At 67.1% G+C, this 55,915-nt stretch carries 54 protein-coding genes and 1 tRNA gene (1 of these 55 cut by a window edge); 21 read left to right on the top strand and 34 right to left on the bottom strand.

Annotation, left to right across the window (positions count from 1 at the left end; translation table 11 throughout):
• The 5 genes from LQV16_RS03080 to LQV16_RS03060 form a co-directional block, all read right to left on the bottom strand.
• Positions 1–614: the 5' end (the start) of a glycosyltransferase 87 family protein gene (locus LQV16_RS03080; RefSeq protein ID WP_229992475.1), read on the bottom strand. The gene continues 739 nt to the left of window position 1, outside the view; the window shows 614 of its 1,353 coding nt (coding positions 1–614); its start codon is at positions 612–614; the stop codon falls past the left edge of the window.
• Between the two features lie 103 nt (positions 615–717).
• Entirely contained in the window at positions 718–2,082 is a 1,365-nt protein-coding gene (locus tag LQV16_RS03075; RefSeq protein WP_229992474.1) for an MFS transporter, read from the bottom strand.
• Entirely contained in the window at positions 2,079–2,600 is a 522-nt protein-coding gene (locus LQV16_RS03070) for a helix-turn-helix domain-containing protein (protein ID WP_229992473.1), read from the bottom strand. The genes LQV16_RS03075 and LQV16_RS03070 overlap by 4 nt, the downstream gene beginning before the upstream one ends.
• A 94-nt stretch (positions 2,601–2,694) precedes the next feature.
• Positions 2,695–3,903: a cystathionine gamma-synthase gene (locus LQV16_RS03065; RefSeq protein ID WP_229992472.1), complete on the bottom strand. Its 1,209-nt coding sequence runs from the start codon at positions 3,901–3,903 to the stop codon at positions 2,695–2,697.
• 17 nt (positions 3,904–3,920) lie between these two features.
• Positions 3,921–5,306 (bottom strand): cystathionine beta-synthase, encoded by a 1,386-nt coding sequence (locus tag LQV16_RS03060; RefSeq protein ID WP_229992471.1) that lies wholly within the window; start codon positions 5,304–5,306, stop codon positions 3,921–3,923.
• Positions 5,307–5,375: 69 nt separating this feature from the next.
• Here LQV16_RS03060 and LQV16_RS03055 point away from each other — a divergent pair, with 69 nt between their 5' ends.
• Entirely contained in the window at positions 5,376–6,569 is a 1,194-nt protein-coding gene (locus LQV16_RS03055; RefSeq protein WP_229992470.1) for an SLC13 family permease, read from the top strand.
• A gap of 53 nt (positions 6,570–6,622) precedes the next feature.
• Here LQV16_RS03055 and LQV16_RS03050 read toward each other — a convergent pair whose 3' ends face one another.
• The gene (locus LQV16_RS03050; protein ID WP_229992469.1) at positions 6,623–7,045 is read right to left on the bottom strand and encodes a VOC family protein; all 423 of its coding nucleotides are present in this window, start codon (positions 7,043–7,045) and stop codon (positions 6,623–6,625) included.
• 163 nt (positions 7,046–7,208) lie between these two features.
• Between LQV16_RS03050 and LQV16_RS03045 the strand changes: the two genes are divergently transcribed.
• Positions 7,209–8,189, top strand: a complete 981-nt coding sequence (locus LQV16_RS03045; RefSeq protein ID WP_229992468.1) for a 3-methyladenine DNA glycosylase — start codon at positions 7,209–7,211, stop codon at positions 8,187–8,189.
• 19 nt (positions 8,190–8,208) lie between these two features.
• On the opposite strand, the gene LQV16_RS03040 is transcribed toward LQV16_RS03045, so the two are convergent.
• Positions 8,209–9,885, bottom strand: a complete 1,677-nt coding sequence (locus tag LQV16_RS03040) for an AMP-binding protein (protein WP_229992467.1) — start codon at positions 9,883–9,885, stop codon at positions 8,209–8,211.
• A gap of 111 nt (positions 9,886–9,996) precedes the next feature.
• Here LQV16_RS03040 and LQV16_RS03035 point away from each other — a divergent pair, with 111 nt between their 5' ends.
• A complete protein-coding gene (locus tag LQV16_RS03035; protein WP_229992466.1) occupies positions 9,997–10,275 on the top strand; it encodes an antibiotic biosynthesis monooxygenase in 279 nt (92 codons plus the stop codon).
• Positions 10,276–10,389: 114 nt separating this feature from the next.
• On the opposite strand, the gene trxA is transcribed toward LQV16_RS03035, so the two are convergent.
• The 3 genes from trxA to LQV16_RS03020 form a co-directional block, all read right to left on the bottom strand.
• The gene (trxA, locus tag LQV16_RS03030) at positions 10,390–10,803 is read right to left on the bottom strand and encodes a thioredoxin (protein ID WP_229992465.1); all 414 of its coding nucleotides are present in this window, start codon (positions 10,801–10,803) and stop codon (positions 10,390–10,392) included.
• Between the two features lie 78 nt (positions 10,804–10,881).
• Positions 10,882–11,427, bottom strand: a complete 546-nt coding sequence (locus LQV16_RS03025; RefSeq protein WP_229992464.1) for an acyl-CoA thioesterase — start codon at positions 11,425–11,427, stop codon at positions 10,882–10,884.
• Between the two features lie 51 nt (positions 11,428–11,478).
• On the bottom strand, positions 11,479–12,207 hold the full coding sequence (locus LQV16_RS03020) for a Type 1 glutamine amidotransferase-like domain-containing protein (protein WP_229992463.1): 729 nt from the start codon (positions 12,205–12,207) through the stop codon (positions 11,479–11,481).
• Between the two features lie 299 nt (positions 12,208–12,506).
• On the opposite strand from LQV16_RS03020, the gene LQV16_RS03015 reads away from it, so the two are divergent.
• Complete coding sequence (locus LQV16_RS03015) at positions 12,507–12,941, top strand: hypothetical protein (protein WP_229992462.1); 435 nt, start codon at positions 12,507–12,509, stop codon at positions 12,939–12,941.
• A gap of 13 nt (positions 12,942–12,954) precedes the next feature.
• Here the strand turns inward: LQV16_RS03015 and LQV16_RS03010 are convergent, their stop codons facing one another.
• From LQV16_RS03010 to LQV16_RS02995, 4 genes are all read right to left on the bottom strand, one after another.
• Positions 12,955–13,326: a glyoxalase gene (locus LQV16_RS03010; RefSeq protein ID WP_356815667.1), complete on the bottom strand. Its 372-nt coding sequence runs from the start codon at positions 13,324–13,326 to the stop codon at positions 12,955–12,957.
• 63 nt (positions 13,327–13,389) lie between these two features.
• Positions 13,390–13,932, bottom strand: a complete 543-nt coding sequence (locus LQV16_RS03005) for a GNAT family N-acetyltransferase (protein ID WP_229992460.1) — start codon at positions 13,930–13,932, stop codon at positions 13,390–13,392.
• 72 nt (positions 13,933–14,004) lie between these two features.
• Entirely contained in the window at positions 14,005–14,415 is a 411-nt protein-coding gene (locus LQV16_RS03000; RefSeq protein ID WP_229992458.1) for a DUF1801 domain-containing protein, read from the bottom strand.
• Positions 14,399–15,130 (bottom strand): MgtC/SapB family protein, encoded by a 732-nt coding sequence (locus tag LQV16_RS02995; RefSeq protein ID WP_229992457.1) that lies wholly within the window; start codon positions 15,128–15,130, stop codon positions 14,399–14,401. Before LQV16_RS02995 ends, LQV16_RS03000 begins: the two co-directional genes overlap by 17 nt.
• Before the next feature lie 239 nt (positions 15,131–15,369).
• Here LQV16_RS02995 and LQV16_RS02990 point away from each other — a divergent pair, with 239 nt between their 5' ends.
• Positions 15,370–15,831, top strand: coding sequence for a DUF1810 domain-containing protein (locus tag LQV16_RS02990; protein WP_229992455.1), 462 nt, complete (start codon positions 15,370–15,372; stop codon positions 15,829–15,831).
• A 166-nt stretch (positions 15,832–15,997) separates the two neighbouring features.
• On the opposite strand, the gene LQV16_RS02985 is transcribed toward LQV16_RS02990, so the two are convergent.
• A complete protein-coding gene (locus tag LQV16_RS02985; protein WP_229992454.1) occupies positions 15,998–16,591 on the bottom strand; it encodes a DinB family protein in 594 nt (197 codons plus the stop codon).
• A gap of 118 nt (positions 16,592–16,709) precedes the next feature.
• Between LQV16_RS02985 and LQV16_RS02980 the strand changes: the two genes are divergently transcribed.
• The gene (locus tag LQV16_RS02980; RefSeq protein ID WP_229992453.1) at positions 16,710–17,291 is read left to right on the top strand and encodes a LysM domain-containing protein; all 582 of its coding nucleotides are present in this window, start codon (positions 16,710–16,712) and stop codon (positions 17,289–17,291) included.
• A gap of 103 nt (positions 17,292–17,394) precedes the next feature.
• On the opposite strand, the gene LQV16_RS02975 is transcribed toward LQV16_RS02980, so the two are convergent.
• A tRNA-Tyr gene (locus LQV16_RS02975) sits at positions 17,395–17,476 on the bottom strand.
• A 172-nt stretch (positions 17,477–17,648) separates the two neighbouring features.
• A complete protein-coding gene (locus LQV16_RS02970) occupies positions 17,649–17,903 on the bottom strand; it encodes a hypothetical protein (protein WP_229992452.1) in 255 nt (84 codons plus the stop codon).
• Positions 17,904–18,101: 198 nt separating this feature from the next.
• Here LQV16_RS02970 and LQV16_RS02965 point away from each other — a divergent pair, with 198 nt between their 5' ends.
• Positions 18,102–18,593, top strand: a complete 492-nt coding sequence (locus LQV16_RS02965; RefSeq protein ID WP_018773569.1) for a YajQ family cyclic di-GMP-binding protein — start codon at positions 18,102–18,104, stop codon at positions 18,591–18,593.
• A gap of 165 nt (positions 18,594–18,758) precedes the next feature.
• On the opposite strand, the gene htpX is transcribed toward LQV16_RS02965, so the two are convergent.
• Both htpX and LQV16_RS02955 read right to left on the bottom strand, forming a co-directional pair.
• Entirely contained in the window at positions 18,759–19,628 is an 870-nt protein-coding gene (htpX, locus tag LQV16_RS02960) for a zinc metalloprotease HtpX (protein ID WP_229992451.1), read from the bottom strand.
• A gap of 107 nt (positions 19,629–19,735) precedes the next feature.
• Positions 19,736–21,007, bottom strand: coding sequence for an MFS transporter (locus LQV16_RS02955; protein WP_229992450.1), 1,272 nt, complete (start codon positions 21,005–21,007; stop codon positions 19,736–19,738).
• A gap of 101 nt (positions 21,008–21,108) precedes the next feature.
• On the opposite strand from LQV16_RS02955, the gene LQV16_RS02950 reads away from it, so the two are divergent.
• The 3 genes from LQV16_RS02950 (at position 21,109) to LQV16_RS02940 (ending at position 23,908) form a co-directional block, all read left to right on the top strand.
• Positions 21,109–21,576 (top strand): Fur family transcriptional regulator, encoded by a 468-nt coding sequence (locus LQV16_RS02950; protein WP_229992448.1) that lies wholly within the window; start codon positions 21,109–21,111, stop codon positions 21,574–21,576.
• 22 nt (positions 21,577–21,598) lie between these two features.
• The gene (locus LQV16_RS02945) at positions 21,599–23,098 is read left to right on the top strand and encodes a catalase (RefSeq protein ID WP_229992447.1); all 1,500 of its coding nucleotides are present in this window, start codon (positions 21,599–21,601) and stop codon (positions 23,096–23,098) included.
• 174 nt (positions 23,099–23,272) lie between these two features.
• The gene (locus LQV16_RS02940; protein ID WP_229992446.1) at positions 23,273–23,908 is read left to right on the top strand and encodes a DUF2461 domain-containing protein; all 636 of its coding nucleotides are present in this window, start codon (positions 23,273–23,275) and stop codon (positions 23,906–23,908) included.
• Between the two features lie 8 nt (positions 23,909–23,916).
• Here LQV16_RS02940 and LQV16_RS02935 read toward each other — a convergent pair whose 3' ends face one another.
• The 8 genes from LQV16_RS02935 to LQV16_RS02900 all read right to left on the bottom strand — a co-directional run bounded on the left by LQV16_RS02935 (position 23,917) and on the right by LQV16_RS02900 (position 33,547).
• Positions 23,917–24,522, bottom strand: a complete 606-nt coding sequence (locus LQV16_RS02935) for a TetR/AcrR family transcriptional regulator (RefSeq protein WP_229992445.1) — start codon at positions 24,520–24,522, stop codon at positions 23,917–23,919.
• Between the two features lie 126 nt (positions 24,523–24,648).
• Positions 24,649–26,220 carry an amino acid permease gene (locus tag LQV16_RS02930; protein WP_229992444.1) on the bottom strand — a complete coding sequence of 524 codons (1,572 nt, stop codon included), beginning with the start codon at positions 26,218–26,220 and terminating at the stop codon, positions 24,649–24,651.
• Positions 26,221–26,393: 173 nt separating this feature from the next.
• Positions 26,394–26,810 (bottom strand): DUF779 domain-containing protein, encoded by a 417-nt coding sequence (locus tag LQV16_RS02925; RefSeq protein WP_229992443.1) that lies wholly within the window; start codon positions 26,808–26,810, stop codon positions 26,394–26,396.
• A complete protein-coding gene (adhP, locus tag LQV16_RS02920) occupies positions 26,810–27,832 on the bottom strand; it encodes an alcohol dehydrogenase AdhP (protein WP_229992442.1) in 1,023 nt (340 codons plus the stop codon). Before adhP ends, LQV16_RS02925 begins: the two co-directional genes overlap by 1 nt.
• Positions 27,833–28,001: 169 nt before the next feature.
• Entirely contained in the window at positions 28,002–29,525 is a 1,524-nt protein-coding gene (locus tag LQV16_RS02915) for an aldehyde dehydrogenase family protein (protein ID WP_229992441.1), read from the bottom strand.
• A gap of 145 nt (positions 29,526–29,670) precedes the next feature.
• Positions 29,671–31,050 carry a helix-turn-helix domain-containing protein gene (locus LQV16_RS02910; protein ID WP_229992440.1) on the bottom strand — a complete coding sequence of 460 codons (1,380 nt, stop codon included), beginning with the start codon at positions 31,048–31,050 and terminating at the stop codon, positions 29,671–29,673.
• Between the two features lie 180 nt (positions 31,051–31,230).
• Entirely contained in the window at positions 31,231–32,004 is a 774-nt protein-coding gene (locus tag LQV16_RS02905; RefSeq protein WP_229992439.1) for an ion transporter, read from the bottom strand.
• 106 nt (positions 32,005–32,110) lie between these two features.
• A complete protein-coding gene (locus LQV16_RS02900) occupies positions 32,111–33,547 on the bottom strand; it encodes an FAD-dependent oxidoreductase (protein WP_229992438.1) in 1,437 nt (478 codons plus the stop codon).
• A gap of 129 nt (positions 33,548–33,676) precedes the next feature.
• Here LQV16_RS02900 and rarD point away from each other — a divergent pair, with 129 nt between their 5' ends.
• The 4 genes from rarD (at position 33,677) to LQV16_RS02880 (ending at position 37,640) form a co-directional block, all read left to right on the top strand.
• The gene (gene rarD / locus LQV16_RS02895) at positions 33,677–34,702 is read left to right on the top strand and encodes an EamA family transporter RarD (protein ID WP_229992437.1); all 1,026 of its coding nucleotides are present in this window, start codon (positions 33,677–33,679) and stop codon (positions 34,700–34,702) included.
• A 103-nt stretch (positions 34,703–34,805) separates the two neighbouring features.
• Positions 34,806–35,210, top strand: a complete 405-nt coding sequence (locus LQV16_RS02890; protein ID WP_229992436.1) for an STAS/SEC14 domain-containing protein — start codon at positions 34,806–34,808, stop codon at positions 35,208–35,210.
• Positions 35,197–36,729, top strand: a complete 1,533-nt coding sequence (locus tag LQV16_RS02885; protein ID WP_229992435.1) for a bifunctional diguanylate cyclase/phosphodiesterase — start codon at positions 35,197–35,199, stop codon at positions 36,727–36,729. The genes LQV16_RS02890 and LQV16_RS02885 overlap by 14 nt, the downstream gene beginning before the upstream one ends.
• Positions 36,730–36,794: 65 nt before the next feature.
• Positions 36,795–37,640, top strand: a complete 846-nt coding sequence (locus LQV16_RS02880; protein ID WP_229992434.1) for a class I SAM-dependent methyltransferase — start codon at positions 36,795–36,797, stop codon at positions 37,638–37,640.
• On the opposite strand, the gene LQV16_RS02875 is transcribed toward LQV16_RS02880, so the two are convergent.
• The gene (locus LQV16_RS02875; protein ID WP_229992433.1) at positions 37,607–38,479 is read right to left on the bottom strand and encodes a universal stress protein; all 873 of its coding nucleotides are present in this window, start codon (positions 38,477–38,479) and stop codon (positions 37,607–37,609) included. The genes LQV16_RS02880 and LQV16_RS02875 overlap by 34 nt on opposite strands.
• A gap of 192 nt (positions 38,480–38,671) precedes the next feature.
• On the opposite strand from LQV16_RS02875, the gene LQV16_RS02870 reads away from it, so the two are divergent.
• A complete protein-coding gene (locus LQV16_RS02870; protein WP_229992432.1) occupies positions 38,672–39,448 on the top strand; it encodes a hypothetical protein in 777 nt (258 codons plus the stop codon).
• Between the two features lie 245 nt (positions 39,449–39,693).
• Here LQV16_RS02870 and gabT read toward each other — a convergent pair whose 3' ends face one another.
• Entirely contained in the window at positions 39,694–41,049 is a 1,356-nt protein-coding gene (gene gabT / locus LQV16_RS02865; RefSeq protein WP_229992431.1) for a 4-aminobutyrate--2-oxoglutarate transaminase, read from the bottom strand.
• Positions 41,050–41,143: 94 nt separating this feature from the next.
• Positions 41,144–42,574, bottom strand: coding sequence for a gamma-aminobutyraldehyde dehydrogenase (locus LQV16_RS02860; protein ID WP_229992430.1), 1,431 nt, complete (start codon positions 42,572–42,574; stop codon positions 41,144–41,146).
• Positions 42,575–42,720: 146 nt separating this feature from the next.
• Here LQV16_RS02860 and LQV16_RS02855 point away from each other — a divergent pair, with 146 nt between their 5' ends.
• The 6 genes from LQV16_RS02855 to LQV16_RS02830 all read left to right on the top strand — a co-directional run bounded on the left by LQV16_RS02855 (position 42,721) and on the right by LQV16_RS02830 (position 51,156).
• Complete coding sequence (locus LQV16_RS02855) at positions 42,721–44,163, top strand: PucR family transcriptional regulator (protein WP_229992429.1); 1,443 nt, start codon at positions 42,721–42,723, stop codon at positions 44,161–44,163.
• Between the two features lie 117 nt (positions 44,164–44,280).
• Positions 44,281–45,594 (top strand): MFS transporter, encoded by a 1,314-nt coding sequence (locus LQV16_RS02850; protein ID WP_229992428.1) that lies wholly within the window; start codon positions 44,281–44,283, stop codon positions 45,592–45,594.
• Positions 45,591–46,271 (top strand): FadR/GntR family transcriptional regulator, encoded by a 681-nt coding sequence (locus tag LQV16_RS02845; RefSeq protein WP_229992427.1) that lies wholly within the window; start codon positions 45,591–45,593, stop codon positions 46,269–46,271. The genes LQV16_RS02850 and LQV16_RS02845 overlap by 4 nt, the downstream gene beginning before the upstream one ends.
• A 355-nt stretch (positions 46,272–46,626) precedes the next feature.
• Entirely contained in the window at positions 46,627–47,496 is an 870-nt protein-coding gene (gene ppk2, locus LQV16_RS02840) for a polyphosphate kinase 2 (protein ID WP_229992426.1), read from the top strand.
• Between the two features lie 28 nt (positions 47,497–47,524).
• Positions 47,525–50,293 (top strand): HAD-IC family P-type ATPase, encoded by a 2,769-nt coding sequence (locus LQV16_RS02835; protein WP_229992425.1) that lies wholly within the window; start codon positions 47,525–47,527, stop codon positions 50,291–50,293.
• 23 nt (positions 50,294–50,316) lie between these two features.
• Complete coding sequence (locus tag LQV16_RS02830; protein ID WP_229992424.1) at positions 50,317–51,156, top strand: DUF1206 domain-containing protein; 840 nt, start codon at positions 50,317–50,319, stop codon at positions 51,154–51,156.
• Between the two features lie 95 nt (positions 51,157–51,251).
• On the opposite strand, the gene LQV16_RS02825 is transcribed toward LQV16_RS02830, so the two are convergent.
• From LQV16_RS02825 to LQV16_RS02810, 4 genes are all read right to left on the bottom strand, one after another.
• Positions 51,252–52,253 carry a DNA topoisomerase IB gene (locus LQV16_RS02825; protein ID WP_229992423.1) on the bottom strand — a complete coding sequence of 334 codons (1,002 nt, stop codon included), beginning with the start codon at positions 52,251–52,253 and terminating at the stop codon, positions 51,252–51,254.
• Positions 52,254–52,435: 182 nt separating this feature from the next.
• Positions 52,436–53,899: an FAD-dependent oxidoreductase gene (locus LQV16_RS02820; RefSeq protein WP_229992422.1), complete on the bottom strand. Its 1,464-nt coding sequence runs from the start codon at positions 53,897–53,899 to the stop codon at positions 52,436–52,438.
• An 88-nt stretch (positions 53,900–53,987) separates the two neighbouring features.
• Positions 53,988–55,274: a uroporphyrinogen-III C-methyltransferase gene (gene cobA, locus LQV16_RS02815; RefSeq protein ID WP_229992421.1), complete on the bottom strand. Its 1,287-nt coding sequence runs from the start codon at positions 55,272–55,274 to the stop codon at positions 53,988–53,990.
• 123 nt (positions 55,275–55,397) lie between these two features.
• Positions 55,398–55,694, bottom strand: coding sequence for an antibiotic biosynthesis monooxygenase (locus LQV16_RS02810; RefSeq protein ID WP_229992420.1), 297 nt, complete (start codon positions 55,692–55,694; stop codon positions 55,398–55,400).
• Positions 55,695–55,915: the final 221 nt, after the last annotated feature.

Here is a 55,915-nt window from a genome sequence, read left to right as displayed (position 1 = left end):
ATGCCGGCGGCGACGCCCACCAGGAAGCCGCTGCCGGGGAAGCCGCGGGTCCAGCGATGGTTGCGGGCCAGCAGGTCCACCGCGATCAGGCCCATCAGCAGCGCGTTGATTTGGCCGAACACCAGGGTCTCGCGCCAGGGACCCAGGTTCAGCACCGCCAGGACCAGGACGGCGGCGGCCCAGCCGTTGCCCGGAATCCGGAAGGTGGCGCGCCAGGAGGCTTTCGCGTTCCAGTACCGGACCGCGCGGACCGCGGTCAGGATCGCCACCCCGGCGCCGGCGGCGTTGAACAGGGTCAGCGCTGCCGCCTGCGGCAGCCGGGCCAAAAGGCTGAAGAGGATGGCGGCGAACGGCGGGTAGGTAAACATGAGCGTCGGTCCACCGGCCCAGTCCACGTTGCCCGCATACAGGTCTGAAGGCGCCGCGCCGGCGTCGTTGAGGATTTTGCCGCCGTACCAGTACACGCTGAAGTCCAGGCCCTGCTTGGCCCAGGCACCGAGCGAGATCCAGATGAAGTAGCCCACCGCGGCGATGGCCAGGATGACGGAGAGCCGGAGCAGCTGCCGGGCGGGTGTGCGCCGCGCCGGGCTGCGGTCTGAATCGGGCACTGACATGAATTCCCCCATCGGGCTGCTGGTGTAGACGCTGGCCGTTTGGGCGGTTCCGTCCAGGGCGGCGCAAACGCGCCCTCGCTGTCGGGCCAGTCTACAGACCCGGCTACGCCGGCACCGGGACGGACTCCAGCTTCCGGGCGTCCCTGCGGATGGTGGCGCTGATGACGGCGGCGATGGTGCACATGGCGGCGGCGGCGAACCAGGCATAGGTGTACTGGCCGGTGGCGTCGCGGACCGCCCCGGCCGCCAGGGCCGCGGCGGCCGCGCCGAGCTGGTGGGCCGCGAAAACCCAGCCGAACACGACGCTCCCGTCGGCGCCGAACACCTGGCGGCAAATCGCGGCCGTCGGCGGCACCGTGGCGACCCAGTCCAGGCCGTAGATGACCACGAACACGATCATGCTGGGCTGGACGGTGGCGCTGAGCAGCAGCGGCAGGACCAGCAGCCCGATCCCGCGGAACTGGTAGTACACGGCGAGCAGGATCCGCGGGTTGAAGCGGTCCGTGAGCCAGCCGGAGGCGATGGTGCCGATGATGTCGAAGAGGCCGACGACGGCGAGCAGGCCCGCCGCGGTGGTTTCGGGCATGCCGTGGTCATGGGCGGAGGGGATGAAGTGGGTGCCGATCAGCCCGTTGGTGGTCGCGCCGCAGATCGCGAAGCCGGCCACGAGGGCCCAGAAGGTACGCACCTTGCTGGCCCGTTTGAGGACCTGCAGGGCCCGGACCGCGGCGTTCCGGCGGGGCTCCGCCGCTGCCTGCCCGGGCGCTGCCTGCCCGGCCGGCCCGGTCGAGTCGGTCGATTCTGGCCCTGTGACGGCGCCGGCGGCCGGCGGCGTCGCCCCGTAGGGCAGCACGCCGACCTCGGCCGGTGAGTTCTTCAGGAACTTCAGCACGAGCGGCACCACGGCCAGCGCGCCGGCACCGATGAGGAGCGAGGCCTGCCGCCAGCCCGGGTCCTGGGCCAGGAGCGCGATGAAGGGCAGGAACACGAGCTGTCCGGCGGCACTGCCGGCGGTGAGGATGCCGATGACCAGGCCGCGGCTCTTGGCGAACCAGGTGTTGGCGATGGTGGCGGCGAAGACCAGCGCCATGGATCCGGTGCCGAGCCCGATCAGCAGCCCCCAGGTCAGCAGGATCTGCCAGGACTGGGTCACGAAGACCGTCAGGGCGCTGCCGGCGCCGATCAGCACCAGGGCCACGGCCGTGACGGCGCGGATGCCGAAGCGTTCCATCAGGGCTGCCGCGAACGGCGCCGTGAGCCCGAAGAGCACGAGGTTGATGCTGACCGCGGCCGAGAGCACGGTGGTGGACCAGCCGAACTCGTTCTGCAGCGGCACCATCAGCACCCCCGGCGCTGCCCGGAACCCGGCGGCGCCGACCAGCGCGAGGAAAGCCACGGCGGCAACAGTCCACGCCGGGTGGATGCGGCGCCGGACCGGCGCGGGGGTCATGGTTTCAGGGGCGCTCATGCGGCGGTTCCGTTCTGGTCAGGGGTCGCGGTGCCGGACGTGGCCAGGGGCACGGGGTCCGCGGTGCGGGAGAGGCTGTGCCAGCTCGTGTTGGTGGCCGTCAGCGGTTCCCCGCAGGCCGTACACGTGTCCGCCGAGGAGGTCCTCTCCCCGCAGCCGGTGTGGATGACGAACATGTGCGCCTGCCCGGAAGGCGCCGGGAGGTGCTTTTCGGCCCAGATCACGACGGCGTTGAGCACCGGGAGGGCGTCCTCGCCCTTGGCGGTCAGGACGTATTCCTGGCGGGTGCGGCCGCCGTCGTCGTAGGGCCGCCGGGTGAGGAGCCCGGCCTCCACGAGCCCGGCGAGCCGCTTGGTGAGGACGGAATCGGCCGCCCCGAGCCGGGCCTTCATGGCCTCGAAGCGGCCGTTGCCGAAGAACACCTCGCGCAGGACCAGCATGCTCCAGGGATCGCCGAGGATGTCGAGGCCGCGGGCCATGCTGCAGGTCCGCTGGGACCAGTCGGATCGGAGTGCCATGCGGCCACCCTAGCTGACTCTCTTAGAGAAAGCTAGGGTGGCCGCGTTCGGCGCACCGGACTGACGCCTGCGCGGCGGTCAGCTAGGGGTGCAGTTAGCTGCCGGCGTCCAGGGAGGACAGCGCGGCGTCAAGGTCGGCGATCAGGTCCTCGACGTCCTCAATGCCGCAGGAGAGCCGGATCAGGTTGACCGGAACCGCCAGTTCGGTGCCCTTGACCGAGGCGTGCGTCATTTCCGAGGGGTAGTTCATCAGCGATTCGATCCCGCCCAGGGACTCGGCCAGGGTGAAGACGGAGGTCGATTCGGCCACCTTGCGTGCCGCGGCCTCGCCGCCCTTGAACTGCACGGAGATCATGCCGCCGAATTTCTTCATCTGCTTCTTGGCCAGCTCGTGGCCCGGGTGGGAGGGCAGGCCCGGGTACAGCACGGCTTCGACCTCGGGGCGCTCCAGCAGCCATTCGGCCACGGCCTGGGCGTTGTCGCTGTGCCGGTCCATGCGCACGCCGAGGGTTTTCAGGCCGCGCGTGGTGAGGAAGGCGTCCATCGGCCCGGACACGGCGCCGACGGCGAACTGGACGAAGCCGATCTTCTCGGCCAGCTCGGGGTCGTTGACCACGATCGCACCGCCGACGACGTCCGAGTGGCCGCCGATGTACTTGGTGGTGGAGTGCACCACGATGTCGGCGCCGAGGGCGAGCGGGGTCTGCAGGTACGGCGAGGCAAAGGTGTTGTCCACCACGAGGAGCGCGCCGGCGTCGTGCGCCACCTTGGCGAGCGCCTCGATGTCGGTGATCTTCATCATCGGGTTCGACGGCGTCTCCACCCACACCAGGCGGGTCTTGCCGCCGCCGTCGGCCGTGCCTCCGGCTGCTACGGCGGACGCGACGGCGTCGAGGTCGGACATGTCCACCGGGGTGTTGCCGATGCCCCACTCCCCCAGGACCCGGCTGATGAGCCGGTAGGTTCCGCCGTAGGCGTCGTTGCCGAGCACAATGTGGTCACCGGGGCGGGTGAGGGCGCGGATCATCGAGTCCTCGGCGGCCAGGCCTGAGCTAAAGGAGAACGCGGCGCTCCCGCCTTCCAGCGCGGCCAGCTGCTCCTGCAGCGAGTCACGGGTGGGGTTGGTGCCCCGGCCGTATTCGTAGCCGTCCCGCAGCCCGCCGATGCCGTCCTGGGCATAGGTCGACGAGAAGTGCACGGGGGGCACCACCGCCCCGGTGCGGGGCTCAAACGCCTGTCCGGCGTGGATGGCGCGGGTGTTGAAGCCCGGGATTTTCGAGGAAGAGCTTTCAGGCACAGACATGGGACTCCTTGAACTGGTCAGTTGCTGAGGTACGCGAGGAGGTCGTGGCGGGTCAGGATCCCCACCGGAGCGCCGACAAACGTCACCATGAGGGTGTCAGCGTCGGAGAGGAGTTCGCGGGCGGTCGAGATCGATTCGAGCGAGCCGATCACGGGGAGGCGGGCCTCCATGTGTTCGGAGATTTTGTCCGAGAGTTTTGCCTCGCCGCGGAAGAGCTTGGCCGTCAGCGTGCGTTCGTCCACGGCGCCAAGGACCTCGCCCATGACGACGGGCGGTTCCTGGGACAGGACGGGGATGTGCGAGACGCCGTACTCGTTCATGATGTTGATGACATCGCGGACGGACTCGTTCGGGTGGATGTGGACGAGGTCCGGGAGTTCACCGGTTTTGGCCTTGAGGATCTCGCCCACCGAGGCCTCGTCCCCGCTGGCCAGGAAGCCGTAGGAGCGCATCCACTGGTCGTTGAAGATCTTCGCCAGGTAGCCGCGGCCGGAGTCCGGCAGGATGACCACGACGACGGCTTCCACCGGGAGGTCCTTGGCGACCTCCATCGCAGCCACGACGGCCATGCCCGAGGACCCGCCCACCAGCAGCCCTTCCTCGCGCGCCAGCCGGCGCGTCATCGCGAAGGAATCGGCGTCGCTGACGGCAATGACGTCGTCCGGGACGGACTTGTCATAGTTGGCCGGCCACATGTCCTCCCCGACGCCTTCGACGAAGTACGGGCGGCCCGTGCCGCCGGAGTACACCGAGCCTGCGGGATCCGCGCCGATGATCTTCACGACGCCGCCCTCGGCCCCGGGCCGCCCGGCGGAAACTTCCTTGAGGTACCGGCCGGTGCCGGTGATCGTGCCCCCGGTGCCGGCGCCGATCACGCAGTGCGTGATGCGGCCGTCGGTGTCATGCCAGATCTCAGGGCCGGTGGTCTCATAGTGGCTGGCCGGTGCGGCCGGGTTGGAGAACTGGTCCGGCTTGTAGGCTCCCGGGATTTCGGTGACGAGCCGGTCCGAGACGCCGTAGTAGCTTTGCGGGCTGTCCGGCGGGACGGCGGTGGGCGTGACCACCACTTCGGCGCCGTAGGCCTGGAGCACGGCCCGCTTGTCTTCGCCGACCTTGTCCGGCACCACGAAGATGCAGCGGTAGCCCTTCTGCTGCGCCACCAGCGCCAGGCCAACGCCGGTGTTGCCCGAGGTGGGTTCCACGATGGTGCCGCCTGGCAGGAGCTTGCCCGTTCGTTCGGCCTCCTCGATCATCTTCGCCGCGATGCGGTCCTTGATCGAACCGCCGGGGTTCAGGTATTCGAGCTTTACCAGGATGGTGGCTGCGATGCCATCGGTCACGTGGTTGAGTTTGACGAGCGGCGTATGGCCGATGAGGTCCAGAACGGACTGGGCGTACTTCATAGGTACAAAGCTACCGTCTCCGGCGGGGATGCACCTCGGCGCGGCGACGCCTCCAGCAGGTGCGAGGATATGGCAGTGAAGAGGATCGCCCGGCTGAAGAAGCTCAGGAGCTACGCGCTGCCCGCGGGCATGCTGCTGGCGGGGTGCGCGGCGCTGGCCACCGGGCTGTTGCCGGTCCCCGCTTTTCAGGAGCTGGCGGCAAGGACCGTGCCGGTGCTGGCGTTCGTGGTGGCGATGTCCCTGGTCACGGAGTTGGTGGATGAGGCCGGGCTCTTCCGCGTGGTCACGGAGAGGCTGGCCGCCCTGGGCCGCGGCCGGGTCCTGTTGCTGTGGTTCCTCGTCATCGCACTCGCCACCGTTTCCACGGTGTTCTTGTCGCTGGATACGACGGCGGTGCTGGTGACTCCCGTCGTCGTGCTGCTGGCAATCCACGCCCGCATTCCGCCGCTGCCGTTCGCGCTGACCACAGTGTGGCTGGCGAACACGGCCTCGCTGCTGCTGCCGGTCTCCAACCTGACCAACCTGCTGGCGCAGGACCGGCTCAAGCTCAGCCCCGCCGCGTTCGCTTCGCTGGTGTGGGCCCCGGCCCTGGTGGGCATCCTCGTGCCGCTGGTGCTGCTGTGGCTTCCGTTCCGGAAGGATCTGCGCGGCAAGTACGGACCGCAGCCGGTCCATAGGGTGCGGGACCGGGTGCTGCTGTACGCGGCATCCGGGGTCATGGTGGTCCTGCTTCCGGCGCTGGTCTCCGGGGTTCCGGTGCAGATCCCGGCGCTCGCGGCAGCCGCGGCCCTGCTCCTGCTGTTCCTCTGGAGGCGGCGCTCCGCCCTGCGCTGGTCCATGGTTCCTTGGCGCCCGCTCATGCTCACGTCCGGACTTTTCATGGTGGTGGAGGCCCTGCACGCCAACGGGCTCACCCGGTTCCTGTCCGGGATCGCCGGTACGGGCGAGAGCCTGCCGGCGCTCCTGCAGCTCGCCGGCCTGGGTGCGGGGGCAGCCAACGCCGTGAACAACCTGCCCGCCTATTTGGCCCTGGAACCGGTGGGCGGTTCCCCGGCCCGGCTGGCGGCCCTGCTGATCGGCGTGAACCTGGGCCCGCTGGTGACCCCGTGGGCTTCCCTGGCCACGCTGCTGTGGCACGAGCGGCTCCGTGCCCTCAACGTGGAGATCCGCTGGGGAGGCTTCGCCGTGGCCGGTGTAGCGGCCGTCGTCCTCACGGTCCCGTTGGCGGTCGTGGCACTGTGGCTCACGACGGGGATGCACTGAGCTGCATGCCCTGAGGTGGATGTACTTCAGTGCCAGCGCGCCCGTCGGCGGCGTCAGGCGCCGATGTCATCCGCCGCGGCGCCGGCGCCGCCCTCACGCGGGGCGCTCTGCCAGAGACCGACCACATTGCCTTCGGTGTCCCGGAAGTAGGCGGCCCAGCCCATAGTGCCGACTTCCTGCCGTGGGGAGACAGTGCTGCCGCCCAAGGAGTTGATCTTCTCCAGCGCCGCGTCAATGTCATCAACGTCCACGGTGACCACCGGGGACGTGAGGTCTCCCTCACGGTGGAACATGCCGCCGTTGATGGAGCCCGCAACGGAGGGCATGCCCGTTGCATCCGTCGGCGTCGTCTTGATCATGGAGTAACTCATCTCGGGCACCGAGCTGACCTCCCAGCCAAACGCCGAACTGTAGAACTCCCGTGCGCGGCCCTCGTCGTCTGCGGGGATTTCAAAATGTACAACTCCACCAGCCATCACACTCTCCCAAGAACAAGGATTCGGGCCACGAGGCAGGCGTGGACGCTCCACGCCCCAGCCGGATCTTAGTCCCGGCAGCGCTGGAGGTTTAGGGCCCTACGGCCCATGCTCCGCACAGGCAGATGCGGCCGCTGTCAGGGGGACATGGGAACATGTTCGAATGACCGTTGCAGACGTCCCCGCAGGCATTGCCGCCGCGGCGGACGCCTCACTGCGGTGGCGCCCGGGCGGCCCGTTCGACTTGATGCAAACCATCGGCACGCTCCTGCGCGGCCACGGCGACCCGTCCATCCGCACCGCCCCGGACGGGGTCTGGCTCGCGTTCACCACCCCGCACGGTCCGGCCACGCTGCGCCTGGCAACCGCCGGGCCGCGGGCGGACCCGGCAGTGGACGCGCAGGCCTGGGGCCCCGGAGCGGTGGACGCCGTCGCCTCCGTTCCGCGCATGCTCGGGAGCGAGGACGACTGGTCCGGCTTCGACGAGCCCGAGTTCCACGCCACGCTTCCGCGCATGGTGGTTGAAGCCCGACGCCGGAACCCCGCGATCCGGCTGCCTGCAACCGGCCGGATGATCGACTCACTGGTGCCGACCATCCTGGAGCAGAAGGTCACGGTCATCGAGGCCCGCCGCGGCTACCGCTACCTGATGTACCGCTTCGGGACGGCGGCGCCGGGTGCCGGCACGGTGGCTCCCGCCAATCTGCTGGTCCAGCCGACGGCCGCGCAGTGGCTGCACATTCCGTCCTGGGAATGGCACAAGGCCGGCGTGGGCCCGCAGCGTTCGGCAACCATCATGCGGGCGCTGCGTTCCGCCGTCGCGCTTGAACGGCTCGCCGCGCTGCCCGCTGCGGAGGCAGGGGCCAAGCTGCAGACCCTTCCCGGAATCGGGGTGTGGACGGCGGCGGAGGTGGTGCAGCGCACGCACGGCTGCCCGGATTCGATCGCGGTGGGCGATTACCACCTCGCGGCCTACGTGGGCGCCGCCCTGACCGGCCGACGCACCGACGACGCCGGCATGCTCAGGCTGTTGGCCCCTTGGGCAGGGCACCGGCAGCGTGTGGTCCGGATGATCGGCCTGAGCGGCTTCCGGAAACCGACCTTCGGCCCGCGCATGACCATCCAGGACCACCGCGGCCACTGACCCCCACCCCGCGTTGCTGTCAGAGGCCCAGCCGGGCCGCGGCCTCCTGGCGCATGTCCACCTTGCGGATCTTGCCGGAGACGGTCATCGGGAAGCTCTCGCGGACGTCCACGTAGCGCGGAATCTTGTAGTGCGCGAGCTTGCCGCGGCAGAACTCGGCCAGGCTGGCGGCGTCCATCGGAGCGGCCCCGGGCTTCAGGATGACGCAGGCCATCAGTTCCTCGCCGTACTTGGCGTCCGGGACGCCGATCACCTGCACGTCCTGGATGTCCGGGTGGGTGTAGAGGAATTCCTCGATTTCGCGCGGATAGATGTTCTCACCGCCACGGATCACCATGTCCTTGATCCGGCCTTCAATCACGATGCAGCCGTCCGCGTCCATCCGGGCGAGGTCCCCGGTATGCATCCAGCCGTCGGCGTCGATCGCCTCGGCCGTCTTGTCCGGCTGGTTCCAGTACCCCCGCATCACGGCGTAGCCGCGCGTGCAGAGTTCACCGATCCCGCCGCGCTCCAGCACTTCTCCCGTCACCGGGTCCACAATCCGGCTCTCCAGGTTCGGCATGGTCCGGCCCACGGTCTCGGTCCGCTGGGCCATGGTGTCCACGCTCCGCGTCATTGTGGACACCGGCGAGGTCTCCGTCATGCCGTAGCAAATGGCGACGTCTGTCATGTTCATTTCGGTAATGACCCGGTTCATCACCTCGATCGGGCACAGCGATCCGGCCATCACGCCCGTGCGCAGTGTCGCGAGGTCGTAGGAGGCGAACTCCGGCAGGGCGAGCTCGGCGATGAACATGGTCGGCACCCCGTACAGCGAGGTTCCGCCGAAGTCCTGCACGGCCTCCAGCGCCGAGGCCGGCGTGAACGCCCGGCCGGGGATGATGGTGGCGGCGCCGTGGCTGAGGGCCGCCAGGTTGCCGATCACCATGCCGAAGCAGTGATAGAAGGGCACCGGGATCACTACGCGGTCGTGTTCTGTGTAGCCCAGCTGCTCGCCGATCGAGTAGCCGTTGTTGAGGATGTTGTGGTGCGTCAGCGTGGCGCCCTTCGGGAAACCGGTGGTGCCCGAGGTGTACTGCAGGTTGATGGGATCGTGCGGGTCCAGTTCCGCCATGCGCGCCTTCAGGGCGGAATGCCCGACGTCGTCAGCCCGCTTGAGCAGCTCGGCGTACGTGCGCTCCGCGTCGTTTTCGGGTTCGCCCGCAGTCAGCCCGGCCAGGCCGGCATCCGGGAGGAAGACCAGCTCGCGCAGGTCCGGGCACGCCGCCAGCGCCTGCCGCGCCATCCCGGTGTAGCCGCTGTTCCGATCCGACGGCGCGGAGACCAGCATCCGCATGCTGTTCTGCTTGACCACGAACTCGAGCTCGTGGCTGCGGTAGGCGGGGTTGACGTTGACCAGGATCGCCCCGATCTTCGCGGTGGCGTACTGCAGGATGGTCCATTCGGCGCAGTTGGGGCTCCAGATGCCAATCCGCTCGCCCTTCCCGACGCCCAGGGCGAGGAGCGCACGAGCCAGGCGGTCGACGTCGTCGTTCAACTTGGAATAGCTCCACCGCCGGGCCTCTTCGCCGGGCACCGCGGCCGCCTCGATCAGGGCGTCGTGGTACGGGAACCGCGCCGCAATCCGTTCGAAATTCGCGCCAATGGTGTCCTCGAGCAGCGGAACGTCAGTGTCCCCGGCTGTGTAAGCAAGCATGATGAGACGCTACCAACTGACCGGAGGCAAAAGAAGAGCAAAGCTTGGAAGTCCTATGAAATCTTGGGTCATCTTCCGGTGCCGGCGCGGCGGCCCGGTAGGGTAATTGCCATGAGTGCACCCGTTGATCTTCAGGCCATTTTCATTCCCAACGACGGCGAATTCTTCCGCGTGAAGCTCGCCCTGGAAATCGCGATTGACGAGGTGGTCAACGAGCCCGGCTGCATCCGGTACGAGCTCACCGAGGCCAGCGAGGACAAGCTCGTGCTGACCGAACGGTGGGCCAGCCAGGCGGACCTGGACAAGCACTCCAAGGGCACGGCCGTCCAGGACCTGAACGAGTCCCTCAGCGCGCTGCTGGCCGAGCCGGTCAAGCTGAAAATGCTCTAGGCACCCGCCCCTCAACAACGCCAAAATGCGGGGTCACTCCGCGCCCATCCTTGAAGGATCCATGGGCGCGGAGTGGCCCCGCATCGCTTTCAGCCGAGGAATTAAGCCGGGGAGTCAGGACTCCGGAATCTGGGTCCCATCCTGGTTGGCCGCCGCGGCGGCGGCCTCTGCCTGCGAACGGGCCACGTGGGCGTGGACTTCTTCCATGTCCAGGGCCTTGACGGCGTCGACCACCTGCTCGAGCTGCTGCGCGTTCAGGGCGCCAGGCTGCGAGAACACCAGGACCTTTTCGCGGAAGGCCATCAGCGTGGGGATCGACGTGATGCCGGCCTCGGCAGCGAGCTGCTGCTCGGCTTCAGTGTCGACCTTGGAGAAGACGACGTCCGGGTGCTTCTCGGAGATCGCTGAGTATGTGGGGCCAAACTGCTTGCACGGGCCGCACCATTCGGCCCAGAAATCGACGAGGACAATGTCGTTATCCTCGACTGTCGATGCGAACTGTTCACCTGTGATGTCTACGGTAGCCATGAGTCAACGGTACGGGAGCCGGCATGGATTGTCCCCGGCATTTCGCTGTTGGCACATCCGGGCAGGCCGGCCCGGATGCTACGCCCAGGCGTGCGGGGCCGGACGCCTGGCGCCGGGCAGGGCGTTGGTTTCACGCCATTCGTGGATCCACTCGGGCAGCTCCAGATCCGCCGGCGGAGCGCCGAATTCGCGGATGATTTCCTCCTGGCTGACGGGTTTGCCCTTACTGAGAAGCCGGGTGGCGATGTAGGCGCGCGCGTAAACCTCGCCGTCCACCACCATCCGCTGCTCGAAGTAGATGGCCTTCGAGTCGAGGCCGATGATCCTGGATTCGATGGTGTATTTCTGCCAGAGCTGCAGCGAACGGCGGAAGGCGATGGTCTCCCCCGCCGCCACCGGGGTCCAGCCCCTGCGGCGCATCTTTTTCCAGGTTCCGCTGCGGGCCATGAGATCGAAGCGCCCGAGGTCCATGAGCGAGAAGTACATGCCGTTGTTGACGTGCATGGCGATGTCGATATCCGTGGGCAGGACCCGCAGCGGCAGCGAGGAGTTGCCCCAGATGCTCAGGGGTGAGCGGCGCGAGGACGTGAACAGCAGCAGGAGGGTCCGGAATAGGAGGTGCATGACTCAATGTTACCCGTGAGTAACAAACGTGCCAAGGGGCGGGCTCCGGGCCTAATGTTGCGCGGTCAGGACCGAGACTGTGGCCTTGGTGCCAACACCGCGAATCGTCCAGCAGTTCCCAGCGCCGATTACCTCCAACGATTCCAGGTCCCTGTGGTGTAGGACCAGGGCAGTGTTCTCATCCACGGCCGCCGCACGGTCCACGAGGCCTTTCGCCACCGCGCCAACCGCCCGGCTTAGAGTTCCGGCCTGCGCGGCGTGGACGTCGACCGCGAAAGGCACCAGTCCAAGTCCGTCGCGGATTTCCAGTTCCTCGAGTCCCTCAGACCATTCGACCGGGCAGATTTCTGTGCCCCGGATTCGGTAGCCGCCGACAATCGCCCGCGCTGGCGCCACCATCGCCCCGGCGGAGAACCCCATATACGGCACGCCCTCCGAGACCATTCGACGGATGGCCTCCGCGGACGGCCGCAGGCCATCCAGGTATCCCGGCGTCGGGCCGCCCCCGACGACGATCCCGTCGACGTCGTCAAACGCGGCAGGATCCGCCTCCTTGTTGAAGTGGAGAAGGACCGGGAGCACCTCGCAGACGACTCGGGATTCCAGCGGCTTCAGATAGGCGGGCAAAAAGTATTCCGAACTGCCCTCGTGGTCAAAGAGAACCACGGCGATGCGAGGAACCCTGCCAGGCGCCCGGTGCCGGACTTCCTTGACGAACCGGTCGAAGACGGCAGGAGTGGTCACGGTGTCGGGGCCGCCGCCGACGAGCAAGATGGTCATGGCTTCAAGGTACCCGGATCCGGGGCAATCGCGATGGGCCAGGCGCATCTGAACCAGCCTCGGCCGACACCGCACTTGCTCGCGGCCCAGCCTGCGGATCGGGGCGAGGCGGGCGGCATCGCCGGATTCCGTCGGTGCGCGGACAGAATGGAGCCGACCGCCGGGGCGGCTCCGACGACCTCAACGATTGACCGGCCCGGACTGCGAGGAACATAATCGGAATCGGTACTAGCTTCACCACACGACTGCGCCGACCATGAGGCCGACGACAGAGCATTCAACGGAAAGCGGTCGACACTATGAGTACTGCCCATCACCCTGTCACTGCGACCGGCTGGACCGGTTGGGTCCGTTTCGCCGGAGTCATTCTGATCATCAACGGCGTTTTCAGCGGCCTTCAAGGCCTCGTCGCGCTCACCGGACCCGACACCTACTATTTGTCGACCCCCGGCACGCTGTTCCTCTTCGACGCGAAGGGGTGGGGCTGGTGGAATGTGGCAATCGGTGCGGGTCTGATCCTCACCGCCGTCGCGCTCTTCTCGGGTGCAGCGTGGGCTCGGATCGTTGCGGTCATCCTTGCGGGCGTCAGCGCGGTCGTTCAGTTGATGCTTATTCCGCAGCAGCCGTGGTGGTCCGTCATCGTCATCGCCGTCGACGTGCTGATCATCTACGCGATCATCGCCCACGGCGAGGAACTCAAGGCTGAACAGGCTCCTCCGCCAAGCAACCCGTAAGGCACCGAAACGGTCAGTCCGCCGCGATCAGCTCCACTTCGTAGCCGTCCGTATTCACGAGGTAGGCGGCGAAGTGGCCGGGACCGCCGGCGTGCGGATATTTCTCCGGAAATAACTCGGCCCAGCCGTGGCTGTGGCTCTCACCCGCCATGGCGTCCACATGTTCCCGCGTCCCGGCGCTGAACGCGAGATGGTTCAGGCCCGGCGCGGTGCGCTCATGCACGGTTCCGCTCAGGTCCGGGGACTGCTCGACGACGATATACGTTGGCCCGCGGCGCCAGCTGCACCGGTGGGCCCAGTCCTGGTAGGCCTCGTAGCCCAGCCGGGCCCAGCAGCCAGCCCCACTGGTCCCTGGCCCGTTGCAGGTCAGGTACCCAGAGTTCAACGTGGTGCAGGGCGCCGAAGTCCGCCGGTGCCCTCGGAACAGCTGCACCCGGAACAGCCGCCATCAGAACAGGATCCGTTGGAACAGGACGTGGTCCTGCCAGGAACCGGCAATCTGAAGGTACCGGGAGGCCAACCCGATCTCCTCAAAGCCGGCCCGCTTCAGGATCCGCTGCGACGGGGAGTTGTGCGGGAGCGTGGCGGCCTGCAGCCGGTGCAGGCCGAGCTCGTTCCGCGCGGTTTGGACGGCGAACTCCAGCGCGGCCGAGCCAAGACCCCGCCCGGTCATGTCCTTGTCCACCCAGTAGCCGAGGTGGGCGCTGAGGAACGGCCCCCGGACAATCCCGCTGAGGTTTATCACCCCGATGATGCGGGAACCATCCACGAGAACCCATGGCACGTCCGATCCCGCGATGAACAACCCGAGCTTGGATTCAATGCTGGCGGCCTGTCCGTTGACAGTGAAGAAGTCCTCGGACCGCACCGGCTCCCAGGGCGCCAGGTGCTCCCGGTTCCGCAGGTAGGCGTCGGCCAGCGGACCGGCGTCGGGCCTGCGCAGCACGCGCACGCGTACAGTCTCCGTCAGGGCGATGCTGTGCTCGGTCATCCGCAGACTCTAACGGTCATCCCGAACGGCTTCAATCAGCGTGCCCGGCAGTTCGAGCAAGGGCATCCTGCTTCATCTGCCCGGCTTGAGTTTTCGCCAGCCGCCGGCCCGGTTGTCCGCGATGATCTGCCGGAACATCGCAGTGAGGGCCTGCCCGGGGATGGCTTCCCCCTGGGTGAAAGCGACGGTGCGCGCGCTCTTGTTCTCGTGCCCGCCGGTGATGATGCCCTCCGGGTCCGGAACGATCCCGCCGTCGTACAGGAAGACGTTGACGTGGTCCTTGGCCGCGAGCAGGGCACAAATGTTGCCGTCCAGGACGAAGTAGGGCTGCGTGGTGCGCTTGATGGTCTCTTCGACCGCCGGGTCGGCGGCATGGACAAGTTCACGCACCTGAGCGCAGATATCCTGCTGCCAGTCCGGCAGTGCCGCGATGAACGCGTCAACCCGGGGGTCCCGCTGCGGGTCCTCAGGCGCTGGCATCATCGTCGTCCTCGTTCGGGTCGACGCCGCGAACGGTCACACTCTGCACGCCGGGCACATCCAGGAGGTAGGGGACGAGTTCCCGCAGCGGAAGATGACCATGGAAGCGGATGTCCATGAGGACGAGCGGCTTTTGTTCATCGCCCGCCTTATTGGTGCTCAGGATTGACGAGCTGAATCCCATGTTGGTGGCGATCTCCAACACTTGCCGCAGCACGCCCTGGTTGTCGGCATAGCCCAGGTGCAGGACCCGGTGGGCGTCCGGGGTCGGGATCTTCCGGATTAAGGGAGAGACGACGTACAACGTGATGAGGTGGAAAACGGTCAGTGCAGCAGCTAGGGACAGCATTCCGGCCCCGCACGCCATGCCGACGGCGGCAGAAACCCAAATGCTGGCGGCCGTCGTCAGGCCGCGGACAACGTTCCGTCCCTTGAAAATCACCCCGGCGCCGAGAAAGCCGATGCCGCTGACGATTTGGGCCGCAATACGGGACGGGTCCATGGTGGCCCCAGGCGCCAGGGCGTAGACGAAGCCGTAGGCCGAGATAAGGGTGAAGGTGCAAGAGCCCAAGCCGACCAGGACGTGGGTGCGGTAGCCGGCGACCTTTTGCCGGACCTGGCGCTCGGTGCCAATCAGGGAGCAGAGGACAAATGTCGCCAGCAGCAGCCCGACTTCCACCAGCGTGGTTGGGGTATATAGCCCATATGCGTCCTGCATCCCGCCCTCCGGCCCGGCCCGAGAGTGGCTCCCCGATCCGGACGCCTGCAGCTCCGGCCAACTCTGATGTGCGCCAATGACTCTCGATGTTGATCGTACCGCCACCCCCTCATGGGGAGTAGTGGCCGGGGAGTAGCGATTGGTCTGGCCCGCTTAGAAGCCCGGGCCGACTTTGGTCCGGTCGAGGACCCCGGTGACCATACTGTTCCGGCGCGCCCCGGAGACGTAGCCTAGCGAGAATGGAAGACCCTTACGATCTTGAACGGTTCGTGACTGCGCAGGACTCCGGCGGAACGTACCGGCAGGCCTTGGCGGAGCTGAAGTCGGGCATGAAGCGGAGCCACTGGATGTGGTTCGTGTTCCCCCAGCTCGCAGGCCTGGGCCACAGCGAAACCGCCCGCAGATATGCCATCTCCTCCCTCGACGAGGCCCGGGCCTACATCCGGCACGACGTCCTTGGCCCCCGCCTGCGAGAGGTTTCCGCCGCCGTGGCTTCCATTGAAGGCCGGTCCGCGGTGCAGATTTTTGGCAGCATCGACGCGCGGAAGCTGCACTCGTCCATGACGCTGTTCCGGCTTGCAGCCCCCGGCGAGTCCGTGTTCCGCGACGTCTTGGACCGCTACTTCGACGGCGTGCCGGATCCCGCCACCGACCAGCTTCTGGAAGGGCACACAGGCGATCCCGACCCGGCGGACGGTTAGCTGTCCGTGGTGGCCACCGGCCGGGCCTCGCAACCGGGAACCACCTCACCACAGGCAAACGACTTCACGAAAGCTCCTTCTTCGTCAACCGCGGACCGGACTACCCCACGTTGGCTCCGCGCCGAAAACTGAGATTTTGCCCGCAGTGGAGTGTTGCCGGCCTGTGCTACCGGCCGGGCACCCCTGCTTCAGCGGCGGCGGCCGCCGCCTCGATGCGGGCCCGGTGAACGGCCCACTCCTCGGGCGTGCGCACCGAAAGGTTGGGATCCCCCGGGCGCTGCCCGGCTCTGCCGTCGATGAGCTCGCGCAGGATGTCGGCGTGTCCGAGGTGGTGGGCGGTCTCCACGCACATGTGCACGAGGATCTGCTGCAGTGTCACGTGCTTGCGCTCATCCGGCCACCAGGGCACGACGCCGGGCGCGTCCAGCGGGAGTTCATCGATGGTGGCGTCGCTGTGGGCGGCCGAGAGCCGGTGCAGCTCCGTGATCTGCTCCCGTGTCTCGCCGTGGGCTGCCCACATGTCGGCGTCCGGCTCCGCGTCGTCGGCGAACCATGGCAGTTCCAGGTCGCTGGGACGGCCGAAGACCTCGCCAAAGTAGCCCAGTTCGACGCTGGCCACGTGCTTGACCAGTCCCAGCAGGCTGGTTCCGGTCGGAGTGAGGGGCCGGCGCGCGTCGTACTCGCTGAGGCCTTCGAGCTTCCCGAGGAGGTCTGCGCGCCGGGTGCGCAGATATGTGTGCAAGATCGCTTTGTCGTCCATGACCGGCACTATACCGAACGCGCGGGGCCGTCCCGAGGGAAGCGAGGTTTCATAAAACGTATGGAATAATTGCACCAACGGGCCTCGGGGGGAGGCCCCGAGCGACAGGACACCCAGGGTGAGTCTCGGTTACAGTGCAAACCGCGTTCGGCCCGCCGCCGCAGTTCTTCTGGCCGCGGTTCTCCTCGCCCTTCTGACAGCCTGCGAATCCGGCACGGATGCGGCGGGCGGAACCCCGGCGGCCGCTGCCGCCGGAACGTCTCCGACGGCCGCTGCTCCTGCATCGCCCGCGGCGCCCGTGGGCCTGCAGGGAACGACCGAAATGAATGGGTACTTCCAGCCGATGCGCTACACGGCTGTCGACGGCGACACCTGGGAAGGAATCGCCGCCCACTTCCGGATGACTCCCGAGATCCTCAGGAGCTTCAACGAACCGGTATCCGTTGCCGAGGGAGAGGTCATCGACCTCAGAGGCGTGGAGGTGCCGCAGCTTGGGGCCGGCGGAAGCGTGACCGGCCAGGACGGGCAAGGGCGGCTCCTGTATACGGCGATTGCAGGAGACACCCCCGCTGGCATCGCGAGCCGCTACGGCGTCCCGCTCTATGCGCTGCGGATAGCCAATCTGAACCTGCTGACCGGCCGCGAATGGATTCCGCCCGCCGGCACAACGGTAACCATCCCAAATCCGCCGCTTGACTGAGCCGCGGACTTTCGCGGGCGGGCCCGAACTTGGGTGGGCCCTGAAAGCCGAAGGCAAAGAAAAAGCCTCCGAAACCAAATGGTTCCGGAGGCTTTTCCAAGGGTGGCAGATGAGGGATTCGAACCCCCGTAGGCGTTGCCAGCTGATTTACAGTCAGCCCCCTTTGGCCGCTCGGGTAATCTGCCGAACTTCAAAAGAAGATCACTCGCGGTTTCCAGTCCCAGAACGCCTGTTTCCAGTCCGTTCCGCTTCCAGCACCCGCGGGCAAGACAACTTTACAGAACTTCCGCCGAAGAATCGAATCGGCGCACCCATCGGCCAAAAAAGGGCCAAAAATGGGCCAAAATGCCCGGAAATTCAGGCCTCTCCGAGAAGGCGTCCGGCCAGCCGTGCCTCGAATCGTGCCGCCTGCTCTTCGGTGACCTGGTTCAGCTCGACGGCGCGGGCCAGGTCCGTATGGACACCATCCAGACGGGCTGACGCATCGGGGGCCGGACTCAGAATGATGGAAGCCGCCAGTGCGGCGGCGGCAACGGAGGTCGCCGTCACGGCCAGCGTGCTGGCAGCGGCGGCGGTAGTGCGGGTGACGTAACGGACGGCCTTATGGTGCATGTTCTTGCCTTTCAGCAGCAGTTCCAACCCTTGCAACTCTTCCGAGCCTGGCTTCGTTCCCGCCGTGATTGAGCTATGAGCGGACTGTGAAAGTAGTCCCGCCCGGCCGCCCTCCAGAACGAGGGCATCCGTACTAGGCTGGAATGCAGACATCCCGGCCTCACATCAGGCACCCGGCTAACCATCAGGAGGAAAGTCATGGCAGGCGAATCCACGTTCGACGTCGTCAGCAAGGTAGACAAGCAGGAAGTCGCCAACGCGCTGAACCAGGCACAAAAGGAAATTGCCCAGCGCTACGACTTCAAGGGCGTCGGCGCTGAGGTTGATTTCAGTGGCGAGAAGATCCTGATGAAGGCAAACTCAGAGGAGCGGGTGCTGGCGGTGCTCGACGTGCTGCAGTCCAAGCTCATCCGCCGCGGCATCTCGCTGAAGTCCCTCGACACCGGCGAGCCCTACGCCTCCGGCAAGGAATTCCGGCTCGAGGCCTCCATCAAGGAGGGCATCGCCCAGGACCTCGCCAAGAAGATCAACAAGCTGATCCGGGACGAGGCCCCTAAGTCCGTCAAGTCGCAGATCCAGGGCGACGAGCTCCGGGTGACGTCGAAGTCCCGCGATGACCTCCAGGAGACCATGAACCTGCTCAAGGGCTTCGACGAGGCCGACCTGCAGTTCGTCAACTTCCGCAGCTAGCGGCCCGTCCGCGGCGCAAGTTTCCTCACGACGCGCAAAAGGGCCCGCGACACCGGTATTCCGGTGTCGCGGGCCCTTTTGCATGTCACGAAACTATTCGCGCGTCGCCAGACACTTCGCGCGTCGCCGGCGAATTTGCGCGTCGCCAGACCCGCAGCTAACCAACTAGCTGAGCGGGCGGCCGGCCATCCGCTCCAGCCGGCCGATCCGCTCGGCCAACGGCGGGTGGGTGGAGAACATCTTGGCCACGCCGCCGCCGCGGAACGGGTTGGCGATCATCATGTGGGAGGCGTTGACCAGCCGCTGGTCCTGCGGCAGCGGCGCCAACTGCACACCCTGCTCGATCTTGCGCAGGGCGGAGGCGAGCGCCAGCGGATCTCCGGTCAGCGCCGATCCGTCCTCATCGGCGTCGTACTCCCGCGTCCGCGAGATGGCCATCTGGATCAGGGACGCGGCGAACGGGGCCAGCAGCGCCATCGCGATCGCAGCGAACGGGTTCGCGTTGCGGCGGTCCCCGCCCCCGAACAGCAGCATCATCTGCGCCACCGAGGTGATGACGCCGGCGACGGCGGCGGCCACCGACGCCGTCAGGATGTCCCGGTTGTAGACGTGCATCAGTTCATGGCCCAGGACGCCGCGCAGCTCACGGGCGTCCAGCAGCCTCAGGATGCCCTCCGTGCAGCACACCGCCGCGGTCTGCGGATTCCGGCCGGTGGCGAAGGCATTCGGCGCCATGGTGGGCGAGACGTAGATCCGCGGCATCGGCTGGTTGGCCCGGCCGGACAATTCCCGGACGATCTGGTACAGCTGCGGCGCCTCGGCCTCCGTGACCGGATAGGCCTGCATGGCACGGATGGCCAACTTGTCACTGTTCCAGTACCCGTAGGCCGTGGTGGCGACGCCGATCAGGGCCATGATCCAGATCGGCGCGGCACTGCGCGTGCCGGCGGCGATGAACGCCCCGAGGCCAAGCAGCACCGCCCACAGAACCCCGAAGAGTGCCGCGGTTTTAAGTCCGTTGTGATGCTGGTGCACTGCTCCTCCTGATGCCCTGCACTGCAGGCTGATGCCCGGTACTTCAATGAACTACCAAGAAAGGCTGATGCCCGGTACTTCAATGAACTACCAAGAAAAACGAACCGCTACGGCACCGGGTTCCGTGCGTCGTACCGCAGGAATCCGGACTGCAGGTGGGCCAGCGTCCAGGCGACCGCAATGCACATCACGCCGCCGAGCAGCAGGACCCATCCCTCGTTCAAAAGTTTAGTCGCGCCGCCCGCCAGCATGTCCCCGATCCGGGGTCCGCCGGCCACCACCACCACAAACACGCCCTGCAGCCGCCCGCGCAGGTGGTCCGGGGTGGAGGCCTGCAAGATGGTGGTGCGGAAGACGGCGCTGACGGAATCCGCGATCCCGGCGAGTGCGCAGCACAGGGCGGCGGGCAGCAGCCACACCGTCACGCCGTCGTCTCCGGAATGATCTGCGAGGACCACCACCAGGCCGAAGGCCGCCACCGAGGCGCCCCAGCCCATCACGGACCATACGACGGCGGCCCCCTGCCGGCGGACGCCGCCCAACGGGCCGGAGAACAGACCGGCCAGGAACGCCCCCACTGCCATCGAGGCCAACAAGATCCCCACCGTGGCCTCGCCGCCGCCGATCATCACGGCACCGATGGCGGGCAGCAGCGCCCGGGGCTGGGCAAAGATCATGGCGACGAGGTCGATCACGAATGTCATGCGGAGGTTGGGCCGGGTGCCAAGGAAACGGAATCCCTCCACCACGGAACGCAGCCCGGCCGGCCTGGCATGCTTTCCGGGCGGCATGGGGGGCAGCTTCAAAAGCGCCCAGAACGCAAACGCGAAGGTGACGACGTCGATCGTGTACGTCCAGCCGAACCCGACCCACGCCACGAGCACCCCGGCCAGCAGCGGGCCGGCCGTCATCGTCAGGCCGAAGCTCATCATGTTCAGGGCATTGGCGGCCGGCAGCAGCTCCTTGCGCACCAGCACCGGGATGATGGCGCTGCGGGCCGGCTGGTTGATGGCCTGGGCACCGCTTTGCACTGCCACGATCGCGTACAACAGCCACACGTTGCCCACCTGCAGCCACGCCTGGAGGGCCAGCGCGGCGGTGCTCACCCAGAGGACGGATGAAGCCAGCAGGGCCACGGTGCGGCGGTCGTGGGCGTCGGCGATCGAGCCGCCCAGGAGGCCGCCGAACACCAGCGGCACGAGGGCGAAGATGCTCAGCAGCCCCACGTAGAGGCTGTCCTGGGTCAACCGGTAAACCTCGAGGCTGACGGCCACCAGCGTCAGCTGGCTGCCCAGTGCGGAAACGGCCGAGCCCAGCCACAGACGGCGGAACGCAGGACTTTCGCGCACGGGGGTGATGTCCGCCAGAAGATTCTCCACCGGGCAACTCTAGCGGCGGGCAGCGACTGCACTGTGACGCGGCCGGAAAAGTTAGTCCCGCCTTATTGTGAGGCAGTCATAATAAGTGCTTGAATGGGGGTATGACGGTTTCCTCGGGCACCCACGACGCATGGGCAGCCGCCCTGCGTGCCCACGGCCGCCGGGTGACCAAGCAGCGCCTGGCCGTGCTGGCCGCCGTCGAACACCACCCGCATTCGCCGGCGGAGGCGATCCTTGCCGCAGCCCGGCAGGAATTGCCGGACCTGACCGCGCAGTCCGTCTATGTGGTCCTGGGCGATCTCACCGATCTGCACATGCTGCGCCGTTTCGAGCCCCCGCACTCCCCCGCGCTGTACGAGACGCGGGTGGGAGATAACCACCACCACGCCGTGTGCATCAGTTGCGGCCGCGTGGAGGACGTCGAATGCGCCGTGGGCCACGCGCCCTGCCTGACCCCGCACTGGGGCGCGGACGCCAAGCCGATGACCATCCAGATCGCGGACGTGCTGTACCAGGGCATCTGCCAGGACTGCCAGCGCACCCAACAGCTTCCCTCCGACCGAAACTAAGAAACCCAACCAAAGGAGAACGATGACCGAGATCATCTCTGCGCCCGCCGTGTCCACAACACAGTCCGGCGCTCCCGTCACTTCCGACGCCCACTCCAAGTCCGTCGGCGCCGACGGCGCGATCATCCTGACCGATCACTACCTGATCGAGAAGCTCGCGCAGTTCAACCGCGAGCGGGTCCCGGAGCGTGTTGTGCACGCCAAGGGCGGCGGCGCCTTCGGTAGCTTCAAGACCACCGAGGACGTCTCGAAGTACACCAAGGCCGCCCTGTTCCAGCCCGGGACGGAGACGGACATGCTCATCCGCTTCTCCTCCGTTGCCGGCGAGGCAGGCTCCCCCGACACCTGGCGCGACCCCCGCGGTTTCGCCGTGAAGTTCTACACCACCGAGGGCAACTACGACCTCGTCGGCAACAACACTCCGGTGTTCTTCATCCGCGACGGCATCAAGTTCCCGGACTTCATCCACTCCCAGAAGCGCCTCCCGGGCACCCACCTGCGCGACGCCGACATGCAGTGGGACTTCTGGACCCTCTCCCCCGAGTCCGCCCACCAGGTCACCTGGCTCATGGGCGACCGCGGCCTGCCGGCCTCCTGGCGTGAAATGCAGGGCTACGGCTCGCACACCTACCAGTGGATCAACGCCGAGGGCGAGCGGTTCTGGGTCAAGTACCACTTCAAGTCCAACCAGGGCGTCAAGTCCATGTCCGGCGACGAGGCCGAGGCCCTGGCCGGCGCCGACGGCGACTTCTACATCCGCGACCTCCAGGAAAACATTGCCGCCGGCAACTTCCCGTCCTGGGACCTGCACGTCCAGGTCATGCCGTACGAGGACGCCAAGACCTACCGCTTCAACCCGTTCGACCTGACCAAGGTGTGGCCGCACGCGGACTACCCGCTGATCAAGGTCGGCACCATGGAGCTGAACAAGAACCCGGAGAACTACTTCGCGCAGATCGAGCAGGCAACCTTCGCGCCGTCGAACTTCGTCCCCGGCATCGCCGCTTCCCCGGACAAGATGCTGCAGGCCCGCATCTTCTCCTACGCGGATGCGCACCGCTACCGCGTCGGCACCAACCACGCCCAGCTCCCGGTGAATGCGCCCCAGAGCCAGGTCAACAACTACAGCCAGGACGGCGCCGGACGGTACCACTTCAACGCTCCGTCCGTCCCGGTGTACGCACCGAACTCCGTGGGCGGCCCGGCTGCGGTTGAGCCTGGCGTTGCGGGCGGCGGCTGGGAGAACGACGGCGAGCTCACGCTCTCCGCGCACTCCCTGCACGCCGAGGACAGCGACTTCGGCCAGGCCGGCACGCTGTACCGCGAGGTGTACAACGACGGCGAGAAGGCCCGCCTGCTTGAGACCGTGACCGGCGCCGTCAGCGGCGTCAAGAACGCCAGCATCAAGGAACGCGCCATCGCGTACTGGACCTATGTCGACGCCGATTTCGGCGCCAAGCTGCGCGCCAACCTCGGCGCCGGCCAGGTTGAGTCCGACGCCGAGGCCGCCAACAAGGTCTGATAGCTGCGTCGACGGCCACTTGAAGGCCGGCCGCTTTGAGGGCCGGCTCAACGGGAGGCCGTTTGGGCCAACAGAACGCCCCGCCACGGACCTCCGTGGCGGGGCGTTCTGCGTTATCCACATGCGTGCGCGGGCCCCTCGCCACCGTGCACCGCGGCTCCGTAGGATTTGGGCATGACCGCATTCGCAGGCATTCCGGACGACGCCTTCCGGTTCTACGCCGATCTTGAACAGAACAACAACCGGGACTGGTGGCTGGAGCACAAGCCTGTCTACGACGCCGCGGTGAAAGGTCCGCTGACCCAGCTGCTGGCCGAGCTGGAGCCGCGCTTCGGCCCGGCCAAGCTCTTTCGCCCCAACCGGGACGTCCGGTTCTCGCCGGACAAATCGCCCTACAAGACCGCGCAGGGGGCCTTCGCGGCGCTGGACGAAGGAGTGGGCTTCTACATCCAGCTCAGCGCCGACGGCCTCCTGATCGGCGGCGGCTGCCACACCCACACCCCGGCCCAACTGGCACGCTTCCGCGGCGCCGTGGATGATCCCGCCAGCGGCGAGGCCCTGCGGGAGATCGTGCGCAAGGTCGAGGCAGCGGGGTTCGCGGTGGAGGGCGAACGCCTGAAGACCGTGCCGCGGGGCTTCGAGAAGGACCATCCGCGGGCGGAGCTGCTCAAGCACAAATCCCTCACGGCCGGGGTCAACGTGGGCCAGCCCGGCTGGCTTGCCGGACCCGGGGCGGTGGAGGAAGTGGCGCGGCGCTGGGAGGATTTGCGCCCGCTCGTGGAGTGGGAGGGCCGCTACGCCGCTCCCTGAGACTCAGCTCAGATGTGCTGGCCGTCGGTGGCCAGGCGCCGGTCGAGGTTGTTGAAGAAGACCAGCATCATCAGCTCAAAGGCCTTTGTGGCTTCCTCGGGCTGGTTGTTGACGACGAAATCGAACTGGAGCCCATAGAACGCGGCGGTGAACAGGCGGGCGTCGGTTTCCGCGAACTCCGGCTCGATGCCCTGGATGATGAGCCAGTCCCGGGCCTTCGCGTGCAGCATCCGGAAGTGTTCCTGGGCGGTGCCGCGCGGTACCGCCGCCACAACGTCCTGCGCTGTCGCCTCGAATTCAAGCCGGGCCAGGTGCCGGTTGCGCTGCGCCATGGTCCACTGCCAGGATTCCAGGAGGAAGGCCCGCCACGCGTCCCTGTCGATGTCCCTGACGTCGGTGGCGCGGATGCTGTCCAGCCGGGATTCGATGCCGCGGATGATCTCGTTGATCAGCTGTTCACGGTGGCCGAAGTGGTACACCAGGACGTAGCTGCTGACGCCCAGCCCGTCGGCGAGGCTGCGGAACGTCAGCTCCGCCAGCGTCTTGTCCATGAGGTAGTCGAGAATCGCCGATAACAACTCTAATTTGCGTTCCGGTCTTGCTGGGCGGGCCATGTGTCCATCTTAGGGAGCGCAGGCCAAACGCCGAAGTCGCCGGAACCGTGCGAAGACGCCGGAAGTTTCCAGCGAATTCGCTCGGCTCCGGCGACTTCGATGCGTCGGGAGCTGGTGCTCCCCCGGTCAGGAGCGGGTGAGCGCGTCTTCGTCGTCCGCCGCGGACGGTCCGGCCGCGTTGGCTATGCTCTCCTTGCCCGGGCCGTTCACGGAGGCGCGGGCCTCCGCGAACTTCTCGTTCAGCCGGGAATGGCGCTGACCGTAAGCGAAGTAGATCGCGATACCGATCACCAGCCAGATCGCGAAGAAGATCCAGGTTTCCACGGCGAGGTTCGTCATGAGGTACAGGCACAGGACGGCAGAGACGACCGGGAGCACCTTGCCGAACGGGACGCGGAAGGCCGGCTTCAGGTCGGGACGCTTCTTGCGGAGCACCAGGATGCCCAGGCTGACCATCACGAAGGCGGACAGGGTCCCGATATTGATCATTTCCTCCAGCAAGTCCACGTTGGTCAAGCCGGCAACGAGTGCCACTCCGGCGCCGCAGATGATCTGGAGGCGGGCCGGCGTCGCACGGATGGTGCTGGTCTTGGACAGGGAGCGCGGCAGCAGGCCGTCGCGGCTCATGGCGAGGACCACGCGGGACAGGCCCATCAGCAGCACCATGATCACGGTGGTGAGGCCCACCAGGGAGCCAAAGGCGATGACCTTGGCGGCGTCGGTATTGCCGACGGCCTCGAAGGCCGTGGTGAGCGTCGGGTTCTTGGCCTCAGCCAGCTTCGTGTAGGAGACCATGCCGGTCAGTGCCAGCGACACCAGGATGTACAGCACCGTGACGATCGCCAGGCCGCCGAAGATGCCGCGGGGCAGCGTCTTCTGCGGGTTCTTGACCTCTTCGGCGGAGGTGGCGACGACGTCGAAGCCGATGAAGGCGAAGAAGACCAGGGCGGCGCCGGCGAAGATGCCCAGGGTTCCGTACTGGGCGGGGGCCGCACCGGTCAGGAAGCCGAAGAAGGACTGCTTGAGGACATCGGCGGTTCCGGTGCCTCCGGTGGGTTCGGACGCCGGGACGAACGGGGCGTAGTTCTCGAACTTCACATAGGTGAAGCCGACCACGATCACGAACAGGACCACCGCGATCTTGATGAGCGTGAAGATGTTGCCGACGCGGGCAGAGAGCTTGGTCCCGAGGACCAGCAGCACGGTGAAGACGGCAACAATCAGGAAGGCGCCCCAGTAGAGGTCAACGCCGCCCAGCGAGATCGACGGCGGGATGTCCACGCCCATGAGCGCGAAGACCTTGCTGAGGTAGATGCCCCAGTATTTGGCGATCACGGCGCCGGCCGTGAACAGTTCAAGGATCAGGTTCCAGCCGATGATCCACGCAAGGATCTCCCCCATGGTCGCGTACGTGAAGACATAGGCGGAGCCTGCCACTGGGATGGCCGTGGCAAATTCGGCGTAGCACATGATGGCGAGCGCGCAGGTGACGGCAGCGATAGCGAAGGAGATGGTCACGGCGGGCCCGGCGAAATTCGCGGCGGCCTTGGCGCCGACCGAGAAGATCCCGGCGCCGACGGCAACCGCGACCCCCATGATCATGAGGTCCCACGTGCTGAGCGAGCGCTTCAGCCTGCGTCCGGGTTCATCGGCGTCGGACATGGACTGCTCGATGGATTTTGTCCGGAAAAGGTTCATAGAAAAGTCCGCAATCTTGGTAACTGGGTTTGGAAACAGACCTATCCATCGTAGTGTCCATCCACTGGGCGGCCAGATTTGTCCCACATAGTGAGACGCGAATGCGGGCCGTACCGGTGTTGCCGGCACGGCCCGCACGTCTGTCGGCTCGCTTTAGGCTGCCCTGTTCCGGCTCAGACCGGCCAGTTTTCCATCAGCGTAGAGCGGATCAGGAACCGCTTGCCTTCCGGCGCCTCCACTGAGAAACCGCTCCCCCGGCCAGGGACGACGTCAACCGTCAGGTGCGTGTGGCTCCAGTAGTTGAACTGCTCCCGCGACATCCAAAATTCCAGTGGCTGGGGCCGCAATCCGTCGGAGATGTCGAACAGGCCCAACAGGACGTCGGAGTCGCCGGTCAGGAACTCCCCCGCCGGATAGCACATGGGCGCGGACCCGTCACAGCAGCCGCCGGACTGGTGGAACATTAAGGGCCCGTGCTGTCCCCACAGCTTGCGGAGCAGCCCAGCGGCCGCAGGGGTGAGCGCCACACGCGAGAAGTCTTCGCCATGACGCGTGACGGCGGCGTCGAGCCTGGTCTGCGGCTGCGGCATCAGAACGTCAGCACCACTCTGCCGTCGATCTTGGCGTGCTTCATCTCGTCAAGAACGGCGTTGACTTCGGAGAGTTCCCGGGAGGAAACCGTGGGGTGGATCTTCCCCTGGGCATAGAAATCCAGGGCTTCCTCAAGGTCCTGCCGGGTGCCAACAATCGAGCCCCGGACGGTCAGCCCCTTGAGCACAATCTCGAAAATCGGCGCTGGAAAGTCGCCCGGCGGCAGCCCGTTGAACACGATCGTTCCGCCGCGTCGAGCCATCCCAATGGCCTGGCCGAACGCCGAGGGGTGCACTGCCGTGACCAGGACTCCATGGCATCCTCCTGTTTCGCGCTGGATAACTTCGGCGGGATCCTCGTGCAGGGCATTGACGGTCAGCTCTGCCCCGTGCTTCTTGGCCAGGGCGAGCTTGTCGTCGGCGATGTCCACCGCCGCGACCCGCAGCCCCATGGCCACGGCGTACTGGACGGCGATGTGCCCGAGCCCGCCGATCCCGGAGATGGTGACCCACTGGCCCGGCTTGGCCTCGGTCATCTTCAAGCCTTTGTATACGGTGACTCCCGCACAGAGAATCGGCGCCACCTCCGCAGGGTCAGAACCGGCTGGGATGCGGGCAGCAAAGCGGCTGTCCACCAGCATGTACTCGCCGAAGGAACCGTCCACACTGTAGCCGGCGTTCTTTTGGGTCTCACAGAGGGTTTCCCAGCCGGTCCGGCAGAACTGGCAGTCGCCGCACGCGGACCACAGCCAGGCGTTGCCCACGAGGTCTCCGACGGCGAGGTCCGTGACGCCTTCGCCGAGGGCCACCACTTCGCCCACGCCTTCGTGTCCGGGCACGAACGGCGGCGACGGCTTGACCGGCCAGTCACCTTCCGCAGCATGGAGGTCGGTGTGGCAGACACCCGTGGTGATGACCTTGACCAGCGCCTCGCCCCGGCCCGGGGCGGGAATGGGGAGGTCCTGGATCTGGAGGTCCTTGCCGAATTCAGTTACCACAGCAGCTTGCATTGTCGTCCTCATTGGCGAAATCCTTGCGTAGTTTTAGGCATAGTTTCTTAGGGCATATTGAGGGTTTGGTGTACTCCGTGGGGTGGCGGGAGGTGCTGCATGCCCGAGGGGTGGCCAGTGCGGGCAAATGGAACGGGCGGGGCGGATCACTGCCGATCCGCCCCGCCCGGGTCAATGCGGCTTAGAAGAAGCCGAGCTTGTTTTCGTTGTAGCTGACCAGAAGGTTCTTGGTCTGCTGGTAGTGGTCCAGCATCATCGAGTGGTTCTCGCGGCCGATGCCGGAGGACTTGTACCCGCCAAACGCCGCACCGGCCGGGTAGGCGTGGTAGTTGTTGACCCACACGCGCCCGGCCTGGATCTCGCGGCCGGCACGGTAGGCAACGTTGCCATTGCGGGACCAGACACCGGCACCGAGGCCGTAGAGGGTGTCGTTGGCGATCCCCATGGCGTCGTTGTAATCACTGAAGCGCGTCACGGACACCACGGGGCCGAAGATCTCCTCCTGGAAGATCCGCATCTTGTTGTGGCCCTCGAAAATGGTGGGCTGCACGTAGTAGCCGCCGGCCAGATCGCCGGACAGTTCGGCCCGGGCGCCGCCGGTGAGCAGCTTGGCGCCTTCCTGCTTGCCGATGTCGATGTAGGAGAGGATCTTCTCCAGCTGGTCGTTGGAGGCCTGGGCACCGAGCTGCGTCTCGGTGTCCAGCGGGTTGCCCTGGATGATTTTCTGCACCCGGGCGATGGCGTCGGCCATGAACGAGTCGTAGATGCCGTCCTGGACCAGGGCGCGGGACGGGCAGGTGCAGACCTCGCCCTGGTTGAAGGCGAAGAGCGTGAAGCCCTCCTGGGCCTTGTCGTAGAAGGCATCGTTGGTGTCGGCGACGTCGTTGAAGAAGATATTCGGGCTCTTGCCGCCGAGTTCCAGGGTGACCGGGATCAGGTTCTGGCTGGCGTACTGGCTGATCAGGCGGCCCGTGGTGGTCTCGCCGGTAAAGGCGATCTTGCGGATCCGCGGGCTGGAGGCCAGCGGCTTGCCCGCCTCGACGCCGAAGCCGTTGACCACGTTGAGCACGCCGGCCGGCAGGATGTCGCCGATGAGTTCCATCAGCACCAGGATCGAGGACGGTGTCTGCTCGGCGGGCTTCAGCACCACGGCGTTGCCGGCGGCGAGGGCCGGGGCGAGCTTCCAGACGGCCATGAGGATCGGGAAGTTCCAGGGAATGATCTGGCCGACGACGCCGAGCGGCTCATGGTAGTGGTAGGCGGTGGTGTCGTCGTCGAGCTGGGAAAGCCGGCCCTCCTGGGCGCGGACAGCAGAGGCAAAGTAGCGGAAGTGGTCCGCGGCCAGCGGAATGTCGGCGTTGAGGGTCTCGCGGATCGGCTTGCCGTTGTCCCAGGATTCGGCGACGGCGAGCATCTCGGTGTTCTCATCGATCCGGTCGGCGATCTTGTTCAGGATCGCGGCGCGCTCGGCCACCGAGGTCTTGCCCCAGGACGGTGCAACCTTGTGGGCGGCGTCCAGCGCCAGTTCGATGTCCTCGGCGGTGCCGCGGGCCACCTCGCAGAACACCTTGCCGGTCACCGGGGTGATGTTCTCGAAGTACTGGCCCTTGACCGGGGCAATCCATTCGCCGCCGATCCAGTTGTCGTAGCGGTCCTTGAAGGTGACCTTCGAGCCCTCGGTACCGGGCTGGGCGTAAACAGTCATTGCTAGCTCCTTTGCTGTGCAAGATGGGGGGCAGCTAGGCGCTTCCGGCCCCCGTTGCACCCAGCGTAGGCGCGCAAAGGTTGCAGTCAGGTTGCAAGCAAGTGACCCCGGTCACTCACCCGCCGTCCTTGCCTGCCGCGACGGGTCAGGCGCTCAGTTCCCGGTCCAGCCGTTCCAGATCGGCGACGACGGCGGCGCGCTTGGGCGAGCGCGGCGCCAGCAGCTTCAGCGCGGCGATGCGGACGTCGACGTCGTCCTTGGCCTCGGGCAGCGCGGCGTACTTCAGGAGCGATTCGGCGCTGCCGTCCGTCAGCAGGGCCTCGCGCATCAGCGCGGAGACCCTGGCCCGCAGCTCCACGATGCCGGGCGCCTCGGAGCGGGGCAGCACGGCGCCGCGGTAGATCTCCAGCGCTATCCGGTGGGCGCCGCGCTGCAGGCAGTCCAGCACCTGTCCGGCGTCGGGGACGAGGTCCAGCGGCAGGCGGTACGGGCGTGATTCTGGGACAGCACCGGGATGGAGCTGCTGAAGCACCTTGCGCAGCCGCACCATCTCCGCGCGCAGGGTCATGGTGAAGGCCTCCCCGGGGTACAGGAGGGCGCAGAGTTCCTCGGCATTCAGCCCTGCGGGGTGGCTGCTGAGCAGGGCCAGGATCTCGCTGTGCCGGGCGGACAGGGCCACGGTCCGGCCGTCAATGCTGAGCAGGGCCTGGTCGCGGCCGAGCAGCTGGAGGCTGTTGCGGTAGAGGCTGTTGGCCGCCGGCGCCCCGGCCGTCTTCGGCGCCGAGTTCCGCCGCCGGGACGGCGAGGACTGCCCGGCTGCGGCCAGCTGCAGCCGTTCCACCCGCAGATGCGCCTGGGCCGCGGCGACCGTCGCCTCAACGAGCGATAACGTATGCGGGGCCACGGCCGACTCTGTGCCGGTGATGTCCACGACCCCCAGCAGGGCGCCGGAATCAGGATCGTGGAACGGCACAGCCGTGCAGCTCCACGGATGAACCGAGCGCTTGTAGTGTTCGGCACCGGAGATCTGGATTCCCCGGCCGAGGGCCAGCGCGGTTCCGGGGGCGCTGGTGCCGACCGTCGCTTCGGACCAGTCGGCACCGGGGACGAACATCATGCCCTCGGCCCGGCGCTGCAGGGCGGCGTCGCCTTCAACCCAGAGCAGCCGGCCCACCTCGTCTCCCACGGCTACCAGCATTCCGCTGTCATGGCTCGGCAGGACCAGGAGCTTATGGATCACGGGCATGATGGCGGCCAGCGGGTGCTGGCGGCGGTATTCCTCGAGTTCCTCGCGGTCCAGGGCCAGCGGCGCCTCAGGGTTGTCCGGGTTGGCGAGCAGCTGTGCGGAACGCCGCCACGACTCCTGGATCAGGCTGCTGAGTCCAGGCAGTTGCAGGTTCCCGGGAAAAACGAGTCCCTGCGAGTCCAGTTCCTCATGCCCGGCGCTGGCATGCTGCTGGCGCAGCTCCGCACTGACCCCGCCAGCTGGCGGTAACGGAGCTGCCGGATGGACCAGATTCCTCATTGAACTCCCACCGGACGGGCTCGACGGCGTACCGAAGGCCGCCACGTCCGGTCCAGTCTAGTTCCGAGCGGGGCGTTTGGAAACGCGCCGGAGTCCTCGGCAGGACGACGAATGACCCGCGTCGACACGGATCAGGTTCCCGCGGAAGCCTGCACCAAGTCCGCGACTATGTGCAGGCGTTCACGAAGTTGGCTCGACGAGCAGCTTTCTGATCTCGGTGAGCTTGGCTTCGGACTCTTCCAGGCGCAGGCGGAGTGCCTCGACCGTCGAGGTACCCGCGCCGGCCGCTCCGACGGACGGTGCGGGTTTCTTGGGAGCGAGGAAGAAGTTGGCCAGGTAGCCGGTGAACGTGCCGAAGATACCGACGCCGAGGACAATGATGCCTGACCCGATGACACGGCCCGGATCGGTGACCGGATACTGGTCACCGTATCCAACTGTCGAGATCGTGACGATCGTGTACCAGATGGCGTCCGAGGCGGTCGTGATGTTGGCCCCCGGGGCGTACTGCTCGACGCGGAGTATCGTGAGGCTGCCGAATTCCAGCACGAAAATGCCCATGAGCAGCAGTACGTACAGGGAACTGCCGGCCCGATCTTTGATCAGCGCGCGGCCGACGGTGCGGATGCCGAGCTCACGGAGCAGGCGGTACACCCGTACCAGCCGGAAGATGCGCAGGATCTTGAATTGGGCGACAGGCACGCTGGCAAGCAGGTCGGCCCAGCCGAAGTGCTTGAAGAAATAGGCGCCGGCCGATGGTGCGGTGACGATCCGGTAGAGGAAATCGGCGAGGAAGACCACGCTGAAAATGCCGTTCATCACGGTGAGCACAGTGTCGAGCGACGCGTCCTGCACTACATACAAGAGCCCGAGATTCACGATCGACAGGATCGAAAGGATACCGATGAAGATCTCGTATCCGGTGCTCTTCAGTTCACTGCGTTCCTTGGTCATGAGAGGATTCTGGCACGTAGGCAGCCGCGCAGCCGACACTTTTTCGCCCGGGCTGACGGGACGCCCCCCTGTTGCCTCAGGGACCTGCTGCCCTCAAAGACCTGCCCTAGCCGCGGGAAATCTCGATCATGTCCTCGCGGGGCACAACCTTGATGCGCTCCCGTTCGATCCGGTTGGCGGACTGCGCCGCGGACCATTCGGCGCCGAGGGCGAGCTCGTGGGCATCAAGCTTGATCCACCCTTCCCACGTGGTGTACTCGATGCCGCGCTCCTGAAGCAGGTCGATGATGGCCTGCGGGTCCGGGTTCTGCGCCGGGGGCAGCGTCAGCCGGTCCTCCAGCAGGAAGCCGATGGTCTCCAGCGCGTCGCCCTTGGTGTGGCCGATCAGCCCGACGGGCCCGCGCTTGATCCAGCCCGTGGCGTAGATTCCGGGCACGGCGTTTCCCTCGGCGTCGAGCACGCGGCCGCCCTCGTTCGGGACGACCCCGCGGCGGGCATCGTATTCCAGCTCATCAAGCGGCGAACCGTGGTAGCCGATCGCACGGTAGACGGCCTGGACGGGGTAGTCGAGGAACTCCCCGGTGCCCTTGACGTTCCCGGTGCCGTCCAGCTGCATGCGTTCGAACTTGATGCCGGCGACCCGGCCGGGGTTCGCGGCGTCGTCATGGATCTCGACGGGGCTGTGCAGGAAGTGCAGGTGCAGCCGGCGCGAGGACGGTTCCTCGGCCTCGGCATGTTCCTCGACGAGCCAGTTCGTCAGGGTGTTGACCATGGTCCGGATCTGGTTGTTGCTGCGGATGGCCTCGTCCGAGGCCTCGTCGAACTCGAAGTCCTCCGGGTACAGGACGATGTCCACGTCCTTGGCGTGGCTGAGTTCGCGCAGCTCCAGCGGCGTGAACTTCACCTGGGCCGGGCCGCGGCGGCCAAAAACATGGACGTCGGTGACCGGCGAATCCTTCAGTGCCCGGTAGACGTTGTCCGGGATTTCGGTGACGAGGAGTTCATCGGCGTGCTTGACCAGCATGCGGGCCACATCGAGGGCCACGTTGCCGTTGCCGATCACCGCAATCTCCTTGGCCTCCAGCGGCCAGTCCCGGGGCACATCCGGGTGGCCGTCGTACCAGGAGACGAAGTCCGCCCCGCCGAAGGACCCCTCCAGGCCGATCCCTGGAATGTCCAGGTCCGCGTCCTTGATGGCTCCGGTGGAGAAGATGACGGCGTCGTAGAAGGCCCGGAAGTCATGCAGCGTCAGGTCCCGGCCGTAGGTGACGTTACCGAGGAACCGGATGTCGCCGCGGTCCAGGACCTTGTGCAGGGCGTTGACGATCCCCTTGATCCGCGGATGGTCAGGAGCCACCCCGTACCGGATGAGGCCGTACGGTGCCGGATATGCCTCAAAGAGATCGATGCTGACCTGGAAGTCGCCGTCTTTGACCTCATTGGACTTCGTCAGGATGTCCGCGGCGTAGACGCCGGCCGGACCGGCGCCAACAATCGCGACACGGAGGGGACGAGTGGATGTGGATTCGGCCGAGTTGGACACCGGGAGCCCTTCTGAGTCTTAGGACAGCGCCAGTAGATACAGCGCACAGGCCCCTATTCTAAATGTCGCCGGCTCGCTCCTGCTCCGATTGGCAGGAATAGGCGCCGCTCAGGTGGTGTTATTGATCTTGTGCCTAAGCCTGAAGGATCCTTCTCCCCCGCCCCACTGACAGCGTCGAGCGCCTCAGCCGCTGCAGCCGGGCCGGCGACGGCCCGGCCGGCTGGACCGGCACCGGTAGACAAGGACACGACGGCGGGAATCCTGTTCGGGATCGGCGCCTACGGGCTCTGGGGGCTGCTGCCGCTGTACTTCTACGTCCTGCATCCGGCCGGCGCCGTCGAGATCGTGGCCAACCGGGTGGTCTGGTCGCTGCTTTTCTGCGTCCTGCTGATTACCATCACCCGCTCGTGGCGGGTGCTCGGATCCGCGTTCCGCAACCGCACGGTGATCGGGCCGCTTTCGATCGCGGCCGGACTGATCGCGGTGAACTGGCTGACGTATACCTACGGTGTAACCACCGGCCAGGCCGTCGAAGCCTCCCTGGGCTACTTCATCAACCCGCTCGTCTCTGTATTGCTGGGGGTCTTTGTCCTGAAGGAAAAGCTGCGGCCGCTGCAGTGGGCCGCCGTCGGCATCGGTTTCATTGCTGTCGGGGTTCTGACGGTCTCCTACGGCAAGCTCCCCTGGATCGCGCTGACGCTGGCGCTGAGCTTCGGTCTGTACGGATTCGTCAAGAAACGTGTTGGCCCGCGGGCGGACGCGATCACGAGCCTCACCGTGGAGACGATCGTGCTGGCACCACTGGCCGCGGCCACAATGATCTTCCTAGCGGTCAGCGGGGCGGCAAGTCTGGCCACCAACGGTGCGGGGCATTTTTGGCTGCTCGTGGCGTCCGGCGTCATCACCGCCGTGCCGCTGCTGTTCTTCGGCGCCTCCGCCCGCCGGCTGCCGATGACCACGATCGGCCTGCTGCAGTACTTCGCACCGGTCCTGCAGTTCATCGTGGCGCTCGTCGTGTTCAAGGAAGCCATGACACCGGACCGCTGGATCGGTTTCGGCGTCGTCTGGCTGGCGCTGCTGGTGCTGACCGTGGACATGCTGCACACTGCCCGGAAGAACTCCGTGACCCGGAAACTGGCCCGCGCCGCCGCCTAGCGCTCCTGCCCTGCGCTACTGACCTGAGGGGCTGCTGCCTGCGCACCAAGGCCGCTGTGCATTAGTGTCAGTATGAATGCACACGTTGGGGCGAAATTGAGGATTGCTGGTGCCAGAAGAGGATCGTGAAACTCCGGGCGGGCGCGACATCTCGTCTCTGGACTTCGACAGCAGCGGCATCTTGCGCCTCGAGTGGGCCCGGGGCGTCGTGATTGATGCCCCCAACGCTCAGCTGGCCATGGATCGCGTCAATGAATTGTGCGGCGGCCGGCCCACGCCGCTGCTGATCGACATGGCCACCACGGAGTCCGTCACCCGGGCCGCCCGGGCCGTGTTCGCCAAGCGCTGCGACGCCTCGGCAATCGCGCTCCTCGGTTCGTCCGCCGTGGACCGGGTTCTCGCCAACTTCTTCCTGGGCGTCAATTCGGCGCCGGTTCCGACACGCTTTTTCACCAACAGCGATGAGGCGGTCCGCTGGCTGACCGCACGGGGCCATGACGGGGAGTGAGGATGACCGCCGCCTCGAGGAACTCGTGGACGGCATCGTCGTACTGTCCTCGGGCGATCTGTCGAACCGCCTGCCGGTCTCACCGGCAAGGGACGGCATTGACGCCGTCACGACCGGCATCAACCTGCTGGCCGAAGAGCTCCAAAGCATGTACGAGGACCTGGAAGTCCGGGTCGCCGAGCGGACCGCGCTCCTGGAGGCGGCCAAAGCCGAACTCCGGCGCGTCATCAACACCGATGAGCTGACCGGCCTGGCCAGCCGCTCGCTGCTGCAGGAAAAAGTGGCCGAAGCCGTTGCCGGCGCCGGCGCGGGACACCAGCCGGCCCTCATTCTGCTGGACCTCGATTCCTTCCGGCTCATCAACGACAGCCTCGGCCATGCCGCGGGGGACGCCGTCCTGCGCGAGGCGGCCCTGCGGCTTCGCGCGGCGGCCGGTGCCGGCCACCTGATCGCACGTCTGAGCGGTGATGAGTTCGCCGTACTCGTCGCGGACCAGGACACGGAGGACGTGCTGCAGATCGCGGCCCGGCTCGGCGAATCGCTGAAGGACAGAATCGTCGCCGGCGGTGTCGCTGTCGCCCTCACGGCCGGAACCGGTGTCCGGCTGGGGGAACCTGGCCTGCGCAGCGAGGAACTCATCCGCGATGCCGACATCGCCATGCATGAGGCCAAGAAACGCGGCCGGGACACCCTCCTGGTGTTTTCCGCGGCCATGCACGAGGCCGCCAAGCAGCGGGTCCACCAGGTGGCAGAGCTGAGGACGGCACTGGCGATGGACCAGCTCGAGCTGGAATACCAGCCCATCATGGACCTCCGCACTGGAGCCATTGCCGGCACCGAGGCCCTGATCCGCTGGCGCCACCCCGCCTTGGGCCTGCTGGCGCCGGATACCTTCCTTGACGCCGCCGACGAGGCCGGGCTCACGGTGGAAATCGGCCACTGGGTGCTCCGGAACGCCATCGCGCAGACCGGCCGCTGGAAGTCCGATCCGGGCCTCCCGGCGGACTTCAGCACGCACATCAATCTCTCCCCTGCGGACCTGCACCACGTTGATCTGGCGCCCTACGTCGAAAGCCTGCTGGCCCGCCACGACGTGGACCCCTGCCATGTCTCAATCGAGATCACCGAAACTGCGATCATGCGCGGCGGCCCGGAAGTCGCAGCCACCATGAAGTCGCTCAATGATCTCGGCGTCCGGATCGAGATCGACGACTTCGGCACGGGCTATTCTTCCATCAGCTACCTGCGCACCCTCCCGGCCGCGCAGGCAAAGATCGACAAGTCCCTGCTCGACGGACTGACCACAGACCGGCAGCAGGAGGCATTCGTCGCGGCCATCCTGCAACTGATCCATTCGGCCGGACTGGGCGCCGTAGCCGAGGGCATCGAGGACAGGGAGCAAGCGAACAAGCTGCGGCAGCTGAACTGCGAATTCGGTCAAGGGTACTTCTTCAGCCGTCCGCTGCCGGTGCCGGACATGACGGATCTGCTCGCGCACAGAGACGGCGCTGTCGCGTGAGCGGACCCGTTCCCGCGGGCAAGCGCAAAACAGGAACACGCAAAACAGGAAAAAGCACGGCGGGCATGCATAGGGCGGCGGACACGTTCCGGCTGGCTGCCAGGGTCGCGGCGCTGTCACTGCACCGTCCCAGCCGCCCGGACCGGCGCTGGGATGCCTTCTGGCGCGGAGTGTCTCGGGGCTCCCTCACCGAACCGATCATCTGGGATGCCGCCCCCGGCGCCGGGAACGAAGAGATCCGGCACCACCTGCAGGCCATGGCGGGCGCGATGGACACCGGCCTTCCCGTGATCGATCTCGGCTGCGGGAACGGCGCCATCACACGCCGGCTGACCGAAATCTTCCCCTCGGTCCTGGGCGTCGACGTCTCACCCGAGGCCGTGGCAGCCGCGCAGTGCGCCCAGCCGCACGTACCGGGCCTCAGTTTCCGGAGCCTGGATGCCACCGAGCCGGCTGCGGCAGCCGGGCTGGCGCGGGAACTCGGCGACGCCAACGTCTTTGTCCGCGGCGTTTTCCACGTCCTCAGCCGGCGGCGGCAGGCACGCCTGGCGGGCTCCATCGAAGCCCTCCTTGGCACTCGGGGACGGATTTACCTGGTCGAGACAAACGTCCCGGGCGGCGCACTCAGCTACCTGCGCGGCCTGGGCGCCACGGGCGAGAAGATCCCGGGACCGCTCCGCCAGGCCATTTCTGCCCTGCCGAAACCGGGCCACTTCGGCGCCGGGCAACGCTCGCGCGTGTTCCCCGCGGACCGCTGGACCCTCATCGCGCAGGGTTCCACCGTCCTGAAGACAGTGCCGATGGAGGCCGGCGGACCGCCCGGCAGCATTCCCGCATACTGGGCGGTCCTGGCCCCGCGGCCCCAGGCCTCCGAGAATCAGACCGCCGGGAAGGTATCCACCTGCTGGTAGTCGCGCGGAACCACGACCATCGGCACGGGGAGCGCCCGCAGCACCTTGAAGGCCGTGCTGCCGATGAACAGCTTGTACTTCTCCGCCAGGCGGGATGACCCTACGATCATGACCTCCCCGTCGTCCCATTCCAGGTCGTCGATTGCTTCCTCGATCGTGCGGCCGTGGGCGACCTCCACACTCACATGGTGGCCCTCCGGCAGACGGTGCGCGGCGGCGGCCAGGACGGTGTTGGCGTGGATGTGGGCAGCGTTGACGTTTTCCCCGCCGTCCCCCTCGACGTCCAGTTCCACGAGGGAGACCAGCCGAAGCGGCACCCCGCGGCGCTCGGCGGATTCGATCGCGACGTCGATCGCCGCCTCCGCTCCGACGCGCTGGCCCACGGCGAGGGTCAAACGCGTGATGGCTTCGGTCCGGCGGTAGCCGTGCGGCGCCAGTGCCACCGGAACCGGGGCGGCGTGCAGCAGGGCGTTGGCCACGTTGCCCACGGTATGCCGCTTAAACAGGCCATGGCTGGCGGCACCAACCACAATCAGCCCCGCCCTGTACTCGAGTGCGGCATCGATCAGGCCAGCTGCGAACGATTCCGCCTGGCGGACATGGAAATGCGCCTCCAGCCCCTCAGGGACCAGTTCCATTCCCTGGCGTTCCGCGGAGAGGACCTGCTGCTCCGCGGCGCTGACCCGGTCTCCTTCCGGATTCGTCGCCACATGGGGCGTGTGCCGGTCCACCACATAGACCAGGTCGAGTTGCGCCCCCTGCGCCCGGGCCATGGCCGATGCCAGGGCAACGGCGTCCGCGCCGCGTTCGGTGGGTGTATAGCCGACTACGTATCGCATGTATGAACCCCTTATGGGTCTGTGGCAGACGCCAGCTGCGCCCCGGGGGTTCCGGGCGACGTCGGCCGGTCTGCGCTCCTGCAGTGGATAGGAACGACTCTAGTCCAGCGGACCCTCCAAAAGGGGGTGACTTATGGCCCTGAGCAGCACAATCTTCAGGCCCTACGCTTGGATGGTCGAGGGGAGCGCATCATGAACGCCATTCGCAACCGCAGGACCGGGACGCAGACCGCGGTACTGGGAACTTTGACGCTCCTGCTGGTCCTGACCGCCTGCACGCCACCGGCGCCGCAGCCCTCCCCCAGCAGCCAGCCGCCGTCGCAGTCCCCGTCCGCCACCGCGACGGCGAGCCCGTCGCCGTCAGCAACCGGCGACGCCGACGAGACGTTACCGCCGCAATCCGGCGACAAAGTGATCTCCTCCACGGTTACCCACGACTGGTCGGTGCCGGGACCGACCACCCCGTTCCACACGGACCACGAGAACCCGGTGCCCATCGCACCTCCGCCGGCGGCACCGCTGCCAACGCTGTACGCGATCGGCGCAGGCCAGCACCCCTCCGACGTCCCGCCGTATGACCAGCTGAGCTTCCGGTTCTCCGGCGGCTTCCCCAGCTACGACGTCGAAGTGGTCCCCGACCTCGTCGATGACGGCAGCGGGCTGCCCATCCCGATGCCCGGCACGGGAACCATCCTCGAAGTGACGTTCCGCGGCGCCCAGTCGCACACCGCGGACGGCACGGCCAGCACCGTGACCAGCGCGCCCGCACCGGCAATCGGGTACCAGGCGCTCACCAGCTACGCGCCGGCCGGGGACTTCGAGGGCGTGCTGAGCTACGGGATCGGCGTCGGCCGTCCGATGAGCACCATCCCGGAGACCAAGGTGCGCGTCACTGAGGTGGAGAAGATCGAGCAGGGCCAGCACCTCTACGTGGTGGCAATCCAGCTGGACGCGACCGCCTGGAAGTAGGGCCGGCAGAAGCAGAAAGCCAGAAAGCCAGAAAGCCAAAAAATGGGACGGCAACCACGTAGCCGGCGGGACGGACGGAAACAACAGGAACAACAGGCACAACAGAAAACGGAGGAGCCGCGGACGATGTGTCCGCGGCTCCTCCGTTGTGTCCCCCGCTGTTCGGGCAAGGCCGGTTTCCGGGAAGGGATTGCCGTCCCGGCAGCCTATTGGGCCGTGGGCTAGTCGGTGTGCTAGTCGGTGGGCTAGGCGTTGGCCTTGATGGCCGCGGCCAGGACCTCGAGGCCGTCCAGCAGCAGTTCGTCGCTGATCACCAGCGGCGGCAGCAGCCGGATGACGTTGCCGTAGGTGCCGCAGGTGAGGATGATGACACCCTCCTTGAGGCAGGCTGCGGCGACGGCCTTGGTCAGCTCCGGGTTCGGCTCCTTGGAACCGGCCTGGACGAGTTCAACGGCCAGCATGGCGCCGCGGCCGCGGACGTCACCGATCACGGGCTGCTGCGTTGCCAGTTCGCGCAGCTTGCCGAGGGCGATCTCTTCGATGTGCTTGGCGCGGCCGTTGAGGTCGTACTGCTCCATCGAACCGATCGAGGCCAGCGCGGCGGCGCACGCCACCGGGTTGCCGCCGTAGGTACCGCCGAGGCCGCCCGGGTGGACGGCGTCGAGGAGGTCGGCACGGCCGGTGATGGCGGAGAGCGGCATGCCACCGGCGATGCCCTTGGCCATGGTGATGATGTCCGGGACAACACCTTCGTGGTTCACGGCGAACCATTCGCCGGTGCGGCAGAAGCCGGACTGGACCTCATCGGCGATGAAGACGATGCCCTTGTCCTTGGCCCAGTCCGCCAGCGCGGGCAGGAACCCGTCGGCGGGGACAATGAAGCCGCCCTCGCCCTGGATGGGTTCGATGATGATCGCGGCCACCTGCTCGCCGCCAATCTGCTTCTCGATCATGGTGATGGCGCGCTTGGCGGCCTCGGCACCGGTGATCTCCGGGTTTTCCTCGCGGAACGGGTAGCTCATCGGCATGCGGTAGACCTCGGGCGCGAACGGGCCGAAGTTGGTCTTGTACGGCATGGCCTTGGCCGTCAGCGCCATGGTCAGGTTGGTGCGGCCGTGGTAGGCGTGGTCGAACGCGACGACGGCGTCCCGGCCGGTGGCCAGGCGGGCCACCTTGACGGCGTTTTCGACAGCCTCGGCGCCGGAGTTGAACAGCACTGTGCGCTTTTCGTGGTCGCCCGGGGTCAGGCGGTTCAGCTGCTCGGCCACGGCAACATAGCCCTCGTACGGGGTGACCATGAAGCAGGTGTGGGTGAAGTGCTCCACGGCTTCCTTCACGGCCCCGACGACGGCGGGGTCCGAGGCGCCGACGCTTGTCACCGCGATGCCGGAGCCGAGGTCGATGAAGGAGTTGCCGTCGACGTCGTGGATGATGCCGCCGTCGGCGTCGGCCACGAAGACCGGGACGCTGGACGCGACGCCGGCGGCGACGACCGCCTTGCGGCGCTCGGTCAGGGCAACGGACTTGGGGCCCGGGAAGTCGGCCTGGACGCGGCGCTTCTGCTCGAGCCGGTAGGTGATGTCATGTGCGGTGGTGGTCATGGGAAAGCCTTTCTAAGCGTGCGGTTGAGGCGCGCCAGTTATGCGTCAGGTTCAGTTAGGCAGCCGCGTCATGCGTCGGCGTTATGCATCTGCGTTAGGCGTCGAGCGCACTCATCACGTGCTTGATACGGGTGTAGTCCTCGACGCCGTACATGGACAGGTCCTTGCCGTAGCCGGACTGCTTGAAGCCTCCGTGCGGCATTTCGGCGGTCAGGAGAATGTGCGTGTTGATCCAGACGGCGCCGAAGTCGAGGTCCCGGCTCAGGCGCATCGCGGTGCCGTGGTTGGTCGTCCAGACGCTGGAGGCCAGGGCGTAGTCGACGTCGTTGGCCAGCTCCACTGCCTCGTCCTCGGTGCTGAACTTCTGCACCGTGATGACCGGGCCGAACGTTTCCTTCTGGACAATGTCATCGCTCTGCTTGGCGCCGGTGACAATCGTGGGTTCGAAGAAGAAGCCCTTCTCGCCCGCGCGGTGGCCGCCCGTCTCGATCTTGCAGTTCGCCGGCAGGTGCTCGACAACGGACGTGACCGCGTTGAAGTGGTTGACGTTGTTCAGCGGGCCGAAGTAGTTGTCCTCGTCGTTCTGCGAACCCGTGTGCAGGGTCTTGGTGTGCTCCACCATGGCGGCGACGACGTCGTCGTGCACCGAATCCTGGACCAGGACCCGGGTGATCGCCGTGCAGTCCTGGCCGGCGTTGAAGAAGGCGAACTCGGCGATCGCCGCGGCGCTCTTCTTGATGTCGGCGTCGGCGAACACAATGGCCGGGGCTTTGCCGCCGAGTTCCAGGTGGGCGCGCTTGAGTCCCCTGGCGGCGCCCGAGGCGACGGCGATGCCGGCGCGGACGGACCCGGTGATGGAGACCAGGCCCGGGACCTTGTGCTCCACCATCATGGCGCCGGTCTCGCCGGTACCCAGGACAACGTTCAGGACGCCGGCCGGGAAGATTTCACCGGCGAGCCGGGCCAGCACCAGGGTGGATTCCGGGGTGGTGTCCGAGGGCTTGAGGACCACGGTGTTGCCGGCGGCCAGGGCGGGCCCGATCTTCCAGATGGCCATGAGGAAGGGGTAGTTCCACGGGGCCACCTGGGCCACGACGCCGATCGGTTCCCGCCGCACGTAGGAGGTGTGGCCTTCGAAGTACTCGCCGGCGGACTTGCCTTCCATGATGCGGGCCGCGCCGGCGAAGAAGCGCAGCTGGTCGGCGCCCGCGGCCACTTCCTCGGAGGCGATCAGGGAGCGGACCTGGCCGGTGTTGCGGTGCTGGGCCTCCACGAGCTCGTCGCTGTTGGCCTCGACGGCATCCGCGAGCTTGAGCAACATGAGCTGCCGCTGCCCGGGCGTGGCGTGCTTCCAGCTCTTGAAGGCGTTGTTGGCTGCTGTCATGGCGGCGTCGACGTCGGCCTGCACCGAGATCGGCGCCTGCGCCACCACGTCGCCGTTGGTGGGGTTCACGATGGGCAGCAACCCTGTGCCGGCGGGGGTGACGAACTCGCCGTTAATGAAGTTCTGCAAGGTTTGAACCACGGTGTACAACCTCTTTCTTACTGCCAATGACGGATGTGTGACTGGTCACGAGCCTATGCCAGCGGGGCAAGCCAGGGAATAGGCACCTGCACACCATGCTCGGCACACTTTAGTGCGCTTGACCAGCACCCGGCTATCCTGAATCCATGGCCATTTCACTCGCCGCCCTGCTGGGAGTTCCGTCCCTGAATCTCACCAAGGCCGGCCTCGCCGAAACCACCTGGCACCAGGACATTCACTGGGTGGCCGTCACCGAACAGGAGGACCCGCAGCGCTTCCTCAACGGCGGCGAACTGATCCTGACGACGGGGATGCGGCTCAAGAGCGCCGCGGAGCAGCGCCGGTTCGTGCGTCAGGTCCAGCGGGCAGGAGCGGTGGGCATCGGGTTCGGGGTAGGCCTGACGCACGACGCCGTGCCGCCTGCCCTGATCGCCGAGGCCAACCGGTGGGGGCTGCCGGTGGTGGAGGTGCCCTACGAAACGCCTTTCATCGCGATCGGAAAGCTCGTGGCCGACGCCCAGTCCGCGGACCACCTGGTCAAGCTCGAGCGGCTCATCGCCGGGCACCAGATCCTGGCCCGCGCCCTGCTGACCGGCGGCGGCCTCGCCGAACTCCTGAAACACCTGGGCTCGATGCTGCGCACCGAGATCGTCCTGACCCAGTTCACCGCCCAGCTGTACAACAGCGTGCCCGGCCATCCGGCGCCCAAGGCCGAGGGCTGGGCGTCCTACCCCATCCCCACAGGCCGCCGCGACGCCTGCACCCTGTGGGTGAAGCAGCCGTTCGAGGACTCGGGCATCGTGGGCTACGCCCAAAACCTGATCAGCGTTGAGCTCAACAACATGGTCAAGCAGCGGCAGGCCCAGCGGGCGCTGGCCGGCCAGGTCCTGGACGACGTCATCCACGGGACGCTGGAGGCCAGCGAAGCCACCCGGCGCCTGGCCGGGGTCGGCATCAACAGCACCCGCAAGAACGTGGTCCTGCTCGCCGAATCGGCCGCCCACCAAAAACAGCTGGGGAGTTCTTCCCTGCCCCAGCCGCTCGAGGCGGCGGTCAGCGCCGTCGTCGGGAAGGACCTCGTGGTGGTGATGCCCGACGACGGCAGCGGCGCCAGCACCCTCGCCCGCAGCCTCAGCGACCATCTGGCCGAGGCCGGGATCCACGCCACGATCGGCATTGGCGGGGCCTACACCAAGCCCAACGGCCTGCGCTGGAGCTATTTCGAGGCACGCGACGCGGCCAGCCACGGCCTGCCGGTCAACGAGCCCGAGCGGCTGAGCCTGACCTCGCTGCTGCTGGCCAGCGAGGACGTTCCGCTGGCGGACATGGCCAACGAATCATTGAACCCGCTGCGGGCCTTCGACGCGGCGCACGGCGCCGAACTCCTGGCCACACTGGAAAGCTACCTCGGCAACAACGGCTCGGTGGCGGCCGTCGCCGAGGAACTCACCCTGCACCGCAATACGGTCCGCTACCGGCTGGCGCAGATCACCGAACTCACCGGCTACGACCCCGCGCAGACAGCGGACCGGGTGCAGCTCTGGCTCGCACTCTCGGTGCAGCGGCTCAGCGCCCGGCACCCGCGCTGACCACCGTCCGCGCCACACCCCGGGCAAGGCGGGGTCACATCGCGCTGGGGTTGTCACTTTCCGAGATATTCGCCACTAAAGGCTGAACCTCAAACATCAAACGTCTAACCTTTAGGTATGGCTAGCAGCACGGCGGTTTCCGCACTTTCCCAGACAGCTCCACCCGGCGCGGTCCGCCCGCGCGGCGTGATCGTGGCCGGCGTCGTGGCGCTCGTGCTCATTGGGCTCAACCTGCGCGCCGGGATCACCGGCGCCGCCGCGCTCTTCCACGACCTGCAGGCCGTCCTGGGCTACGGCCCGCTGATCGCAGCCCTGATCCCCTCGATCCCCACGCTGTGTTTCGCGGTGGCCGGAGCTGCCACGTCCTGGCTTACCCGGCAGCTGGGACTGGAAAAAGCCATCCTGCTTTCGCTCGTGATGCTGGCGGCGGGGCTGCTGCTGCGCGGAGTTCCGTCCACCGGGATGCTGCTGGCCGGCACCGTGGCGGGGATGTCCGGGCTGGCCATCTGCAACGTGGCCATGCCCTCCTTCATCAGGGTGCACTTCGCGGACCGCACATCCCTCATGACCGCCGTCTACACCTTGACCATGACCACAGGCGCCACCGTCACCGCCGTGCTGATCGTTCCCGTGGCCCAGGCCCTTGGCTCACCCTCGGCCGGCGTCGGCTCCATCGGCTTCCTGGCCCTGGGCGCCTGCCTCGGCTTCATTCCGATCGCGGTGCACGCCCACCGCAACGCATCCGCCGGCAAGGCCGCCCGGGTTTCCCCCTGGCCCCTGCTGCGTACCCGCACCGGCGCGCTGATCACCCTCGGCTTTACGGTGCAGGCGCTGCTGGCCTATGCCGTGCTCAGCTGGTTCCCCTACATGCTGGCCACGATGGGCCTCACGGCCTCCGACAGCGGGCTCATGTTCGGACTCATGCAGCTCGTCTCCGTCCCCGCCGGCATGGTGCTGGTCGCCATCGGCTCACGCCCCCGGATGCTTCGGACAGCGTTCTACCTGGCCACTGTGACCATGGCCCTCGGCGTCCTGGCCATGCTGGTCCTGCCGGCTGCATTGGCTCCACTGACCGCGGTGCTGCTGGGCTTCGGCCTCGGCATCTTCCCGCTGGTCATGGTGATGATCAGCCGCAGCGGCCGCACTACGGCCGAGACCACCGCGCTGTCCACCGTGGCCCAGTCCGCCGGGTATCTGCTGGCGACCCTCGGGCCGTTCGGCATGGGCCTGCTGCACAGCGCCACCAACTCCTGGACGCTGCCCTTGGCCCTCCTGCTGGCAGTGGCCCTCGGCCAGATCGCGGTAGGCCATCTCCTGTCGGCGGGGCCGAAGGAACTGCGGGCCAAAGAACAGCGGGCCAAGGAACTGCGGGCCGCCGCTTGGCACACTCCAGAAGGAACTGCGCACTCCCCGGAAGGAACATTGCGATGACACTCACTGCCTCGCACCGGACGCCGCTGGCGGAGGAAATCACTGCCAAGCTGCGGGCCCTGATCCACTCGGGCGAGTGGCCGCTGCAGCAGCGCATTCCGGCCGAACCTGAGTTGATGGCCGCGTTCGGGGTCTCCCGCGGAACCCTGCGCGAGGCCATCAAGGCGCTCGCCCACAGCGGAATGCTCGAGGTCCGCCGCGGGGACGGCACGTACGTCCGCGCCACGAGCGAGATCGCAGGCGCCACACAGCGGATGTACGAAGACCACTCCCAGGAGCACATCCTCGAGGTCCGGGTCGGGCTGGACACCCAGGCGGCCCGGCTTGCCGCCCGTCACGCGACGGCCGAGGACGTCACCGCCCTGCGCGGCCTGCTCACCGCCCGCCGTGTCGCCTGGCTGGCCGCGGACTATCCCTCGTGGGCCCGCGCCGACTGGGACTTCCATGTGCGCGTGGCGCAGGCGTCCGCCAACCCGCTGCTGCATGAGCTGTATGTCAGCTTCGGCAGTGTTTTCCACAATGATCTGCTCCGCCAGCAGCGGCGGGGAGGCTTCAACGGCCTGCCGCTCGAGGGCCACGACGAACTCGTGGCCGCGATTGCCGCCCGCGACGAGGCTGCCGCCGTCGAGAGCGTCACCCGGAACCTGAACTCCTGCGCCGAATGGCTCCAGGAGTAGCCTCCTAAGGGTTTTCCCAAGGTGACCGGAAGATGCTCTGTCTCAGTGGCGGCCGCCACTCGCGCACCGGCCTCGGGGCCAGGCTCGCGGCCACGCGGATCCCCGTCATCATCGGCGCCAACGCCGAGTCCAGACGGCCGGCCCCTGCGCCCAGCAGCAGGGGCCGGCTCGACTGTGGCGCGCGGTTCCGCGGGCACCCCAATAGGGTCTTAGTGCCGTAGACCGCGTCCCGACCTCGGTCAACACTAAGAGTGGTAGCACGCTGCGCGAGGGTGCCCGCGACAAGGGTGTCTGCACTTCCGCCCCATCCCCCGGGACTAAGTGCGGTCGCATCGAATCTTGTAGTGCCGCTGCTGTGATTTACCTCAGCAAGTACGCCGCGAGGAGGTCGATGGTGGGCAAGAAGAAGAAAAAGACCAAGAGCGCCGACGGACAGGACGAGCAGGCCGGCAAGAAAATGCGCCGCAAGAAGTACGAAGCGGAGATGGCTGTCCTGCAAGGCGAACTGGTCGCCATGCAGGAGTGGGTAAAGTCCACCGGAGCCAAGGTCTGCATCGTCTTCGAGGGCCGCGACACGGCCGGCAAGGGCGGCACGATCAAGCGCATCGTCGAACGCGTGAGCCCCCGGGTCTTCCGGGTGGTGGCGCTCCCCACACCGACGGAGCGGGAGAAATCCCAGATGTACCTCCAGCGCTACATGTCGCACTTCCCGGCGGCCGGCGAGGTGGTCATCTTCGACCGCAGCTGGTACAACCGTGCCGGCGTCGAGCCCGTGATGGGCTTCTGCACCCCCGAGCAGACCGAGCGGTTCCTGAACATGACTCCGATGGTGGAGAAGGCGATGGTCGACTCCGGAATCATCCTGATCAAGTACTGGCTCGAGGTCAGCGAAGACGAGCAGACCCGGCGGCTTGAGAGCCGTATGGACGATCCGCGCAAGACGTGGAAGTTGTCGCCCATGGATCTGAAGTCCTACAGCCGGTGGTACGACTACTCCCGGGCCAGGGACGCCATGTTCGAGGCGACCGACACCGCATGGGCACCTTGGTACGTCGCGAACAACGACGTCAAGAAGCGCGGCCGGCTCAACATCATCAGCCACCTGCTCAGCCAGGTTCCCTACGAGCCGTACGCCGGGCTCGACGTCGAACTCCCCAAGCGTCAGAAGGCCGGCGACTACCGTGAACCCACGCTGGCTGTCCGGCAAATCCCGACACCATTCTGAGTAGCGTCCCGGCGATGAGGAGAAAGTCATGACCGACAATCCCGGAGCAGCAGCAGAGTTGACTGCGACCGACGCGGACGCGACGTGGTACGCGCTCTCACCCGGCGAGGCCGCGGGCCGGCTGGGCGTTGATCCGTCCCTCGGGCTGAGCACGGCCGAGGCGGAGCAGCGGCTGCAGGAGCACGGCCTAAACGCCCTGGCGGCCGCGAAACCGGAGCCTGTGTGGAAGCGGTTTTTCAAGCACTACAAGGACTACATGCAGATTGTGCTCGTGGTCGCGGCCTTGGTCAGCCTGGTGATCGAGGAGTACGGGACCGCCGTCGGCCTCGCCTTGCTGACGCTGTTCAACGCTTGGTTGGGCTATCACCAGGAAGGAAAGGCCGAGGCGGCCGCCGCTTCCTTGGGGCAAATGATGAAGTCGATGGCCAAGGTGCGCCGCGACGGCGACATCGTGGAGCTGCCCGCCGACCAGATCGTGCCCGGGGACATCGTGGTGGTCGACGCCGGCGACCGGGTCCCGGCCGACGGGCGGGTGATCCTGGCCGCGACCCTGCAGATCGAGGAGGGCGCCCTGACCGGGGAAAGCGTGGCGGTCGAGAAGGACACCCCGGCCATCAGGCGGCACGACGTCGGCATCGGAGACCGCTTGAACATGGCGTTCATGAACACCAACGTGACCCGGGGCCACGGCGAGATCCTTGTCACCACCACGGGCATGGGCTCTGAGGTCGGCCACATCGCCCACATGCTGGCCGGCCAAAAGACGGAGAAAACCCCGCTCACCAAACAGGTGGACCGGCTCACCATTTTCATTATCGTCGCCGCACTTTTCGCCTTCGTCGCGATCGTGGTGATGGGCCTGGCCCAGGGCGAATCCTTCGCGGTGCTCTTCGGGATCGGTGTGGCGTTGGCGGTCGGCTCGATCCCTGATGCGCTGCCAGCCGTCGTCACCACGATCCTGTCCGTCGGCTCGGTCAACATGGCCAAGAAGAATGCCATCATGAAGGTCCTGCCCGCGGTCGAGACACTCGGATCCACGTCGGCGATCAACTCGGACAAGACGGGCACCCTGACCCTGAACCAGATGACTGTGCGCGAGATCACCACCGTCCAGCATCATTACACCGTGAGCGGTGAGGGCTACAGCTTCGACGGCCAGGTCAAACGGACCACCGGCGACGCCGAGCGGGACCTGGACTATGTCATGTTCTCTTGCGCCTTGTGCAACGACTCCGACATCCAGGACGGCGAGGTCGTGGGAGACCCCACGGAGGCTGCACTATTCGTGCTCGCGCAGAAGGGCGGCGTGGACGTCCGGGAGTTCCGCCGAAATAACCCGCGCGTGGCGTCGGTACCCTTCGACTCCGACTACAAGTTTATGGCCACGTTCCACCTGATGCCCGGTGCCCACGGCCGTTTCGTGATCCGTGCCTACGTGAAGGGGGCTCCCGACGTCCTCCTCGACAGGTCATCCTTCGGCCGAATGCCGGGCGGCCGCGCCGAACCCCTCACGGAGGAGATGCGCGCGAAAGTGCTCGCCGAGAACGACCGCATCGCGGGCCAGGGCAGGCGGGTGCTCGCCCTGGCCCAGCGCGAGTTCGACCCCGCGACGTTCGATCCGACGGGCGACCTTATGGCGCTCATGCAAGACCTGGAGATTTCGGCACTGATTGGCGAGGTCGACCCGCCGCGGGCCGAGGCAGTGGCCGCCATTGCCACAGCCAAGCACGCCGGCATCCGGGTCCGGATGATCACCGGCGACCATGCCGTCACCGCGGCGGCGATCGCCGACGAACTGGGCATCAGGGGCCGCGCGGTGACCGGCGCCGAGTTCGCTGCGATGAGCGACGCGGAAGCCGACAGCGAGGTGGACGGGATCGGCGTGATCGCCCGGGTGGCGCCCGAGCACAAGGTCAGGCTGGTCGAGGTGCTCAAGCGCAAGGGCAACATTGTCGCGATGACCGGCGACGGCGTGAACGACGCACCAGCCATTGCCGCGGCCGATATCGGGATCGCGATGGGCATCACGGGCACGGACGTCGCCAAGGGAGCGGCGAAGATGATCCTGGCCGACGACAACTTCGCCACGATCGTGAGCGCGGTCGAGCAGGGCAGGCTCGTGTATGACAACCTGCAGAAGTTCATCCGCATCCAGGTCGCCAACCTGTTCATGTTCATCCTGGCCTTCATCGGCTCGTCGGCGTTCGCGATCGCCGGAACCGCGCTGCTCAGCCCGGCGCAGGTGCTGTGGATCCACATGGCGATCGTCGCCCCCATTGGGGCCGTGATGGGCCTGGACCTCGCGACGCCGGGCATCATGGACCGCAAGCCCCGGCCGTTCAACCAGCCGATCATCGTCCGGTCGATGATGGTGCGCCTGTTCGTCGTCGGGCTGTTCATGGCGGCCGCGACGCTGATCATCGTGCAGATTGGCAAGACCAGCTACGGCTCACTCGAGGTGGGCCAGAGCATGGCCCTGGTTGGCCTGGGGCTGATGAACATCACCGTCGCCCTCAACCTGCGTTTCCCCGAGGAAAGCGCCTTCGGGCCGTCCACCGTCTCCAACCCGAAGCTGCTCTGGGCATTCGCTTGGGCAGTGGTCGGCTCGATGCTGATCACTCAGATCCGCGTGCTGCAGGACCTGTTCGGCACCGTCCCCCTGACCGGTGCGCAGTGGCTGATTTGTCTGGTGCCGGCCGTGGTGCTGCTGCTCCTTGGCGAACTGTTCAAGCTGATCCTGCGGGCCAGGCGCCCGAAGGAACTGGCCAGGCACCAGGCTGCGGCCGTTCCTGCCTGACGGCATCTGCAACCGCTGAGGGCATGGCCAAAGAAGATTCCGGGATCCAAGCCGCCATCGGCGGCGCCGCCGACGCCGCCGAGGCGGCGTCGAACAGCAGCTGGCTCGACGCCGTCGCGCGTTCGGGATTCGCCGTGATGGCCCTGCTGCATATCGTGATCGGCGCCATTGCCATCGCCCTGGTCCTGGGCGCGCCCGGCCAGGCCGAACCCACCGGCGCCATCGAACAACTCGCCGCCAACCCCTGGGGTCCGGCCGTGATGTGGGTGGCCTGCATCGCCTGCGGGGGCCTCTCGCTCTGGCAGCTGAGCGAAGCGACCCTCCGGGGCCGCCACCTGCCGCGCAGGGAACAGTTGGGCAAACTCATCTCCTCCGGCTTCCTCGCCATAGCGTACGGGAGCGTCGGGCTGAGCTTCGCGGGCTTCGCACTGGGCCAGCGCGGCGATTCGGGCGACTCGACGCGGGACTTCAGCACTGCCCTGGTCCAGTCCCCGTTCGGCGTTCCGGCCTTGGTCGGCCTCGGGCTGACCATCATCGGGATCGGCGTGTACTTCATCGTCAAGGGCTGCGGGAAGAAGTTCAAGGAGGAATTGCAGCACTTCGAGGGGACCCACCGCGGCAAACTGATCAGCGTGCTCGGAGTCACCGGGCATGTCGCGAAGGGGTTGGCGCTGCTCCTGACCGGGCTGTTGTTCGTCATCGCCGCGGCCACCAACAACCCCAGTTCCTCCACCGGCCTGGACGGCAGCCTCAAGGCACTCCGGGACCACCCCTTCGGCCCGTACCTGCTCCTGGCGATCGGGGCAGGGTTCATCGCCTACGGCGTGTTCGCCCTGGTCCGGGCGCGCTTCGGCCGGATGTAGCGGCGCCGCCGGAAGCAGCCAGAGTCGCCGGCGGGCAGCAGAGCCGGCGGCCGGCAGCAGAGCGGGCGGCGCGGGCAGCACGCCGGACCGGCGTACTAGCCTGCGGCCTTTTGCAGCGGAACCACATCGCCTTCCTGGTACAGCAAGGCGCGGATCTCGGACTCGGCGGAATCGGGCCGCTTCGGGTCGATCGTCTCCCCCGCCGCGAAGTGGTCCAGCAGCCTTGGATCCACATAGCTTTTCCGGGCGATCGACGGCGTGTTGCCCAGGACCGAGGCCGCGTCCTGCATGGCGCGGCTCACCGCACTCTTCCGGGCCGAGACTTTCGCCTGCGGACCGCTCTGCGCCAGGCTGACGGCTGCCGCCGCCGTCCCCCGCAGGGTGCGGAAGTCCTTGGCGGTGAAGTCCTCCCCCGTGCGCTCCTTGACGTACTCGTTGATGTCCGCGCTGGACACCGGATGCCAGCTGCGGCCGTCCTTGTACGCCAGCAGCCGGGCCTTGCCGCCGCGCCGCTTGAGCTGGCGGACGACGGCGGCGAGGTCGGCGTCGTCGATCCGCGACTCCCAGGTTTTGCCGCTCTTGGCTGGGAAACTGAGCCGGAGCTCGTCCTTGCGCACCTTGACGTGGGCGCAGAGCAGGGTGGCGAGCCCGTGGCTGCCGTTTTCGTTGGTGTAGCGCTCGGAGCCGACCCGCAGCGATCCGCTGTCGAGCATCCGAAAGGCGGCCGCCAGCACCCGTTCCCGGGTCAGCCCCTCGGAGCGCAGGTCCATGGTCACCAGGCGGCGTGCGGCCGGCAGCGTCTCGGCCAGCTGGAGCGAACGGTCGAACTTCAGCCGGTCCTTCCGCTCCCGCCAGCTCGGATGGTAGATGTACTGCCGCCGGCCCACCGCGTCGACCCCCGTGGCCTGGATGTGCCCGTTGTCGTACGGGGCAATCCAGACGTCCGTCCAGGCCGGCGGGATCCCGATGCCCTCCAGCCGCTCCCGCACGGGACCGGGCGGCAGGGTGGACCCGTCCAGGTCCTTGTAGCTGAACCCGGTCCCCGCGGGGACCCGGCGGTATCCGCGGCCGGACGCGTTGCTGTGACGGAGCCTCATTGGCCGGCCCCGCATTGGCCGGCCCCGCGCGAATCGTGCTCACCCATGACGGTAAGCTTACTGACTACCGCCCGGGTTGCCACGCAAAGCAAACAACGCGGGGCCGCCTCGCGCCCATGATCCCGCCGGCGGGGATGGGCGGGAAGTAACCCCGCGTTGTTCTGCGTTGGCCTGCGTTGAGGCTAGACCTCGACGGCGGCGCCGCGGGAGATCTCTACCATGTCCTCGCGGGGCACCACCTTGATGCGCTCGCGCTGGACGGCGACGCCGTGCGACTCGCCGGCTGCGGTGGCCTTCTCGCCCAGGGCGCGCTCGTGCTCGTCCAGGGCCAGCCAGCCTTCCCAGCTGGTGTACTCGACGCCGCGGCCCGCCAGCAGTTCCACGATCGCCTCGGGGGCGGGTGTGGCGGCCAGGGGCAGGTTTTCGCGGTCCTCGAGCAGGTAGGTCACCGTTTCGAGGGCGTCACCCTTGGTGTGGCCGATCAGTCCCACCGGCCCGCGCTTGATCCAGCCGGTCGCGTAGATCCCCGGGACGTGGGTGCCGGCGGCGTCCAGGACGCGGCCGCCGTCGTTCGGGACAACGCCCTTGCTGTGGTCGAACTCGACCTCCGGGAGGGCGGAACCGAAGTAGCCGATGGCGCGGTACACGGCCTGGACCGGGTAGTCGACAAACTCGCCAGTGCCGCGGGCATTGCCGGTGCCGTCCAGTTCGGTGCGCTCGAACTTGATCCCGGCGACGCGGCCGGGAGCCTCGGCGCCGTCGTAGACCTCCACCGGGCTGTGCAGGAAGTGCAGGTGCAGCCGGCGGGACGCGGTGAGCTCGGAGAGGTCCTCGGGCTGTTCGGCGATCCAGTTGGTGAGCGTGCCCACCATGGTCTTGGTCTGGTTGTTGCTCTGGATCTGCCGGTCGGACTCGGCGTCGAACTCGAAGTCCTCGGCGTAGAGGATGATGTCGACGTCCTTGGAGTGGGAGAGTTCGCGCAGCTCCAGGGGCGTGAACTTGACCTGGGCCGGCCCGCGCCGGCCGAACACGTGCACATCCGTGACGGGCGAGGACTTCAGCCCGGCGTAGACGTTGTCCGGGATTTCGGAGACCAGGAGGTCGTCGGCGTGCTTGGAGAGCATGCGGGCCACGTCCAGGGCCACGTTGCCGTTGCCGATCACGGCGATTTCCTTGGCCTCCAGCGGCCATTCGCGGGACACGTCAGGGTGGCCGTCGTACCAGGACACGAAGTCGGCGCCGCCGTAGGAACCCTCGAGCTCGATGCCGGGGATGTTGAGGTCCGCGTCCTTGATGGCGCCGGTGGCGAAGATGACGGCGTCGTAGTGGGTGCGGAGGTCACCGATGGAGAGGTCCGTGCCGTAGTCCACGTTGCCGAAGAAACGGATGTCGCCGCGGTCCAGGACCTTGTGCAGGGCGTTGACGATGCCCTTGATGCGGGGGTGGTCGGGGGCCACGCCGTAGCGGATCAAGCCGTAGGGTGCCGGGTAGCGGTCGAAGAGGTCGATGCTGACGGTGAGCTCGCCGCTCTTGACGGCCTCGCTCTTGGTCAGGATGTCCGCGGCGTAGACGCCGGCGGGACCGGAGCCGACGACGGCAACGCGCAGCGGTCGGGCGGCGGTTCCTACAGGGGTGTTCGTTGACACGGCTGTGTTCCTTTTTCTTCTGCATCCGTTGCTCCACAACTGCCCTTTTGAGGCTTGATAACGGCAGTTGTGGAGCAATCGACGGGTGTTAGGGGGTCAGTACGCGGGTCTTGGTGGTGCGGGGAGCATTCGGGGAGGTGGTGCTGTAGTCCGCGGTCTTGAAGTGCGACGGCGCGAACGGGCTGACGCGGACCACGTCGCCGATCACGATCACGGCGGGGTTCGCGACGCCGGCGGCCTCCGCCTGGTCCGCGATGGTCCCGAGAGTTCCGATGGTCACCCGCTGGTTCGGCAGGTATCCATTCTCTACGATGCCAACAGGCGTCCCCTGAGGCAAACCGGCGCGGGCCAGGGAGGCTGCGGAATCGCGCAGCTGGCCCACGCCCATGAGCAGGATCACAGTGTGGTCGGCCCGGGCCGGGACTTCGGAGAGTTCCTCGTGGCCAGTGACCACGCTAAAGCCTTTGGCGAGCCCGCGGTGTGTGACCGGGATGCCAGCTGCGGCCGGGACGGAAATGGCCGAGGTGACGCCGGGAACCACTTCCACCTCGACGCCGTGCTGCCGGCAGAATTCGGCTTCCTCTCCGCCGCGGCCCAGGACGTATGGGTCGCCGCCCTTGAGCCGGACCACACGGTGGCCCTGCACGGCTTCCTCGACCAGGATCCGGTTGATCTCAGACTGCGGCACGGGATGGTGGCCGGGGGTCTTGCCGACCTCGATCACGCGGACGTCGGGGGCCAGTTCGGCCAGGAGTTCACGCGGGCCGAGCCGGTCCGCCACCACGACGTCGGCCTGGCCCAGGAGCCGGCGGCCGCGGACGGTGATGAGTCCGGTGTCGCCGGGACCGCCGCCCACGAGGGCCACTGATCCGGCGGTTGCACCTGTGCCGGCCACACGGTGCCGGCGCAGCGGCAGGTCCCCGGTGTCCAGTGCGGTGGCGACGGCGTCGCGCAGGGCCATGGCGCGGCGCGGGTCTCCGCCGGCGTTGACGGCGATCTTGACGTCGTCCACCACGGCGACGGCGGGCGTCCAGGCGGCGGAAGCTTCGTGGTCGGAGGCGTTGACGCACCAGATGCGCTGCGCCTCGGCGTCGGCCGAGACCTGCGCGTCCACGGCGGCGTCGCCGGTGGCGGTCTGGACGAACCAGACGCCGTCGACGTCGGTGGGGCGGTACGGGCGGGGCTCCCAGTTCAGGAGGCCGGCGGTGGCAAGTTCAGCCAGGGCCGGGCAGGCGACCGGTGCCACGACGGTGACGCGGGCTCCGGCGTCGAGCAGCCCCTTGGTGCGCCGGGCGGCCACCGGTCCGGCGCCGACCACCAGCACGGGGCGGCCGAGGAGGCGCAGCGCCGTGGGGTAAATGTCCTGAATTGCCATGCATCGACGATAGGGCGGCGTCACAGAGCGGAACAACGGTACGGAAACACCAGTTCACGCAAGGTAATGCCGCGTCACATTGTGGCAATCGCCGCTCCTGATCTGCGGCGGCCGGCGGCGCCCCTATTTCACGGCGATGAGTTCGATCAGCTTGATGTCCGGATCCTTGGCGAGCATGGCGGGACCGTGTTCGCCGAGGGCGGCGGGGATGGCACCGCCCAGGTGGGCCTGCCGGTCCTCCTCGGTATCGAAGGTGTCGAAAATGCCGAAGGTGTTCTCATTGACCCGGAAGGCGTACCAGGTACGCGTTCCGGGCTCGTTGAGCACGATCTCGCGGCCCCCGTTCAGGAAGTCCCAGACATCCTGTTCCTTCCCGGCTTTGGCTTCGACCAGGGCCAGCACGCCAAATTTTGCTGCCACAGCGACCTCCTTGGAAACAGTCGTAAAAACAGTCTTGGAATGAGCCGCAACCCGGCCTATAGGCGTGAGTGTAGGCCCGCGCCTGAGCCCGGGCAAGGAGCCAACGCAAAAGCAACGCGGGGGTCACTTACCACCGATAGACCCGAGGAATATCGGCGGTAAGTGACCCCCGCGTTGCTGCGGAGGGGTGGTGGTGCGGAGGCGGGTGGAGGGGTTGTTAG

It is taken from the genome of Arthrobacter sp. Bi26 (assembly GCF_918697925.1).
GTDB lineage: Bacteria > Actinomycetota > Actinomycetes > Actinomycetales > Micrococcaceae > Arthrobacter.
This window is presented reverse-complemented; position numbering and strand designations above follow the sequence as displayed.

Excerpts from the sequence above, each read along its gene's own strand:
- LQV16_RS02905 (WP_229992439.1), bottom strand. The coding sequence starts at position 32,004 with ATGACCAAGGAACGCAGTGAACTGAAGAGCACCGGATACGAGATCTTC.
- LQV16_RS02935 (WP_229992445.1), bottom strand. The coding sequence starts at position 24,522 with ATGGCCCGCCCAGCAAGACCGGAACGCAAATTAGAGTTGTTATCGGCG.
- LQV16_RS03070 (WP_229992473.1), bottom strand. The coding sequence starts at position 2,600 with ATGGCACTCCGATCCGACTGGTCCCAGCGGACCTGCAGCATGGCCCGC.
- LQV16_RS03075 (WP_229992474.1), bottom strand. The coding sequence starts at position 2,082 with ATGAGCGCCCCTGAAACCATGACCCCCGCGCCGGTCCGGCGCCGCATC.
- LQV16_RS02875 (WP_229992433.1), bottom strand. The coding sequence starts at position 38,479 with ATGCGATACGTAGTCGGCTATACACCCACCGAACGCGGCGCGGACGCC.
- LQV16_RS02850 (WP_229992428.1), top strand. The coding sequence starts at position 44,281 with ATGGCTAGCAGCACGGCGGTTTCCGCACTTTCCCAGACAGCTCCACCC.
- LQV16_RS02870 (WP_229992432.1), top strand. The coding sequence starts at position 38,672 with ATGAACGCCATTCGCAACCGCAGGACCGGGACGCAGACCGCGGTACTG.
- LQV16_RS02830 (WP_229992424.1), top strand. The coding sequence starts at position 50,317 with ATGGCCAAAGAAGATTCCGGGATCCAAGCCGCCATCGGCGGCGCCGCC.
- LQV16_RS03000 (WP_229992458.1), bottom strand. The coding sequence starts at position 14,415 with ATGATGCCAGCGCCTGAGGACCCGCAGCGGGACCCCCGGGTTGACGCG.
- LQV16_RS02990 (WP_229992455.1), top strand. The coding sequence starts at position 15,370 with ATGGAAGACCCTTACGATCTTGAACGGTTCGTGACTGCGCAGGACTCC.
- LQV16_RS03005 (WP_229992460.1), bottom strand. The coding sequence starts at position 13,932 with ATGACCGAGCACAGCATCGCCCTGACGGAGACTGTACGCGTGCGCGTG.
- LQV16_RS02825 (WP_229992423.1), bottom strand. The coding sequence starts at position 52,253 with ATGAGGCTCCGTCACAGCAACGCGTCCGGCCGCGGATACCGCCGGGTC.
- LQV16_RS03045 (WP_229992468.1), top strand. The coding sequence starts at position 7,209 with ATGACCGTTGCAGACGTCCCCGCAGGCATTGCCGCCGCGGCGGACGCC.
- trxA (WP_229992465.1), bottom strand. The coding sequence starts at position 10,803 with ATGGCTACCGTAGACATCACAGGTGAACAGTTCGCATCGACAGTCGAG.
- LQV16_RS03065 (WP_229992472.1), bottom strand. The coding sequence starts at position 3,903 with ATGTCTGTGCCTGAAAGCTCTTCCTCGAAAATCCCGGGCTTCAACACC.
- LQV16_RS02845 (WP_229992427.1), top strand. The coding sequence starts at position 45,591 with ATGACACTCACTGCCTCGCACCGGACGCCGCTGGCGGAGGAAATCACT.
- LQV16_RS02915 (WP_229992441.1), bottom strand. The coding sequence starts at position 29,525 with ATGACTGTTTACGCCCAGCCCGGTACCGAGGGCTCGAAGGTCACCTTC.
- LQV16_RS03040 (WP_229992467.1), bottom strand. The coding sequence starts at position 9,885 with ATGCTTGCTTACACAGCCGGGGACACTGACGTTCCGCTGCTCGAGGAC.
- LQV16_RS03060 (WP_229992471.1), bottom strand. The coding sequence starts at position 5,306 with ATGAAGTACGCCCAGTCCGTTCTGGACCTCATCGGCCATACGCCGCTC.
- LQV16_RS02885 (WP_229992435.1), top strand. The coding sequence starts at position 35,197 with ATGACGGGGAGTGAGGATGACCGCCGCCTCGAGGAACTCGTGGACGGC.
- LQV16_RS02835 (WP_229992425.1), top strand. The coding sequence starts at position 47,525 with ATGACCGACAATCCCGGAGCAGCAGCAGAGTTGACTGCGACCGACGCG.
- LQV16_RS02930 (WP_229992444.1), bottom strand. The coding sequence starts at position 26,220 with ATGAACCTTTTCCGGACAAAATCCATCGAGCAGTCCATGTCCGACGCC.
- LQV16_RS02950 (WP_229992448.1), top strand. The coding sequence starts at position 21,109 with ATGACGGTTTCCTCGGGCACCCACGACGCATGGGCAGCCGCCCTGCGT.
- LQV16_RS03015 (WP_229992462.1), top strand. The coding sequence starts at position 12,507 with ATGAGTACTGCCCATCACCCTGTCACTGCGACCGGCTGGACCGGTTGG.
- LQV16_RS02855 (WP_229992429.1), top strand. The coding sequence starts at position 42,721 with ATGGCCATTTCACTCGCCGCCCTGCTGGGAGTTCCGTCCCTGAATCTC.
- LQV16_RS03050 (WP_229992469.1), bottom strand. The coding sequence starts at position 7,045 with ATGGCTGGTGGAGTTGTACATTTTGAAATCCCCGCAGACGACGAGGGC.
- LQV16_RS02940 (WP_229992446.1), top strand. The coding sequence starts at position 23,273 with ATGACCGCATTCGCAGGCATTCCGGACGACGCCTTCCGGTTCTACGCC.
- LQV16_RS02970 (WP_229992452.1), bottom strand. The coding sequence starts at position 17,903 with ATGCACCATAAGGCCGTCCGTTACGTCACCCGCACTACCGCCGCCGCT.
- LQV16_RS02925 (WP_229992443.1), bottom strand. The coding sequence starts at position 26,810 with ATGCCGCAGCCGCAGACCAGGCTCGACGCCGCCGTCACGCGTCATGGC.
- LQV16_RS03055 (WP_229992470.1), top strand. The coding sequence starts at position 5,376 with ATGGCAGTGAAGAGGATCGCCCGGCTGAAGAAGCTCAGGAGCTACGCG.
- LQV16_RS02985 (WP_229992454.1), bottom strand. The coding sequence starts at position 16,591 with ATGGACGACAAAGCGATCTTGCACACATATCTGCGCACCCGGCGCGCA.
- LQV16_RS02910 (WP_229992440.1), bottom strand. The coding sequence starts at position 31,050 with ATGAGGAATCTGGTCCATCCGGCAGCTCCGTTACCGCCAGCTGGCGGG.
- LQV16_RS03020 (WP_229992463.1), bottom strand. The coding sequence starts at position 12,207 with ATGACCATCTTGCTCGTCGGCGGCGGCCCCGACACCGTGACCACTCCT.
- LQV16_RS03025 (WP_229992464.1), bottom strand. The coding sequence starts at position 11,427 with ATGCACCTCCTATTCCGGACCCTCCTGCTGCTGTTCACGTCCTCGCGC.
- LQV16_RS03035 (WP_229992466.1), top strand. The coding sequence starts at position 9,997 with ATGAGTGCACCCGTTGATCTTCAGGCCATTTTCATTCCCAACGACGGC.
- cobA (WP_229992421.1), bottom strand. The coding sequence starts at position 55,274 with ATGGCAATTCAGGACATTTACCCCACGGCGCTGCGCCTCCTCGGCCGC.
- LQV16_RS02945 (WP_229992447.1), top strand. The coding sequence starts at position 21,599 with ATGACCGAGATCATCTCTGCGCCCGCCGTGTCCACAACACAGTCCGGC.
- LQV16_RS02880 (WP_229992434.1), top strand. The coding sequence starts at position 36,795 with ATGCATAGGGCGGCGGACACGTTCCGGCTGGCTGCCAGGGTCGCGGCG.
- gabT (WP_229992431.1), bottom strand. The coding sequence starts at position 41,049 with ATGACCACCACCGCACATGACATCACCTACCGGCTCGAGCAGAAGCGC.
- LQV16_RS02995 (WP_229992457.1), bottom strand. The coding sequence starts at position 15,130 with ATGCAGGACGCATATGGGCTATATACCCCAACCACGCTGGTGGAAGTC.
- LQV16_RS02965 (WP_018773569.1), top strand. The coding sequence starts at position 18,102 with ATGGCAGGCGAATCCACGTTCGACGTCGTCAGCAAGGTAGACAAGCAG.
- adhP (WP_229992442.1), bottom strand. The coding sequence starts at position 27,832 with ATGAGGACGACAATGCAAGCTGCTGTGGTAACTGAATTCGGCAAGGAC.